General features: G+C 40.9%; 36 protein-coding genes, 2 tRNA genes and 15 pseudogenes (1 of these 53 running past the window's edge). 38 read left to right on the top strand and 15 right to left on the bottom strand.

Features of this window, described 5'->3' with window-relative positions:
- Positions 1–507, bottom strand: the 5' portion of a protein-coding gene (gene rsmH / locus TT11_RS03850; RefSeq protein ID WP_228706742.1) for a 16S rRNA (cytosine(1402)-N(4))-methyltransferase RsmH. The gene continues 495 nt to the left of window position 1, outside the view; the window shows 507 of its 1002 coding nt (coding positions 1–507); it begins with the start codon at positions 505–507; its stop codon lies beyond the left edge, outside the window.
- A 400-nt stretch (positions 508–907) separates the two neighbouring features.
- On the opposite strand from rsmH, the gene gltX reads away from it, so the two are divergent.
- From gltX to TT11_RS03825, 5 genes are all read left to right on the top strand, one after another.
- Positions 908–2386, top strand: coding sequence for a glutamate--tRNA ligase (gene gltX / locus TT11_RS03845; RefSeq protein ID WP_261869142.1), 1479 nt, complete (start codon positions 908–910; stop codon positions 2384–2386).
- Positions 2387–2587: 201 nt separating this feature from the next.
- Entirely contained in the window at positions 2588–2884 is a 297-nt protein-coding gene (locus TT11_RS03840) for a hypothetical protein (RefSeq protein ID WP_261869141.1), read from the top strand.
- A gap of 192 nt (positions 2885–3076) precedes the next feature.
- A tRNA-Ala gene (locus TT11_RS03835) sits at positions 3077–3152 on the top strand.
- Between the two features lie 148 nt (positions 3153–3300).
- Positions 3301–3376 (top strand) — tRNA-Glu (locus tag TT11_RS03830).
- 291 nt (positions 3377–3667) lie between these two features.
- Positions 3668–4249 carry a LysE family translocator gene (locus TT11_RS03825; protein WP_261869140.1) on the top strand — a complete coding sequence of 194 codons (582 nt, stop codon included), beginning with the start codon at positions 3668–3670 and terminating at the stop codon, positions 4247–4249.
- A gap of 174 nt (positions 4250–4423) precedes the next feature.
- Here the strand turns inward: TT11_RS03825 and TT11_RS03820 are convergent.
- Together TT11_RS03820 and TT11_RS03815 are read right to left on the bottom strand one after the other, a co-directional pair.
- Positions 4424–7263, bottom strand: a pseudogene (locus TT11_RS03820) (aconitate hydratase).
- A gap of 303 nt (positions 7264–7566) precedes the next feature.
- Entirely contained in the window at positions 7567–8640 is a 1074-nt protein-coding gene (locus TT11_RS03815; RefSeq protein WP_261869139.1) for a DUF3025 domain-containing protein, read from the bottom strand.
- Between the two features lie 161 nt (positions 8641–8801).
- Between TT11_RS03815 and TT11_RS03810 the strand changes: the two genes are divergently transcribed.
- The gene (locus TT11_RS03810; RefSeq protein WP_261869138.1) at positions 8802–9482 is read left to right on the top strand and encodes a metal-dependent hydrolase; all 681 of its coding nucleotides are present in this window, start codon (positions 8802–8804) and stop codon (positions 9480–9482) included.
- Positions 9483–9541: 59 nt separating this feature from the next.
- Positions 9542–10133: pseudogene (locus TT11_RS03805) on the top strand (YchJ family protein).
- Between the two features lie 24 nt (positions 10134–10157).
- On the opposite strand, the pseudogene TT11_RS16985 reads toward TT11_RS03805, so the two are convergent.
- The 3 genes and pseudogenes from TT11_RS16985 to TT11_RS03775 all read right to left on the bottom strand — a co-directional run bounded on the left by TT11_RS16985 (position 10158) and on the right by TT11_RS03775 (position 12646).
- A pseudogene (locus TT11_RS16985) lies at positions 10158–11080 on the bottom strand (class II glutamine amidotransferase).
- Positions 11081–11410, bottom strand: a complete 330-nt coding sequence (locus TT11_RS03780; RefSeq protein ID WP_261869134.1) for a hypothetical protein — start codon at positions 11408–11410, stop codon at positions 11081–11083.
- Positions 11411–11482: 72 nt separating this feature from the next.
- Positions 11483–12646, bottom strand: a pseudogene (locus tag TT11_RS03775) (homoserine kinase).
- A gap of 238 nt (positions 12647–12884) precedes the next feature.
- Here TT11_RS03775 and TT11_RS03770 point away from each other — a divergent pair.
- The 26 genes and pseudogenes from TT11_RS03770 to TT11_RS03640 all read left to right on the top strand — a co-directional run bounded on the left by TT11_RS03770 (position 12885) and on the right by TT11_RS03640 (position 37746).
- Entirely contained in the window at positions 12885–13640 is a 756-nt protein-coding gene (locus TT11_RS03770; protein WP_261869133.1) for a CatB-related O-acetyltransferase, read from the top strand.
- 188 nt (positions 13641–13828) lie between these two features.
- A pseudogene (gene hisF / locus TT11_RS03765) lies at positions 13829–14613 on the top strand (imidazole glycerol phosphate synthase subunit HisF).
- A 186-nt stretch (positions 14614–14799) separates the two neighbouring features.
- Positions 14800–15318 (top strand): 6,7-dimethyl-8-ribityllumazine synthase, encoded by a 519-nt coding sequence (gene ribE / locus TT11_RS03760; RefSeq protein ID WP_057762077.1) that lies wholly within the window; start codon positions 14800–14802, stop codon positions 15316–15318.
- A 216-nt stretch (positions 15319–15534) separates the two neighbouring features.
- Positions 15535–16377: a transcription antitermination factor NusB gene (nusB, locus tag TT11_RS03755; protein WP_227684760.1), complete on the top strand. Its 843-nt coding sequence runs from the start codon at positions 15535–15537 to the stop codon at positions 16375–16377.
- A 14-nt stretch (positions 16378–16391) separates the two neighbouring features.
- Positions 16392–17422, top strand: a pseudogene (gene thiL, locus TT11_RS16980) (thiamine-phosphate kinase).
- A gap of 3 nt (positions 17423–17425) precedes the next feature.
- Positions 17426–18031: pseudogene (locus tag TT11_RS03740) on the top strand (phosphatidylglycerophosphatase A).
- 169 nt (positions 18032–18200) lie between these two features.
- Positions 18201–19578, top strand: a pseudogene (gene glmU, locus TT11_RS03735) (bifunctional UDP-N-acetylglucosamine diphosphorylase/glucosamine-1-phosphate N-acetyltransferase GlmU).
- Between the two features lie 182 nt (positions 19579–19760).
- A pseudogene (gene glmS, locus TT11_RS03730) lies at positions 19761–21604 on the top strand (glutamine--fructose-6-phosphate transaminase (isomerizing)).
- A 149-nt stretch (positions 21605–21753) separates the two neighbouring features.
- Complete coding sequence (locus TT11_RS03725; RefSeq protein WP_261869131.1) at positions 21754–22386, top strand: TnsA endonuclease N-terminal domain-containing protein; 633 nt, start codon at positions 21754–21756, stop codon at positions 22384–22386.
- Positions 22387–22553: 167 nt separating this feature from the next.
- Positions 22554–24656, top strand: a pseudogene (locus TT11_RS16975) (Mu transposase C-terminal domain-containing protein).
- 7 nt (positions 24657–24663) lie between these two features.
- Positions 24664–26356: pseudogene (locus TT11_RS03710) on the top strand (AAA family ATPase).
- A gap of 1 nt (position 26357) precedes the next feature.
- Positions 26358–27656, top strand: coding sequence for a TnsD family Tn7-like transposition protein (locus TT11_RS03705; RefSeq protein ID WP_370587772.1), 1299 nt, complete (start codon positions 26358–26360; stop codon positions 27654–27656).
- A 591-nt stretch (positions 27657–28247) separates the two neighbouring features.
- On the top strand, positions 28248–28826 hold the full coding sequence (locus tag TT11_RS03700) for a hypothetical protein (protein WP_261869128.1): 579 nt from the start codon (positions 28248–28250) through the stop codon (positions 28824–28826).
- Positions 28827–29092: 266 nt separating this feature from the next.
- On the top strand, positions 29093–29401 hold the full coding sequence (locus tag TT11_RS03695; RefSeq protein ID WP_370587771.1) for a Tn7-like element transposition protein TnsE: 309 nt from the start codon (positions 29093–29095) through the stop codon (positions 29399–29401).
- A 604-nt stretch (positions 29402–30005) separates the two neighbouring features.
- On the top strand, positions 30006–30440 hold the full coding sequence (locus TT11_RS03690; RefSeq protein WP_261869126.1) for a hypothetical protein: 435 nt from the start codon (positions 30006–30008) through the stop codon (positions 30438–30440).
- A gap of 251 nt (positions 30441–30691) precedes the next feature.
- On the top strand, positions 30692–30946 hold the full coding sequence (locus TT11_RS03685) for an ATP-binding protein (RefSeq protein WP_370587777.1): 255 nt from the start codon (positions 30692–30694) through the stop codon (positions 30944–30946).
- The gene (locus TT11_RS03680; protein ID WP_261869125.1) at positions 30876–31313 is read left to right on the top strand and encodes a hypothetical protein; all 438 of its coding nucleotides are present in this window, start codon (positions 30876–30878) and stop codon (positions 31311–31313) included. Before TT11_RS03685 ends, TT11_RS03680 begins: the two co-directional genes overlap by 71 nt.
- A complete protein-coding gene (locus tag TT11_RS03675) occupies positions 31310–31888 on the top strand; it encodes a hypothetical protein (RefSeq protein WP_261869124.1) in 579 nt (192 codons plus the stop codon). The genes TT11_RS03680 and TT11_RS03675 overlap by 4 nt, the downstream gene beginning before the upstream one ends.
- 590 nt (positions 31889–32478) lie before the next feature.
- Positions 32479–32757, top strand: coding sequence for a hypothetical protein (locus TT11_RS03670; RefSeq protein ID WP_261869123.1), 279 nt, complete (start codon positions 32479–32481; stop codon positions 32755–32757).
- A gap of 247 nt (positions 32758–33004) precedes the next feature.
- Entirely contained in the window at positions 33005–33391 is a 387-nt protein-coding gene (locus TT11_RS03665; protein ID WP_261869122.1) for a hypothetical protein, read from the top strand.
- A 395-nt stretch (positions 33392–33786) separates the two neighbouring features.
- Positions 33787–33948: a hypothetical protein gene (locus TT11_RS16970; RefSeq protein ID WP_370587776.1), complete on the top strand. Its 162-nt coding sequence runs from the start codon at positions 33787–33789 to the stop codon at positions 33946–33948.
- A 266-nt stretch (positions 33949–34214) separates the two neighbouring features.
- The gene (locus TT11_RS03660; protein ID WP_261869121.1) at positions 34215–34568 is read left to right on the top strand and encodes a hypothetical protein; all 354 of its coding nucleotides are present in this window, start codon (positions 34215–34217) and stop codon (positions 34566–34568) included.
- 64 nt (positions 34569–34632) lie between these two features.
- Positions 34633–35178 carry a hypothetical protein gene (locus TT11_RS03655; RefSeq protein ID WP_261869120.1) on the top strand — a complete coding sequence of 182 codons (546 nt, stop codon included), beginning with the start codon at positions 34633–34635 and terminating at the stop codon, positions 35176–35178.
- Complete coding sequence (locus TT11_RS03650) at positions 35178–36374, top strand: class I SAM-dependent DNA methyltransferase (RefSeq protein WP_261869194.1); 1197 nt, start codon at positions 35178–35180, stop codon at positions 36372–36374. The genes TT11_RS03655 and TT11_RS03650 overlap by 1 nt, the downstream gene beginning before the upstream one ends.
- A gap of 40 nt (positions 36375–36414) precedes the next feature.
- On the top strand, positions 36415–37272 hold the full coding sequence (locus TT11_RS03645) for a hypothetical protein (RefSeq protein ID WP_261869119.1): 858 nt from the start codon (positions 36415–36417) through the stop codon (positions 37270–37272).
- Positions 37273–37746: a hypothetical protein gene (locus tag TT11_RS03640; protein ID WP_261869118.1), complete on the top strand. Its 474-nt coding sequence runs from the start codon at positions 37273–37275 to the stop codon at positions 37744–37746.
- A gap of 343 nt (positions 37747–38089) precedes the next feature.
- On the opposite strand, the gene TT11_RS03635 is transcribed toward TT11_RS03640, so the two are convergent.
- Positions 38090–38299 (bottom strand): helix-turn-helix domain-containing protein, encoded by a 210-nt coding sequence (locus TT11_RS03635; protein WP_370587770.1) that lies wholly within the window; start codon positions 38297–38299, stop codon positions 38090–38092.
- Between the two features lie 85 nt (positions 38300–38384).
- Between TT11_RS03635 and TT11_RS03630 the strand changes: the two genes are divergently transcribed.
- A complete protein-coding gene (locus TT11_RS03630; protein WP_261869117.1) occupies positions 38385–39677 on the top strand; it encodes a hypothetical protein in 1293 nt (430 codons plus the stop codon).
- Between the two features lie 732 nt (positions 39678–40409).
- On the opposite strand, the gene TT11_RS03625 is transcribed toward TT11_RS03630, so the two are convergent.
- From TT11_RS03625 to recG, 6 genes and pseudogenes are all read right to left on the bottom strand, one after another.
- On the bottom strand, positions 40410–41399 hold the full coding sequence (locus TT11_RS03625) for an NAD(P)-dependent alcohol dehydrogenase (RefSeq protein WP_370587769.1): 990 nt from the start codon (positions 41397–41399) through the stop codon (positions 40410–40412).
- Between the two features lie 286 nt (positions 41400–41685).
- Positions 41686–42621 carry a DMT family transporter gene (locus tag TT11_RS03620; protein WP_261869116.1) on the bottom strand — a complete coding sequence of 312 codons (936 nt, stop codon included), beginning with the start codon at positions 42619–42621 and terminating at the stop codon, positions 41686–41688.
- A gap of 89 nt (positions 42622–42710) precedes the next feature.
- The gene (locus TT11_RS03615) at positions 42711–43421 is read right to left on the bottom strand and encodes an AraC family transcriptional regulator (protein WP_261869115.1); all 711 of its coding nucleotides are present in this window, start codon (positions 43419–43421) and stop codon (positions 42711–42713) included.
- A gap of 68 nt (positions 43422–43489) precedes the next feature.
- Positions 43490–46591: pseudogene (locus TT11_RS03610) on the bottom strand (efflux RND transporter permease subunit).
- On the bottom strand, positions 46588–47880 hold the full coding sequence (locus tag TT11_RS03605; protein ID WP_261869114.1) for an efflux RND transporter periplasmic adaptor subunit: 1293 nt from the start codon (positions 47878–47880) through the stop codon (positions 46588–46590). The pseudogene TT11_RS03610 and the gene TT11_RS03605 overlap by 4 nt, the downstream one beginning before the upstream one ends.
- A gap of 530 nt (positions 47881–48410) precedes the next feature.
- Positions 48411–50774 (bottom strand): annotated as a pseudogene (gene recG / locus TT11_RS03600) (ATP-dependent DNA helicase RecG).
- A 306-nt stretch (positions 50775–51080) separates the two neighbouring features.
- Here recG and TT11_RS03595 point away from each other — a divergent pair.
- Together TT11_RS03595 and TT11_RS03590 are read left to right on the top strand one after the other, a co-directional pair.
- Complete coding sequence (locus tag TT11_RS03595) at positions 51081–51443, top strand: patatin-like phospholipase family protein (RefSeq protein WP_261869113.1); 363 nt, start codon at positions 51081–51083, stop codon at positions 51441–51443.
- A 4-nt stretch (positions 51444–51447) separates the two neighbouring features.
- Positions 51448–52017 (top strand): patatin-like phospholipase family protein, encoded by a 570-nt coding sequence (locus TT11_RS03590; protein WP_261869112.1) that lies wholly within the window; start codon positions 51448–51450, stop codon positions 52015–52017.
- 230 nt (positions 52018–52247) lie between these two features.
- Here TT11_RS03590 and TT11_RS03585 read toward each other — a convergent pair whose 3' ends face one another.
- On the bottom strand, positions 52248–52778 hold the full coding sequence (locus tag TT11_RS03585) for a hypothetical protein (protein ID WP_261869111.1): 531 nt from the start codon (positions 52776–52778) through the stop codon (positions 52248–52250).
- A gap of 399 nt (positions 52779–53177) precedes the next feature.
- Between TT11_RS03585 and argA the strand changes: the two genes are divergently transcribed.
- Entirely contained in the window at positions 53178–54500 is a 1323-nt protein-coding gene (gene argA, locus TT11_RS03580; RefSeq protein ID WP_057762129.1) for an amino-acid N-acetyltransferase, read from the top strand.
- A 136-nt stretch (positions 54501–54636) separates the two neighbouring features.
- Here the strand turns inward: argA and TT11_RS03575 are convergent.
- Positions 54637–55369: pseudogene (locus TT11_RS03575) on the bottom strand (FKBP-type peptidyl-prolyl cis-trans isomerase).
- Positions 55370–55825: 456 nt separating this feature from the next.
- Between TT11_RS03575 and TT11_RS03570 the strand changes: the two are divergent.
- Positions 55826–57489 (top strand): annotated as a pseudogene (locus TT11_RS03570) (mechanosensitive ion channel).
- Positions 57490–57671: the final 182 nt, after the last annotated feature.

The raw sequence follows: 57671 nt of genomic DNA, 5'->3' as shown, positions 1-57671 counted from the left end.
ATTGGCCAACGTTTCGTCATCGACTGTTTCAAGCCATTCGGCAACTGACTGGCCACGACTGGTGTCCATACGCATGTCTACTGCCCCGTCACGCATAAAGCTAAAGCCGCGACTACCATCATCAATCTGCGGTGATGAAATGCCCAAATCCGCCATCAAGCCATCAACTTCAGTGATGCCCATAGCAGCCAGACTGTCGGTCAACGTCGCAAAACTATCGTGAACCACACGCACACGGCTGTCTTTGGTTGCCAGCTCTTGCGCCACGCTGATAGCTGTCGGATCTTTGTCAAAGACAATCAGTGTTGCGTCATCGGCGAGTTGACTTAATAGCAGTCGGCTATGGCCGCCACGACCAAAAGTCGCATCAACGTAGATACCACTTATATTTAAGCTATTTTGGTCACCTTCTGTTTGCTTGGGCAAGGATTTTACACCGAGCACCGCAGCGACAGTCTCTTGCAGCAGCACCGCATCATGGACAAAACTCAATTCATCAGACGTGATATCGCCCTCATGACGGGCGTGAGTAACATCCAGATCGACATCTTGCGTAGACGCATCCTTTATAGCAGAAGGATTAGACACTGACTCAGAGAGATCAGCGGCGGCAGAAGGACTGGCTTTCGATTTTGGCTTAGACTTTGATAGGGACACAAACAACTCAATAGATGACGACCGTACTGGCCAGTAATTAGATGAAAATAAACAAGTTATGACTTGCTTAGCATTATTATCGCAAGGATACACCTGTAGTCAAGCACTAGAAGGGCTTTTCATTAAAAATATCACATGTCTCTGTTATACTAGCGCTATATTTTACGCTATTTCTTCACATCGACTTCATATCTTTCATCGCTATTTATACTAATAGCTTATATCGATAGCAAACTTTGAGACTTTTATCATGCAAACCTCTACTGACAGCACGCGCCCTGTACGTACGCGTATCGCCCCATCGCCAACTGGCTTCCCACACGTAGGTACTGCCTATATTGCCCTGTTTAACTTGGCTTTTGCCAAAGCGCACGGTGGCGAATTCATCTTACGTATCGAAGACACTGATCAGACTCGCTCGACTGAGCAATCAGAACAAATGATTTTGGACGCCTTACGCTGGGTTGGTCTAGATTGGAGCGAGGGTCCAGATATCGGTGGTCCACACGCCCCTTATCGTCAGAGCGAGCGTAGCGATATCTACAGAAGACACGCCGAGATACTCATAGAAAAAGACCATGCGTTTCGCTGTTTCTGTACCAGTGAAGAGCTAGATACCATGCGTGCTGAGCAAATGGCCAATGGCGAGACCCCTCGTTATGATGGTCGCTGTGCTCACCTTGCACCAGAAACCACCGAGCAATTGGTAAGCGAGGGCAAACCGCACGTGATTCGTATGCGCGTACCTACCGAAGGCATCTGTCAGGTACATGACATGCTACGTGGTACGGTTGAGTTCCCTTGGACTCAAGTCGATATGCAAGTACTGTTAAAAACAGACGGCATGCCAACGTATCATTTAGCCAACGTCGTCGATGACCACTTGATGGAAATCACTCATGTGATGCGCGGTGAAGAGTGGCTGAACTCTGCGCCTAAGCATCAACTACTTTATGATTATTTTGGTTGGGAAATGCCAACGCTTTGCCATATGCCGCTATTGCGTAACCCAGATAAGTCAAAACTGTCTAAACGCAAAAACCCAACCTCTATCACCTACTATCGTGATGCAGGCGTGCTACCTGAAGCATTGTTAAACTATCTTGGTCGTATGGGCTACTCAATGCCTAATGATGCTGAGCAGTTTACGCTAGAAGAAATGATTGCCAGCTTTGATATTCAGCGTGTGTCGCTTGGTGGTCCTATCTTCGATATCGAAAAATTAAACTGGCTCAATGCAGAATGGCTACGTGCGCTTAGTCCTGAAGAATTAAAGAATAAAATCCTTGAATGGGCCAGCAACAGTGACAAGCTAACCGCTATCGCAGCGGCGATTCAGCCACGTATCGAGCTATTGTCTGATGCGGTTAATTGGGGTGGTTTCTATTTCCAAAACCTACCTGACATCAATGCTGAGAGCTTCACTCATAAATCACTCACCCCTGAGCAAATTATCGAGATGCTGCAATTAGCGCTTTGGCAATTAGAAGTCTTGCCAACGTGGTCAGAAGAAAATATCTACGCCACGCTAAAAGGCCTTGCTGCTCACCTGGATATTAAGATGCGTGACTTTATGGCGCCGTTCTTTATCGCTATCGCTGGTAGCACCTCATCGACGCCAGTCATGAACTCTATGGCGATTATCGGTGCTGACATGACTCTGACTCGCTTGCGTCATGCCGTTGATGTATTAGGCGGCCTTGGCAAAAAGAAACTGAAAAAAACTTGAGAAACAAGCGGCAGAACTGCCAGATTTCTTAGCTGCTGCTGAATAGTTCAGAAGCTGAATAACTTATCTGCTAAACAGTTAACTAGCTAAACTTGTCGAATGTAAAAGGGTCAGGCCATCTCTGGCCCTTTTTTCGTTAAGCGCAGTTACTACTTTAAATTATTAGACATCTTTTACTAAATATTTTAATTGGGAATAAACATGGCCGCCAAAACCGTCACGATAGAAAGCAAAGATTATGTCTTTAACACGCTAAAAGAAGCACAGAAATATTATGATGCCATCGTAAAGGAGCTGTTTGATGCAACTTTGACCCTGACTAAGGGCCAAGACTTCGAAGATTTAAAATGGATATACAGCACTTACTGCGGTTACACCAAGCATAATCTAGATAAACTGGGCGAATATGACATCATCGGCGTCAAAGGTATAAGAACGATCCGAGAAAAAGGCGGTCAATATATGCCAACGGAATGCTGTGCAATTATTTTTTTCTGATGGCAGCGAAGAAGAGTTTTATACCGATAAAGCCCTCAAAGAGATCGCCATTAAGCAAAATCCACGCTAATTTGGGCTTGTTGAGCCTTTAAAATAGGCTAAATCGCTTTTTTTTGCATATTTATGCATTATTTTTAAAATAGTTGTTGACAAGACTGCCGCTCTTACATAAAATACGCACACTCTTAGCGAGGGGCTATAGCTCAGTTGGTAGAGCACTTGCATGGCATGCAAGGGGTCAACGGTTCGACTCCGTTTAGCTCCACCATACTTATTTATAGCAACGCTCAGTATTACTGAAACGTAATAATAAATACTCGCTAGTAGGACGATATCAGCACCTAGGCAATGCTTATTTAATAAGCTATCTGATATTGTGAAGTACCGTTGTAACCACTGGTTATAACACTCTATGCGTCCCCATCGTCTAGAGGCCTAGGACACCGCCCTTTCACGGCGGTAACGGGGGTTCGAATCCCCCTGGGGACGCCACTATTCGGCGTCACTTATTAGCACTTTTGCTTAGCATCAGATCAGACTAATAAGCGAACAATAAAAAAGCCCAGTCATCATATGGTGACTGGGCTTTTTTATGTCTGTCGTTTCTTGAAATCCTCTATTCTGTTTTCGTTAGCTTATTATTAATAGCCGCTAGCTTACTGTTGATAGCGCTATTGCCAACCTATTTAATACTCGTTAATATCGACCTGACAAGCGTATTTATGAAGTGCACCTACATACTATAAATGATGGGCTTAGCGTGATTAAAGGGAAGTGATTACTATGTTTGGTATCGAGAATTATCTAGGGTTTATCTTGGCGGCTATTTTGTTAAACCTAACGCCAGGTACAGATAGCATGTACATCATCACCCGTAGTGTCTCACAGGGGCAAACAGCAGGGGTTTATTCTGTTCTTGGCATTACTTCGGGTATTTTGGTACATACATTATTGGCGGCGCTAGGATTGTCGGTATTGCTTGCCAATTCCCCTACCGCTTTTATGATTGTCAAATATATTGGGGCCAGCTATTTGTGTTATTTAGGCTTTAAAATGCTAACGAGCAAAAACTCGAACTCAGTAACGAACCATTTATCCAAAGATCAGGACGTGACTAGCCAAAAAGCTGTAGATGGTTGGCAAATATATAAGCAAGGTGTGTTGACCAATACTTTTAATCCAAAAGTCGCTTTATTTTTCTTGGCGTTCTTCCCTCAGTTTATCGACGCTAGTTATGCTTATGGCATGCTGTCATTTTTGATGTTGGGACTGACTTTTGCTACCACAGGCTTTATATGGTGCTTGAGTTTGGCGCTGCTGGCGTCAAAGTTCAGCAAAAAAACTAAGAGAGAATCCAAAAATTGAATCCATGATGAATAAAATAAGTGGTGTCGTATTTATGGGGCTAGGAATTAAGTTGTTGACTGAAAAGGCTTGAAGAGTAAAGTAACAAGAAGAAAAAAACGTCTTCCATAAGAAAGCCCAATCCCCTACTTTGAAGGAGATTGGGCTTTTTTTCATACTAAGTCTAATACATTACTAGCCTGCTTCTTTGCTCTCAGCAGCCAATTGACGTAGTACATAGTGCAATACGCCGCCATGACGCACATATTCGCGCTCTTTTGGCGTTTGTAGACCGACATTTACTTCAAAGGTTTCTGCCGAACCATCAGCACGTGTAGCCGTAACCGTGGCTGTTTTACTCTCGCCATTGTCCAGACCTGTGATGCTGAGCACTTCAGAACCATCTAGTTTGTAGGTTTCTGCATTTTGACCATCTTTAAACGTCAATGGCAGCACACCCATACCGACTAGGTTTGAACGGTGAATACGTTCAAACGAGCTGGTTAAAACTGCTTTTACGCCTAGCAGGATGGTACCTTTAGCTGCCCAATCACGGCTCGAACCAGAACCATACTCTGCCCCGCCCAATACCACTAACGGACGCTTATCTTCTTTATACTTCATTGCTGCATTGTAGATGGGCATTTCTTCGCCATCTTGTAACGTAGCGCTGTCATCTTTGAAGTAATAAGTATAGCCACCTTCTTTACCGCCCATCATCGTGTTTTTGATACGGATATTGGCAAAGGTACCACGAGTCATGACTGCATCGTTACCACGGCGCGAGCCATAACTGTTGAAGTCTGCTTCCATCACACCGCGCTCTTGCAAGTACTTACCTGCTGGTGAGTCTGGATCGATATTACCTGCTGGTGAGATATGATCGGTGGTGATTGAGTCACCAAACAGACCTAAGATACGTGCGCCTTCGATATCAGGGATACCTTCTGGCTCCATAGTCATACCATCAAAGAACGGTGGGTTTTTGATATAAGTCGACCCTTCATCCCATGGATATAGTTGGCTATCCGCTGAACTAATTGCGTTCCATGCGGCACTACCATCAAATACTTCGCCGTAGTTTTTGCGGAACATATCAGCATCAATATTGTCGGCAATCAACTCGTTGATCTCTTCCGAGGTTGGCCAGATATCTTTTAGGAATACATCATTGCCATCTTGATCCTGTCCTAGCGGATGGGTCGTTAGATCGATATCGACTGTACCGGCTAGCGCGTAGGCAACGACCAACGGTGGTGATGCCAAGTAACTGGCTTTGACATGCGAGTGAATACGACCTTCAAAGTTACGGTTACCAGACAGTACTGCCGCCGCGACCAAATCATTTTCTTCAATGCCTTTTTCGATCTCTTCTGACAATGGTCCTGAGTTACCGATACAAGTGGTACACCCGTAACCGACGAGGTAAAAGCCTGTCTTTTCTAGCTCATCCATCAGATGGGTTTTCTCAAGATAGTCAGTTACCACTTTAGAACCCGGTGCGAGTGATGTCTTGACCCAAGGCTTGGCTTTAATTCCTTTAGCAGCGGCTTTTTTTGGCCACTAGACCTGCACCAATCATTACCGCTGGATTGGAAGTATTGGTACAAGAAGTAATAGCAGCAATAACTACCGATCCGTCTCGTAGTTTGTGTTGCTTATCATCGATACTGACATTTGAGAAGACATTGTTTGCTGGCGCGTAACCTGCATTGTCATCACTGGTATCAACTTCGATATTCGGTTCAGCTGCCAAGTGTTCAGCTTGCTCTTGCTCGCCGCCTTCTTGATCAAAGCGTACTTTGCCTTCTACTTCTGACTTGCGATCTTTGGTCATTTTTTTCTAGCGTTTCGCCGAACTTCTCATGCATATCAGACAAATTGATACGCTGCTGTGGCAAGTTCGGACCAGCAAGTGCTGGCTGTACTGACGACAGATTTAGTTCTAATTTGCTTGAATAAGTCGCCGCAGGTGTATCGGCATCGTGCCATAAGCCTTGCGACTTAGCATACTTTTCAACCAACTCAATCTGCTCTTCATCACGGCCTGATAGACGCAGGTAATCAATCGCCATTTGGTCAATTGGGAAAATACCGCAAGTCGCCCCATACTCTGGTGACATGTTGGCAATGGTGGCGCGATCCGCTAGCGGCATACTGTGTAAGCCTTCGCCATAAAACTCGACAAACTTGCCCACTACGCCATGTGCACGCAACATCTCAACGACACGTAGTACCAAATCGGTCGCCGTGACGCCTTCGGTTAGCTTACCTTTTAGCTCAAAGCCGACCACTTGTGGAATCAGCATCGAAGACGGTTGGCCTAACATCGCGGCTTCAGCTTCGATACCGCCCACACCCCAACCAAGCACGCCAATACCATTAATCATCGTAGTATGGCTATCTGTACCAAATACCGTATCTGGATAAGCTGTCAATTCACCATCAACGTCTGCTGCCATTACGACACGGGCTAGATACTCAAGGTTAACCTGATGCACGATACCTGTCGCTGGCGGTACCACGACGAAGTTTTCAAAGGCTTGCTTGCCCCAATGCAAAAACTCATAGCGCTCATTGTTACGCTTAAATTCAATCTTTTCGTTCAGATCTAGCGCATCTTCGCGGCCATAAGCATCGACCTGTACAGAGTGATCGACGACCAGTTCACTAGGAATAAACGGATTGATCTGCTCGGCTTTACCGCCGAGCTCGACCACCGCATCACGCATCGCCGCCAAATCGACTACTGAAGGTACACCTGTGAAATCCTGCAATACAACACGCGCTGGCATAAAGGCGATTTCTTTTGACGCTTCAGCCCCTGCATCCCAGTTGGCGACGGCTTCAATGTGGTTTTTACCAACCGATTGACCGCCGTCTTCGTTACGTAATAGGTTCTCTAGTACCACTTTCATACAAAATGGTAGTGTCTTAATATGCTCGTAAGTTTCGGTCAGCTTTGGCAGGCTGTAGTAGGCATGTTCCTTGCCAGCGACTGAGAGGGTGTCTTTTACATCAAAAATATCACTCATGATAGCTTCCTTATCGTTGTTATAGATCCTAGACATAAATTATTATAAGTTTAGGTATGACTGGTGGCTCAATAAATGATTGATCTGTCGTGGATTGATAGAGCAGTTCTATAAAAATGTTTAATATAAGTCTGTGTTAACAAAAGAGATAATCATCTCCTTACTGTTTAACAGAAATGCTCTTTTACCATAACAAACATACGAGGCTTTGTTAATGTCTGGACGTTGTCAAATCGTGGCACAATCGTAAACGTAACAAAGGTTTAGCGAGCTATTTTTAAGCAATCCCTTTCTATTTATTTTTTATCTTTTTTTACGTCGCCCACTGCGGAACACGTAGCTGTCTTCATAAAAGTCAGTATCGGCATTCTCTGCCCAAAAGTGTGGCACCCCTAAGATCGGTAACGGCGCAAGCTGGCGCGGTTTGACGTCATCATTTGATAATAATGTGTCCATGTATTCGGCAACTTTGTCATCCAAATAGCGCATACGTTCAGCTAACGATAAGGTAAAGAATTCTTGTGCAACATGAATGACAATGCTGTGAGCGCATAGAGGTTTGCGTGGGTATACCAACTGCTCAAGCAATGCATGGCCAAAGATATAAACTGCGGCTTGAGCGCTGTTATCAGGCTGAGTTGGGTTGTCCCATTTAGCACGCGGCTTCACCAAACTTGCTTGCCAGTCAAAATCAACTAACGCTTTACCGATACTAGCATCAGAAGTCACCAGCACTGCGCCATTCTCATCAAAGACAGTAATAGTGTCGCGCACACGCCCTCGATGCTCACTAATACCTTGCTTAGCGATTTCTAGCATATGGTGATAGTTCAACACAGTTTTGGTCTTCGGAAAGGTCAGCCAAATACTGCCATTAAACAAGTCATGCAAGTTATCTCGCGTCGGGATATTGCCAGTTGTACCGATGAAATGTTCATAGGCTTCCCCTTCAGGCAATACATTTTGAGAGACGAACTGTAGCGTCTGAGATTTGTAGTCATGAGCAGGTTTGGTATGCGGTAACGGCTGTTGCAAGTGATCAGCCTGCTGCATCATCGCCGTTTTTAAGACTTTGGCAATCGTGTCAGGCGTATTGATGTCAGAAGCATTTATATCATGCTCATCTATGCTTTTCACATTATCCAAACTTTCTGAATCACCCAAATTACCCAAACGATCCAAGCTATTTCTCTGTGATTTCGAGCGACTAAGGTGTTCAATCGTGTTGCTGATATAACTCAATTGAGTAATATGCGATAACCAAGGCACTTGCCAGTCAATGGCAGCAAAGCTGTTATCAAGCTGACCTTCTACTACAGGCAGCTGCTTAGTATGAGTATCAGAGTTAAGTATGGCGGGTAAATCACTGGCAGGCATAGAAGCTCTCTCTTACGGGCTATCTCTATTAGACGTATGGACGGTCTATGGTATCATGGTGCGCTTTTTTACTGCTAGAGACGCCGCTCGAAAGGACTTTTTGAGCGCTATGGATGAATGAGTTTTATGGCAAATTTTAATACCCACTTAAATGTCGCTTTATGGTCAGCGGCACACTGAGTTTGACGGTTTATAAAGCTGGATTGATTGATGATTCAGGGTTTTTGGTGTGCGTAGCGCTTGGTACTATCGGTGGATTGCTGCCAGACTTGGATTCTGATAATTCAACACCGATTAAGCTCGGTTTTAATATCACCTCGTTTATCTTTGCCTTTGGGCTGGTCATGCACTGGCGTAGTGATTTGAGCTTACTGGCATTGATAGTATTGTGGCTGGCAGGCTACGGTTTTATGCGTTATGTCGTTTTTCATATTTTTACCACTATGACGGTGCATCGCGGCGTCATCCACTCTGTGCCGTATATGGCGATACTGGGATTGGGTCTGACGTGTCTAAGTTATTATGGTCTGCACCTACCGCTGACAACCAGTTGGTTTTATGGTCTGTTTTTATTTGGTGGTGCGATGGTGCATTTGTCATTGGATGAGCTGTATAGCGTCAATTTGTCCAATATGAAAATGAAGCGCTCATCAGGCACAGCGATGAAGTTCTATCAGCCAAAGGACAAATGGTGGTACCTACTCTTATATACCATCCTTGCACTACTGGTATATGTCGCCCCACCTTTTGAGATGTTTTGGTCACGACTAAGTGATCCTTCCGCATGGGCGCAGCTCAAAGTCGGTATATTGCCAGAATTAATAAAAAGCATGCTGCAATAAAATTATCATAAGACCATTAAGCCTAAACGAATGAGTCCAAACAAAAATTAGAGTAAAACATGCAACCTTACCCAGATACTTGCCCTTGCCAAATCAATCCAACAACAGAGACGACAGACGCTCCACTATCCTATCAAGACTGCTGCCAGCCTTATCATGATGCTTTTTATAATGGTGCGTTTTATAATGATGAGGTTGACAAAGCAGATGGTACAAAAGCGGAGACAGCCGAACGGCTGATGCGCACGCGCTATAGTGCCTTTGCATTAGTGAAACCAGAGTATATCGTCAAAACCACAGTGCCTGCTCAGCAAGCATTACTTGATGTTGCAGCGATTGAAAGTTGGGCAAAAGAGACAGATTGGGCAGGATTAGAAATCGTAGAGCACACGCCAAAGCTGGGTAAAAGACATGCACAGGTTGAGTTTAAGGCTTATTTTAAAAGTCCTGAGGAAACATCAGGTGGTTTAGACGAAAAAAATACAGGCGCATCACGAACTATCTACTTTCGTAAAGGTTATAAACAGAGCTAATAACGATGCGCGCTGGTATTTCTTAGACCCGACGGTTGCGATGACTGTGACGCAAAAGCAACCGTGCATTTGTGGGTCTGGTGAGAAGTTTAAGCGGTGTTGTGGGAGTTATATTTAAACAGTATTGGATATTCATTAACCGCTAAACACTCGCCCCAACGGCTCGTGCAATCGCAATGCCTTCGTCCACTGTTAAAAACTTGCGCTGGCTTGGGCTGTCTTTATAAATGACATCGCCAGCTTGAAAGATTAAGCATTCATTGACAGCCAATTGCTGCCATTTCTCATTTTCAGTCAATGGCACAGTGACCAAAATCGTGACTTTATCTGTGTCTGTAGTCACATCACCAAAGTTAATCGCCATATCATCATCAGCCAGTTTGGCTTCACCAAATGGCGCTTTACGTGTGAGATAAAACAGCAAGCTACCCGCATAAGCCAGTTGCCACCTGCCATTCGATATTAAGCAATTAAATAACCCATTGGCAGAGAGATAGCGACACTGTGTGGTCAAAAAAATTAAACAGCGTTTTGTCATCAGGACGCGACTTAAAGCTACTCTTTAGACGATTGACCAAATAGCAAAATGCCATTTCAGAATCAGTTGAACCAACTGGCTGACAGTGTGAGGCATTGCCGTTATCTTGCAAGCGTTGACAGCGTTTGATAAATTCGCTATTCATCTGCCCATTGTGCGCAAATACCCACTGCTCGCCCCATACTTCACGGACGAATGGATGGGTGTTTGCCAAACAGTTCTGCCCTTGCGTCGCTTTACGAATATGCGCGATGACATTCATGGCTTTGATTGGGTAGTTATTGACCAAGTCAGCGACTGGCGACAGATGGCTTGGACGATTGTCATGAAACAAACGCAAACCCGTTGAGTCATTTGCCGTCTCATCGTTGGTTTTGTCATTATTGCTGCATTCGCTACGCTCAAAAAAATGCAATGCCAAAGCCATCTTCATGACTGTCCGTCATACCGCCGCGCTTGCGAAACCCTGCAAAGCTAAAGCCAATATCCGTTGGGGTATTACAGTTCATTCCTAAGAGTTGACACATTTAATCATTACCGCCGTTATTGTCGTCTATTATCGAGTTACCTTGGGGAGCATTGCTTTGAGCGGCAGATAGCGCATCAAAGTCAGCATCACTCATCTCATCAAGCAAAGTGGCCCCATCAGTTGGGATGGTATCCAAAATACGCTGAGCGCTTGCCAGATCGGTACTTTCTACCCAAAGAACGATACCCGAGTTCATACCAGGGATAGCGCTTAGCGGCTGCAAGGACACGGTGATGCCGTTATTACGTAATAGGTTGGCGTGCAGCTCACCTTGCATATTGGTATCGTAGCGCGCCAGTTTGTGCCAGTTATCAACTTGATCGGTCATGGGGTCGCCTCTAAGGTTTCGGTGCTAAAATTAGTACTAGCATTGGTACTAGAATAAATGAATAGGCAATGCTTAAGACAATTGATCTAGCGTATATTCTTTGATTGCAAACTCACTACTACTTAATGTTTCCTGCGCTTGCTCAGCTTGGGTGATACTGCTAAACACGCCGACTATTTGATTGTCTTGCTTAGTTAATAGTGCAAATACGGTATTTTGCGACTTTTCAACATGCGCCCAATGATAAGCGGCCAAGCGTTTCATTAAGTCAGGGTTTTTGACCATGATGTTATCACCCGTACGGCCTTCGGTACGGTTGTAGTGAATCACATTTAAGCGTAACAACCAGAAAATCACTGCTGCCTTTGCTAGCATAACAGGTAGTGCACGGTTTTCGTCGTTATTTAGCGGGCGGATCGACTCATAACCTTGTAAGAACGCCGCCATTTTACTGCGATCAAAGTTAACGGATTCGCCTTGCTCTGCAACGCCCCACGTGGTACAAAAATCATTGATAGTAATGGCAATGTCCATCACGTAATGCTCGACACTGACTTCGGTAAAGTCCAACAGGCCAGTCAGCCGCGCTTCGCCTTTTTGTAGATTCCATAAGGTATTGTCGGCAAACATATCTAGATGACATAGGCCTTTTGGCAAGGTTGCCAGTGGTAATTCTGAATAAGAGCGCCAGATATCGCTCATTAGCTTAGCTTCATCACCTGGCATGAACTGCATTTCACGGTCGCGCACATCTGCCCATGGGTACAAAGGCACACCGTACTGCTCACTTGGCTGCAGTGCTTGTAGCGTTTCATGCAGCATGGCTAATGCCGCGCCAATGTCATGACACATTGCTTGCGTGGTTTGATCCGGATGTGAGCCTGCTAAGCATGGTACTAGCGTAATCGCTTTGTCTTCATAATGGATAACATAGCGCTTATCATCACCATCCATTTGTGAACTATTTGATTCAATAACGGTTAGCGGCGCGGCGACTGGTAGCTTGCCATTTAGCTGATTGAGGATAACGGCCATTTTTTTCGATATCAGCAGGCGGACGCTCTTCAAATAAAGTGAACACGTAAGAGTATGTGCCATCTACATCTCAGTCGTTTGAATAAACCAGTTTGAGTTTTTAATACCTTGAGTGATCGGTATCGCGCGGGCAAACGACACGCTAAAGCTTTGGCAAAAGGCGGCAAACTGATCATCGGTTAACTGGGTATAGACAGACATAAGCTTCTCTTTAATAGGTTCATTCAAATTAGCAGTTTATTTTATCGCTCCATTATACCGAAAATAGACCGACTGACATCTACCAAATTTCAGCTATCATAGTTTTACTTCTTATCATCGATTGTTCTTAAGATTTTAATAAGTCCATTATGAATACTCACTGTTTGAATGTTCAGCGTTTCCTAATCATGCTAATTTAGTCAGCACTTAATTTAGAGTCACTACGGTAAAAAAACATATGAAGAACTGGTATCGTAAAAACATTAAGCAGAAAACTGTTATTAAGCAATTGAATAAATTAAATGTCTTGCATACGCAACCACATCGCATAGGTGGCTTGCTTGAGGTAGATGAGTCAACTTGTCTACAAGACTTAAAAACCATAAACCACTGTAAAATTGGATTTATGACGTATTTTGGAGGTGGCTGCGAGATACGTAACGCTAAAATAGGTCGTTATTGCTCTATTGGAAAAAACGTCATAATCGGCCTATATAATCACCCAATAGATTTTTTGACCACTCATCCTATTAGCTTTCAGGGAGGGATTAAACTAGTAGATGACAAATACAATAAAAAGCTTACTAGAAAATCCACCTTTAAAACTACAAACATTCCTGTGACCATTGGAAATGACGTTTGGATTGGTCATCAAGTCATTATTAAATCAGGCATCACAATCCATACAGGTGCTATCGTGGGTGCTGGAGCTGTTGTTACTAAAGACGTTCCGCCTTATGCCATTGTCGCCGGCAACCCTGCAAAAATAATCAAATATCGCTTCAAGCCTGAAGTTATCGATACACTTCTCAGTTCAGAATGGTGGGCTTATGATCTATCACGCATTGATAATGCTATACGTTATGACAATGTAGAAGAAATTCTACGGATATTTCACAGCTCCAATCGTTCTCAATCTCTCGAAAAACTAAGAGTTAAGACTTACAAACTAACTTTTAACAAACCTAAATACTTATTAGAAGTATCTCGCTAGAATACTCACTAATGATATCCCTTCTATCTTTCGTAAACGATAAAAAAAGCTCAGCCCACTTATAAAACAATGATAATTAGTTGATTATCACGATATAGAGTTTTAATTTTGTTAGAATGTAGGAGCGATGTTTTAGTAATCTTTTTGGTAGCTCTTCGTACATAAATTTAATCAATAAGTGAGGCGGCATGTTAGCAAAGCGTATCATCCCTTGTTTGGACGTGGATAATGGTCGAGTGGTAAAAGGCGTACAGTTTGTCGATATCAAAGACGCTGGCGACCCTGTCGAAGTAGCGCAGCGCTACAACGAACAAGGTGCCGATGAGATTACTTTTTTTGGACATTACAGCGACTAGTGATGAGCGTGACACCACTTATCATACCGTTGAACGTATGGCAGAGACCGTGTTTGTCCCATTAACAGTGGGTGGCGGTGTACGTAAAACAGCAGATATTCGTAACCTGCTGAACGCTGGCGCAGATAAAGTAGCGATCAACTCAGCGGCGGTCTTTACGCCTGAGTTTGTCGGTGAAGCGGCGCAAAAGTTTGGCAACCAATGTATCGTCGTTGCGATCGATGCCAAGCGTGTCGCTGATATTGAGATTGATGGCATTGTCATACCGCGCTGGGAGATTTTCACTCACGGTGGCCGTAAGCCAACAGGTATCGATGCCGTTGCTTGGGCGAGCAAAATGGCAGAGCTGGGCGCTGGTGAATTACTGGTCACCTCGATGGACGGTGACGGTACCAAAAAAAGGCTACGACTTGGCGCTCATGCAGCAAATTACGAGCCGCGTTAATGTACCCGTTATCGCTTCAGGCGGCGTCGGTAACCTGCAACATTTAGCAGAAGGCGTACTAGAAGGCGGCGTAGATGCCGTACTTGCCGCCAGTATTTTTCACTTCGGTGAGTACACGGTATTGGAGGCCAAAGAGTACATGGCAGCGCAAGGAATACAGATGCGTCTTTAGCACGCTCGTAATATACAAATAAAACCCAAAAAAATGCTATCATAGCGCTAACCATTTATTTTCGTTCAATTAACTAGGGCAGCGCCAAAATAATAGGCGACCGAGTCGATTGAACGCATCAGACTATTTAGCTATTTATTGACGCCTATATTTCAATTGAACGCTTATTAAGCAAAGGATTTTTTTATGTCGAATTTACAACAGCAGCGCAACGACGTGACTCATATCGATGGTAACCTACATCAAAACGCTGATGCTCGCATTGGTATCGTTGTTGGTCGTTTTAACGGTTTTGTCGTTGAGTCATTGGTTGATGGTGCAATCGATGCCCTACTTCGTCATGGCGTACTGGGCAGCAACATTACTGTTATTCGTGTACCTGGCGCATTTGAGCTACCACTTGTGGCCCAACGTGCTGCTGAATCAGATCGTTTTGACGCGATTGTGGCACTGGGTGCAATCATCCGTGGCAGCACTCCACACTTTGATATTGTAGCTAGCGAGTCGGCCAAAGGTTTGAGCGCTGTGGCAATGGATTATAATATCCCTGTTGCTAACGGTATCATCACTACTGATAGCATCGAGCAAGCCATTGAGCGCTCTGGTACTAAAGCGGGCAACAAAGGCTCTGAAGCGGCGATGGTTGTACTAGAAATGATCGCTGTTTTGTCACAACTTGATATTGATGATATCGATGAAGCGTAAGCTTTAAAGCTCAAATTTATTAGTTTAACTGGTGCTGCTATCTAGTAATAACAGCACCTTATAGCACTAGCCAGCTATCGAAACAATTGGCTACTTTTTGAATTTTCGCCGTATTTCTATACCCTTTAAAATTTTGAATAAGCATAGCTAAAAAGCTACTTTGTTAATTTATATTTTGACTGGGTATCATCTCAAAAATTTAGGTACAGACCCCCTATGACTGACCAACTCAAGCGCGCTATTAGCGCTGCGAAAACCGCACAAGCCAACGATGGACAAGCTGAAGCTACCCGTATAGCGAGCAGTAGTGCGGGTGATCAAACATTCGATATGAGTGAGTCTTCTTACAAGACCAGTCACACTGCTATCCGTAAGGCACGTCGCTTTGCGATGCAAGGCCTATACGAATGGCTCGTCACTGATCGCCGCTTTGATGTAGATGGTAAGCTTGGTTGGAAAGCCAATGCTCCGCATGATATTGCTGCTCGCACGCGTGCAACCAATGCCATGCATACCGTCCATATCGGTTATTATCATGAAATGATGCGCGACATCCCAGAGCAGATTGAAGCACTCGATGCGCTTATCAGTCAGCATCTCGATCGTGAGGTTGATAAGCTAGATACGGTTGAGCACGCTATCTTATTGATTGGCGCGTATGAGCTGCAGAACCGTGTAGAGATTCCTTATAAAGTCGTGCTTGATGAAGCGATGAAGCTAAATAATCACTTTGGGGCGACTGATGCTCACAAATTGATTAATGCGGTACTGGATAAAATGGCTGGTGAGCTGCGCGCTTTAGAGGTGCAAGCAGATACCAATGCCAATCTACGTACGTCACAAAAAGCGGCGGCTAAACAGTCTGAAGCAAATCCAGCCGATAATATCGAAACTGCTGCTGAAACTGAAAGCGCTATCGTCGATGAGCCGACTGCATCAAATAAGCCGCGTATCAGTGCTAACAAAGCTAACGTTAAACGCAGTAGTGCCAGTAAAGCCAGTGCAAATATCAGTGACTTTAAGGCGAGCAAGAAAAACGCTAACGATACTAAAGATTAAGACTAAGACTAGCCATGAACGAGTTTGAGCTGATTGAGCGTATATTCTCACAGATGCAGGCCACGCATGCACCATCAACTGGTATCGAAAAAGGTATCGGTGACGACGCGGCTGTGATGGCATTGCCAGCAGGCTCACGCTTGGTTAGCTGTATTGATACACTGGTTCAAGGTCGTCACTTTCATGCTGACTGGCAAAAAGTTGATGAACTAGCATTTGCCATTGGCTATAAAGCCGTGGCCGTTAATGTCTCAGACATTGCAGCGATGGGTGCGACGCCGCATAGTATTTTGCTAGCGTTGGCATTGCCTGAGCGTCTAGCAAATCACGAATGGCTCACGACATTTGCCAAAGGATTGTTTCATGCCTGCCAGCTGTTTGGCGTGACGCTGATTGGCGGTGATACTACCCGTAGCGAACGCCTAGTGCTGAGTGTCAGTGCGCAAGGATTGCTTGCCGCAGGTACACCAGCTGTTTATCGCTCGGGTGCACGGGTCGGTGATAAGGTTTATGTATCAGGCAGCCTTGGTGATGCCGCTTTCGCTTTACAGCATCCTGACAGCGCACAAGGTATCGAGTTAGCTCATCGTCTACATATGCAACGCCGCGTATTGCACTAGGTGCAGCATTGGCAAAGATGGGTGCAACAGCGATGATAGATATCTCCGACGGTCTTTATCAAGATCTTGGTCATATCTGTCAGCAAAGCTCTGTCGGCATGCGCATCCATTTAGATAAGCTACCGAGTAGCGAGTCATTATCTACTGTCGATTTGTCTGATCGCTTGTTAGGTCAGCTAGCGGGCGGCGATGATTATGAATTGGCATTTACTTTGCCTGCGCATATCAAACCGCCTGTAGGTAACACACCTGTCACCTGTATCGGCGAGGTAATTGCACTATCAGATCCTATAGCGATAGATACCAAGTCTCCTGATAACTCACGTCTTGAACTGTTTTATCAAAATCAGCCAGTGACGCCAACTCAGCCCGCACCGTTTTTAACGTGGCCCAATCTTACTGGTTACCAACACTTTACAGGCTAATCCATGACTGATCACGACTTATCTAAGCCTGACATCCGTAAAGCAAATGACTGCCCACCGCTACCGGTCGGTGCCAGTATGCTTGACCGTGCAGTCTATTGGTTTGGGCTAGGTTTAGGTAGTGGTTTACCACGCCGTGCACCTGGTACTTGGGGTACCGTTGGTGGGCTGATTGTGGGCGTGCCCTCATGAGTCTAGGTTTTATTCCTTTTTTACTGCTGACTATTTTATCTTGTTTGGTTGGTATCTGGATCTGTGGGCGTACTTCTGAATTAATGCAGGTGCACGATGATCCACATATTGTGTGGGATGAATGGGCAGGCATGTGGATTACCTTATTACCGTTATCTTACATTTTGTCTTATTTATTTCCTAAGCCTGAAAACACATTGTCGTTAATGATGATGCCTCTGTTTTGGGGCTGGCTACCGACCGCCTTTATCCTATTTCGCGTATTTGATATCTTAAAGCCGCCACCGATTGGCTGGGCAGACAAAAAAAGTTGCTGGCGGTCTTGGGGTAATGTTAGATGATATTATTGCAGGCATCATGGCAGCGGTCATTTGGTTGGTTATTTACATCATTGTGATGATGTTCATGTCTTTTTGATATTAGCGCACAGAAATATTTACTACAGTTTTAGCTGTCTTATATATTTGATTTTACTTACTTAAATTATTGGTATTCAAATTACAAAGCCTGCACATCACAGCATTTTTATAAATGAACATTTGCGCTATAATCCAATATTATATTTTGTTACATTTGCGAGCCTATTATGACATCTCCTCTTTCTGTAATTATTTTAGCTGCCGGTAAAGGCACACGTATGCAATCGGCAAAGCCAAAGGTATTGCAGACATTGGCTGGGAAGTCTTTATTAGGTCATGTGCTAGATACTTGTCATCAGTTAACTGTTGATGAAACCATCATTGTTCATGGCTTTGGTGGTGATCAAGTAAAGTCAGAAATTACCAATCAATATACACAAGCACCGATTACTTGGGTTGCTCAAACTGAGCAATTGGGAACTGGCCATGCGGTCAAGGTGACACTGTCTGATTTACCCAAATCAGGACAAAGTCTCATTCTTTACGGTGATGTACCATTGGTAAGCTGTGAGACGCTAACGGCATTAAAAACTGCCAATACTGATGGTATGTCGATGCTGACGTTGACTGTCGATAATCCATTTGGATTGGGTCGTATTAAACGCGACCAAGCCGGTAATATTGAAGCTATCGTTGAACAAAAAGATGCCGATGCTGAAGAGCAAAGTATTAGAGAAATTAATAGCGGTATTTACTGTGTCGACAATGCGCTACTGCACAAATATTTGCCTGAGCTCTCTAACGACAATGCACAGCAAGAATATTATCTGACGGATATCGTCAAAATGGCAGTTGCCGATGGTATTACTATCGCGGCGATTGAGCCTGAGCATACGTTTGAGATTGAAGGGGTTAATAACCGCCAACAACTTGCTAGTCTAGAGCGCACTTGGCAGCGTAAGTTAGTTGCTGACTTACAAGAAGCTGGCGTACAGTTTGCCGACCCTACTCGTGTCGATATTCGTGGTACGTTAACCGCTGGTCAAGATGTGTTTATTGACGTTAATGTGGTATTTGAAGGTGACTGTACCTTAGGTGACAACGTCTATATCGAAGCGGGCTGTGTTATCAAAAATGCCAAGATTGGTAATGCTTGCTATATCAAACCATATTGCGTGATCGATCGCGCTGATATCGGTGCTGGTGTTGATATCGGGCCTTTTGCGCACTTGCGTCCTGATACCGTACTATCTGATAACAGCAAAGTTGGTAATTTTGTCGAAATTAAAAAAATCGACTATTGGTCAAGGCAGTAAAGTAAATCACTTAAGCTATGTCGGTGATGCAACTGTCGGTACAGGCGTTAATATTGGTGCTGGTGTCATTACCTGTAATTATGACGGTGCCAATAAATCGCAAACCATCATTGAAGACAACGCCTTTATCGGCTCCAATGCTAGCTTAGTCGCACCAGTGACGATTGGCGATACAGCTACCGTTGCCGCTGGTTCTGTGATTACCAAAGACGTTAATAGTAGTGCGTTGGCATTTGGTCGTGCGCGTCAAGTACAAAAAAACGACTTTCAAAGACCAACTAAAAAATAATTGCTCATTGGTGGTTTAGCCAACCTCAGTCATTGTTGAACAAACCTAAGCAGTACGGCAACCTTTGTGGTGCTGCTTCATTATATTTATCTGTTGATGACTCATCATTAATGACCAACCAAATTATTTGATCTTGCACCATTATATATTGAACTACTAAAACTTGAATCTAAGGAATAGCCATGTGTGGAATTGTAGGCGCCGTTGCTGAGCGAAATATCGCTAATATCTTACTTGAAGGTCTAAAGCGTTTAGAGTATCGCGGCTATGACTCAGCTGGCCTGACGGTTATTCGTGATGGTGAACTACACCGTGAGCGCCAAGTGGGTAAAGTACAGGCACTGGTTAATGCCGTTGCTATCAACCCAGAGTTTTTTGATGGTCATATCGGTATTGCTCATACACGCTGGGCAACCCATGGCGAGCCAGCACAGCGTAATGCGCATCCACACGTGTCAGGCAAAATTGCGGTCGTTCATAACGGTATCGTCGAAAACTACGCTGAGCTGAAAGAAGAGCTAATAGCCAAGGGCTATGTGTTTACTTCACAGACAGATACTGAAGTTGTGGCGCATCTAATCCATGATATCTACAAAAAAACGCCTGACTTGTTAGAAGCAGTACGCACCATCATTCCGTTACTGCATGGTGCTTTTGCATTGGGTATCGTACACGTAGACTGCCTGATGAGCTCATTACTGTACGTCTAGGTTCACCTTTGGTTATTGGTGTCGGTATCGGTGAGAACTTTATCGCATCAGATCAGTTGGCTTTGCTGCCAGTGACTAACCGCTTTATGTACTTAGAAGAAGGTGATATCGCCAAATTAACTCGTAATAGCATTCAAGTTTATGCAGATGGTGTTGAAGTCCAACGTCAGATACATGAAATTGATGCCACCCAGCATAATGCCGATAAAGGCGAGTTCAAACATTATATGCTCAAAGAAATTTACGAGCAGCCAGATGCCGTCGCTCGTACGATAGAGATGGCTTTGGACAATGGTGAAACGACTAAACTACGCAACGATTTTTTACAGCGTCATGAGACACTGTTGTCAGGTATTCGTCATGTACAAGTGATTGCTTGTGGTACCAGTTATCATGCCGGTATGGTCGCAAAATACTGGTTTGAGAGCCTTATCCGTATACCTTGCTCGGTCGAGGTTGCCAGCGAATTCCGCTATCGCAATCCTGTCGTCGTCGATAATACTTTGGTCATCTGTATTTCTCAATCTGGTGAAACGGCTGACACCTTATCAGCGTTACGTGATATCCAGAAGCAAAGACCAGCAGGCTTAGTCAGCTTGGCATTATGTAATGTACCGACCTCATCGCTGGTACGCGAAACAGATATTTTCTTGCCGACGTTAGCAGGACCTGAGATTGGCGTCGCCTCTACCAAAGCATTTACCACTCAGCTTGTGGCATTGATATTGTTGATATTAAAAGTTGGTGTCACGCAGAAATGCATGACTGACGAACACTTAAATACGTTATTAAGTGAGTTACATCAATTGCCAGGACAACTCTACGCCAGCTTAAACCTTGATGCTCCTATCAAGACCATGAGTGAAAGCTTTGAAGATAAGAAAAGCTGTCTATTTTTAGGTCGAGGGCTACAGTTCCCGATTGCGCTAGAAGGCGCGTTAAAGCTAAAAGAAATTTCTTACATTCATGCAGAAGGTTATGCAGCAGGTGAACTCAAGCACGGTCCGTTAGCATTGGTCGATAAAGACATGCCCATCGTCGTACTAGCGCCTAAAGACAGTATGTTTGATAAATTAAAAGCCAACATGCAAGAAGTGCATGCGCGTCATGGTGAGCTATTTGTATTTGCTAGCGAAGCCAGTCAAATGGTCGCGGAAGATAGATTGCACTTAGTGTATGTACCCGATGTTTGCGAGACGCTTGCCCCTATCGTCTACAGCGTGCCTGTGCAGCTGTTGTCATACCATGTAGCAGTAATGCGTGGCACAGACGTCGATCAACCGCGCAATTTGGCAAAATCAGTCACGGTAGAATAAGGAAAGTTACTCTACGCTAATCTGATGTACGCGAGTAATAAAGTATCATACTAAGTAATAAAGATTCATACTGAGTAATAAAGTATCATACTGTTGACTCCGCTATTACCCCCTGCTAAAGTTTATATAACTTTAGCAGGGGTTTTTTTATGCTTTCAAAAAAACAAGAGAAGTGGCTTAAAGAAGGTAGAGGTCAGGGGGAGTTTGCCGATTACAAACCTTGGATAAAAATATCTGATATATCGTCGTCAGGTCGCTCCCATAGGGTTTTCGGTCACAAAACAAGACGTACTCATCATTTAATGTCTGATTTAGAGCTAGCAACATTTCTATTTCTTGAATGGAGTACTGAAGTTATAGATATCCGCGAGCAATTTCCTCTTAAATTTGTTGATACTCTTAAGATTGCAGAGGATATGCAAGTAAAGCATCCTGCTATTAGAGGCAAGACTCATGTTATGACATCAGACTTTTATGTTGTGAGCTCTAATAAAAAGCTTAGTCAATTCGTTTTGCAGGCAAAATATTCAAAAGATCTAATGATGCCCAGAACTCTAGAGAAACTAGAGATAGAGCGTCGATACTGGCACTCTAAATATATTTCGTGGCAGATAATCACTGAAAAAGACATACCTATAGCCGTTCAAAATAACATTAAATGGCTATATCCAGAAACTACTCCAAATAGGTCAATTGATACTCAAGACAGTCTAAATTTTTACGCTAAGGAATTTACCAAATATCCTGAAAAAAAGCATTATCGCTGTGTGCAAAGATATTGATACTGCATATTTCAGTGAGGTAGGCAGTTCGCTTAATGAGTTGAGAACACTACTAGGGCTGAGGTTCTTCACATTCGACCTTCGCATAGACTTCAGAAAGCTAAAGTGTAGCGATATTCAAATAAGTAATCGTCATTATTGGGACTTGATGACTGAGGAGCTTGGATATGTTGCGAATCAATGATGTTTATAGTAATCAAGGTTCAACGTATAGAATATTAAGCCTTTTATCAGAGCAAGTTGTTTGGATTGAGATTGATCGCACATCTGCATTGCCTGAACTTGTACTGATTGAGGATCTAGTAAATCTGATTGAAGAGGGTGTGTGCTATATCACTGACGACCCTCATCAGAGTTTACTTTTACAAACTCCAAAAGATGGCAGTAAAGCTCAGTTAAAACGAGATGAGAATTATGAGCTTATTAAGCCTATTGTAAGCCATCCTTTATATTACCTTCCAGAGGAACGTGCAAAGTTCATTAATGAGATTATTGACTCTAAAAGAAGTACAAAGCAAACGCTATATCGGTTACTTCGTAGATATTGGCAAAAAGGCCAAGTACCTAATGCTCTACTTCCGAACTATAAGAACTCTGGAGCGAAAGGAAAAAAGCGTATTGCTAAAGATAAAGAGCTAGGTAGGCCTAGGCTTTATAAGAAAGGGGTTACTGCCGTTATTAATGAAGATGTAGAAAGGCTATTCTCAATTACTATAAATAAGTACTTATTAAACGATAGCAAACATACAGTCGTCTATGCTTATCGAAAGTTTAAAACAATGTATCGCTCTTTAAATCCAGATGTTAAAGAAGAAGACTTTCCTAGTATCTGGCAGTTTAAATACTTTTATGACAAGAACTTTACTTCAGTTCAAAAACTTAAAGCCAGATATAATAAAATCAGTTATAACAAAGATGTGAGACAGTTAAGTTCGACTGTTAACACTCAAGTTCTTGGTCCTGGTTCACGGTATGAGATCGACGCTACTATTGCAGATATTTATCTAGTATCTGATTCAGATAGACAGAGTATTGTAGGTCGTCCAGTTATTTACTTCGTTACAGATGTGTTTAGCCGCATGGTAGCAGGTTTTTATATTGGATTTGAAAACCCTTCCTATGCCACGAGTGTTCAAGCCTTAGAGATGGCAGTAGCAGATAAACAAAGTTACTGTAAAAATTACGGTATTAATATCACAGCTGATGATTGGCCATGCATAGGCTTGCCAGATGCAATTCTCGCAGATCGTGGAGAGTTACTAGGTCATCAAATTGAGACCTTGGAAAAAAAGCTTTTCAGTTCGAATAGAGAATACCCCTCCTTATCGTGGCGACTTAAAACCTATTGTGGAGCGTTACTTTAAAACCATGCAGGCAAAGTTCAAACCATTTGCACCAGGAGTAGTCACAGGGGTTAAAGAGAAGAAAAAAAGGTGGCAAAGACTATCGACTAGATGCTGCTTTGACAATTTCAGATTTTAAAAAAATTATTATTAATTCAATTTTGATGCATAACAATGCTCATCAATTAAGTCACTATGATAGAGATAGTGATATGCCGTCTGACTTACCTTTAGTTCCTATTGAACTGTGGAACTGGGGGCTACAACATCGAACAGGTAGGCTTCGCACTGTCTCAGCGGATGCTTTATACATAGCGCTATTACCTCGAAAAAAAGCCACCATTTCAGATTTAGGTATCAAGCTTTTTGGTAATTACTATATTTGTGCTGAAATAAGAGAAAAAGGCTGGCTTCATCGGAAAAACACAATCAATAGACCTAAGTCGATTAAAGTTGCTTACGATCCTCTAGATGCGAATACAATTTTTATCTTTTATGAACAAGATAGCCTTAATTATTGGAAAGCCCATTTATCTGATAGATCAAGAGAGTTTAAGGGCTGTAGTTTTTGGGAAGTGTGGCAAATACAAGAAGAGCAGAAAAAAACAGCTGCTAATCAGGAGCTTAAAAGTAGTTTCGCATTAGAAACCCTTGAACGAGAAAATGAAAAAATCATAAAAGAAGCTATTAAGGCTAAACCAACAGCATTTAAAAGCAAGTCAGCTCAGTTAGCTAATATTAATGATAACAAAAGGTTAGCTAAAGATGAGGAGAGACAGGACAGGCAGAGAAGTAAGTTTAAAAAAAGGTGAGTTAATTCAACTACCTACAACCAAAAAAAGCATGGAAAATCAAACTGAACTTGATGATGAAGAGCTAGCGCTTAAGTTCCCAGTTTATCATGATATTTTATCTGAAGATGACTGATTACAGAATGTTGGAGACAGTAATGATTAATGCAGTTTATAAAGAAAGCTTTGGTTCTTACAAAGGGAATCCCTTCATTGAGGCACTGCCTGGCATTTTAGAGCCAGAGCAAGTGGTCAAAAAACTCAAAGGTAGTATAAAGCTCAATCATTCTGACTGTCAGGCTTCCTCTTCTATTCGAGCACATTTGATATCTCAAATGATGGGTCTGTTTTTTCAGCCTATCAACCGTCATATTGATCTTGAGAAGAAGTTATCAATAATGATTCGTGAAGGGTATGTTGGACGTAATCCTAAAGACGGCTCTTTAAATACTCATCTTCAAAATGGCTATGAGCGTTTAATGTCTGGTAAGAACGATATGGTTAGGTTTCCTACTGTAACCTCTACAGCTCGTAGCTTAGCATTTATAGGTTGCTCAGGTAGTGGCAAAACGACCACTCTTAATAAAATTCTATCAACTTATCCTCAAGTTATTTATCATTCAGAATTAAACTTCACCCAAATTGTTTACTTAAGAGTAGATTGTCCACACGATGGCTCACTTAAAAGCCTATGCCTTCACTTTTTTTTAGAGCAATTGACCAAGCTTTAGATTCTAATTATGAAAAAAAGTATGCGCTAAAACGACACAGTATTGAAACTTTATTGAATTTGATGCGTCAGATATCTAATCATCATGCTATCGGACTGTTAGTAATAGACGAAATACAACATCTCAGTGTTAATAAGTCTGGCGGTGCTGAGAAAATGTTGAATTTTTTTTGTGACGCTAGTAAATACGGTAGGTCTTCCTGTCGTTATGGTTGGAACACCAAAAGCTAGATTTATATTTGAAGGAGACCTCAGATCAGCTCGACGTGGAGCAGGTTTTGGCTCGGTTTTTTGGGAGCAGATGGCACAAGAACCAAATATAGTTTTAGCAGATGGCAAAATATATAAATCTGAATGGAACAGGTTTACGGATAATTTGTGGAAGTATCAATGGTTGAAAAAAAGCAGATATTATCTTATCTGATGATGTAAGAAGTCGTTGGTATGATCTGTCACAAGGTATTTTAGATATCGTAGTTAAGCTTTTTGTACTAGCTCAACTCAGAGCCATAGATTCAGGGATAGAGCGTATTACGGTTAAACTACTGCAGACCACTTATGATGAAGATCTAAGACCTATACATCCTATGATAGAAGCCTTGCAATCTGGTAGAGCAGATAAAATTGCCGAGTTTTCAGATCTAGTAGTACCCGACATTGATAAAAAGCTATTGCAGCTTCAAAGTAAGCTACATCAAAAGAAGTCTGAGTTCGATGAGGTATCAGAATATCAGGGGTGCGAACTAAGCATTAGATTACATCGTATGTTAGTCGATATGGGGAAAGACTCCCCTGTACTAGTTCCTACAGTTAAAAAGGCAGTTTCTGAGCTACCTGAAGCCTCTATGCCCGAGTTGATGTCTATTATTTTAGAATGGTCGAAAGAGGTTAAAGTTGGAAACAGCAATTTAAAAGATGACTCTCAAACGATTAATCGTACAAAGAAATCGAATTATATCAAACCAAAGGATTGGCATACGCTTGATTCTGAAGATTTACGTTATCAGTTCACTCAAAAGGAAAAAGCTAATTCATTTTATGAGCACTTAAAAGATTCTACATCGCTAATATTTGATATTAACGACTGGCTACCTAAGGTGAGTTAGTATGATTAATCTTCCTATGCCATACCCTCAAGAATTGATCTATAGCACAGTTGCTAGGTATAAGATTAGAGCTGGATTGATTAGTCCAAAGCAGTTATTAGATGATGTTTTTGAAGATAGAGGAGTAGTTGCAACTGTTGATTTGCCATGCCATTTATCTAAAATAGCGAATCACTATCCTCATAACCGTTTTAATCTGAATTATATTGCATACCAGCATACGCTTTTTCCTTTGTATGCTCCTTTTATCCCTGAGTCTAGGCGACAAGAATGTTTGAGATGGATGGCTAATCATTCGCAAGGCGCTATTCACTTAGCAATAGGGAGTAATGCATCAAGACTGCCCTCAGTAAAATATATCCGTTACTGCCCACAATGCTTTAATGAGCAGTTTAAAGATTATGGTGAATGGTATTGGTCACGTATGTGGCAAATTCCAGGCATAACTTGTTGTAGCAAGCATGGATCATTAGCGAATTCTTCAGTTGAATATCGCCCTAACTCTCGTCATGACTTTATTGCCCCTACTCCACATAACTGTAATATAAATCCACAAGGAAGTGTCAATGAAGATGATAGATTCCTCATTTCTAAAATATCTGAGCTTTTATCCTTAGCTGAACAATCTTCTCCGACTTTTGAGCAGTGGACTACCTTTTATCACAGTTTAGCTCGGTCTAGTAACTGTATAAGAGGGTCTAAACATATTGACCACCTTTGTATACTAGAGAAGGTAAAAAATAGATGGTCATTAGAGTTATTGGAAACGAACAACCTTCATAGACTTGAGAGTGAAACAGGTTGGCTTCGCGGTATTTTTCGTAAACATCGAAAATCCTTCAGTTATCTTGAACATATTATTGCTATTGAGTCTTTATTAGAACAAGACTGGTCTTTTGAAGAAATAATGGTGCAGGTGAAAAGCCAGACAACTACATTGCCAAGCAAAATTACACAAGCGAAAAGTAACGTAAAGCCTGACAGTGAACTGATAGAAGCTAATCGAAATATCTGGATGGGACTGATTAAAGAAAACCAGTCTATCAAAGGTGCTAGAAAAATCAATCAAGCTCTTTATGCATGGCTATATCGTAACGATAAGACATGGTTTATGAATACAAACAAAAACTGCCATCAACGTCACGTACCTAAAGGACTTACTGTAAATTGGCAAAGGCGAGATAGCGAGTTTGTGAGGTCTTTGATCAAAATAAACGATCATACGTGTTTCGACTTAACATTACCTCGTAAATCAAAAAAAGTGGTGGATGAATCAAACTTACTCAGCCTCAATGATTGAGAAGAATCAAGACAAGCTACCTTTAGTCTCAGCATTTTTGGACAGATATAGCGAAGACGTTAGTAACTATCAAATAAGACGGTTAAGCCAGGTATTAATTGATAGTATTTTGAATAATCATATTCTACAGCGCTGGGAAATATTACGACTGGCTAAATTGAGTGATGAGCGCATTACTCCTGAATCTAGTAGGTTTCTAGAGCATGCATACAGTATTACAAATATGCGAATAAACAAGGTGAGTATATGATCGCTAAAGGTTTTCCTGAAGACTCGAAAATAATGTACGTTGCTAATATTTTCAAGTTTAAACACTTGAAGACATGGAACCTTGAGCTGTGCGCGACAAGCGCTGGACAAGATCAGATATTACATACTAGGCTATCAAATCTACCAGTCTTGCAAAAAGAAGAGTTATAAACCCATCAGATGGGCAGTCTCGTAAAGGTGGCTATCCATTTAATTTAAGTGATATCTCTACTTTTAATTGGCAGGTAGGTACTGATTCAGAAGGCGGTGGTAATACCTTTGTGTTTGACTATATCAGATCAAATGATTCAATGGTAACGGTTCATATTCCTCAGATTGAGTTTGCACGAATTTTATTTTTTTCATAATGCTTACCTTGCTCGAAACTGTATTGACCAGGGGTTACTTAGTAGAGAGTTTTGGATTCAGGATATACAGGATGATTCGGTATTAGTAAATGTTTTGCCTATAAGCTCCTTACCTATAAAGTCTTTTGAAAATGAAGGACAGAGACGCTTACTGGCTTGGATATTAATAGATAAGAACGCGCGTTTTTCCTATGAAAGTATCGCGGAAAATTTCATTGAAGAAGTTCAGGAAACTGAAGATAAGAAAACATGGCACTTTAGATTTAGTCCGCCACGACTTGACAACATCTCGCTAGAGACCAGAGGTTGGATGGATAAAAACACTGGTAATTACTATGTCCATGAGATTTTAGGCATTAGCAACATTTCTTCTGCTTTGCCTAAAACAGTACGGTTTTATAGCGAGAAATTCAAAACAGGTATAAAAGGTAGCGCCACAGGTAGTGGAGCTAAGTCAGTTATTTCAGCAAATAGCAACACTATTGACGATCAGCAAGATGCAGATATTGATACTAAATTAAAAAAAGTTAGATATTCCAACCACATCTTTTAGCTTCGCAAATGCAATAGAAACTCGAAAGGTCGTTAAAAAAAGAGTCCCAAGTTCAAATGGGCTAGAATCCAAAGAGTATGAAGATCTCGTAGAGCTTGATCTTAGTGCAGACGAAGCTACGATTGATGGTACTGCGTGCCAAGCTGACTTCACAGGGCTTGATGATGAAAGTGAAGTATTAGAGCTTTATATGCAGCGATTTGAAGCATTTAAGCTACTAATTAAAAAAACTATCAGAGCAACATGGTATTGAATACCATGAAGAATTGCACTTTTTGCCAGCTATTGGTCGATCGAGATTACATAGAACCATAGACGGTAATAAACGATCTTTACTTGAAGTAAGAATCGAAACCGACATATCTCAGTTCGTCGTTTTAGAAGTAGATACCACTGATAACTCTAAGCCAATATCGACCTTAATAGTAAAAATCAATAATATAGATTATTGGAATGATCATATTGATGAGCTATTGAGCATAGTTGTTAAGAGTTCACTGCGTTGGCCTAAGGCCAGTTATTTGAAAAAAATTTGGCGATGTCCATACCATGAATCATCCTCAAGATATGCTTGAGCTTACCGAAAATAGTGACAATTTTATACGATGGCAGAAAAGATTAACTAAGGTTTTGGGTTTAGCTGATTGATTGTGTATACTCAACATAAAAACGTGCATTATCATTTTGTTTTTATTAATTTAATATTTTTGTCACTCTTAAAAAACCTTATCTGTTTCATTACTTGCTATAGAAACAATAGCTGTCATACCACAAAATAATTCGTTAAAGAGCTCAATAGCTATGAGTAGATGCTCAGCTGATAGTTTAGATTAATACTTACGGCTCTAAAAGGTAGAAGAAAAATATAGACTTTATAGATATACTAAGCTCTTTGATATGACTAAGAAGAGCGTTATTGAAGCACTTAATTCTCTATTTCTTCTTTCATTTGCAAAAAAATGAGCACTATTACATATAAATATGCAATAATTTTATGCCTTATCTAAAAATTTATATTTGCTTAAAGATAAACCATGGCATATAACTTCGGATAATATCAAAGGCCTGCTATATACTTGGATTTCACAATGTACAATATTTTCTTAAATAACATTAGAGCTGCACGTAAGTTAAAAGCACAAAAAAAATATTTCTGAAGTAAGTCTAAGTATTTTTAGAATGCTCATTCAACACATCTGTATTTCAAATGCGGAATATATAAATATTTTAGCTAAAGAAAGCTCTGGAAATATGTCTAAAATTGATATTGGTTTTACGGAGTTGCTCCAACCTGCAGATGGAGCATGCGTTGATTTCATAAGCAACTCTCTAACACAAATAGCGAAATTGAAAAATAGCTCCCTAGCCAGATTTTACTTTGAAGATAAAGATATTTCAAATCAGCCTGCATTAGTAGAATGGTTACAAATCAAAAAAACATCTTTAAGAAACATCTTATGTACATATGTTGCAGATCGAAATGAAAGTATCTTCGGACATGGTATCTCTTCAACTAATTTATTTTTAGATATTGATATCATTGAATATATCTTAGAGAAATTAAAATTTTATTTACCTGAAAGTAAAGGTGAAGATACTCTGTTTTTTTCCTAAAAACTTTCAAATCTCTACACCTATACAAACATTAAGACTCTTTGATGGTCATCCTACTTGTTATCGCAGAATAAAGAAAACTAATAACGGGATGATTAATGTTACTGTTAAAGTTCAAGTAACTTTAACACAAGCAACTGATCACTTTTATGAAGTACCAAATAAAATTTTTAATATTTCTAAAAGAAAAACTTATGATGTGTATGAATATAATGATTGGAATCCATTAATTTTTTTTACCAGAGAGAGCTATCTCAGTATCTGATTTTACAGGACGAGAAAAAGAAATAACTGAACTTATCGATTGGTTTAACGATGTAGAAGATTCAAAACGATGTCTTGTATATGGTGATGGTGGTATTGGAAAAACAACTCTCATTTTGGAATTTATGCATCGTGTACTTGAAGATTCTATTGAGGTTGAGTGGAAACCCAGTGTTATTACTTTTTATACAGCAAAAAAAGACTCGTTGGGGAATGTATGGTTTAGAGTCACTCACAAATAATAATCTAGGTGTTGCAGATGTAGCTTTACATATAGCACAGCTATTAGAGGTCAAACTTGACAGTAGCTGGTATCAGAAAGATGCAGACACTATTATTAGAAAATTAAAAAGCCTATTAGAAAAAGAGAAAATCAAGAAAAATGAGCATCTTATTATTTTAGATAATACAGAAACTATGGCTGAAAATGATGAAGATATTATTAATTTAGGTAAACAAATAAATTTACTTTCACGTTACGCTGGAAGAGTAATACTGACTTCACGTCGAACAGAAAGGCTTGAAGCGCGACCAATTGAAACAAGTAAATGGTCAGATGAAGAAGGTGCTGAATACATTCAAAAAAAGAGGGAATGTATTACACATTGATGCAATTAAAAAAAGCAGGCATATCTACTTTAAAAAGAATCACTCGGGAACTCAACAATAAACCTTTAATTCTGAACGTTTTTATACAGTTTGCAAATGAGCCACAGAGTTCACTCGTTAGCGCACTAGATAAAGTAAAAAGATTACAAGAAAAAGACTTAGGTATGTTCTTATTTTCTGATGTTTGGGAAAGATTTAATGAAAAAGAAAAATATTTTTTACTTCTTTTAACTTATTTTGGTCCTGATCATGATCAGTATTTTATGCAATTAGCCTCTGATAAAGCTAATTTGACTTTTTCTCTAGCTCAAAATACTTTAGAAGGTAGCAAAGGAATTTGTCAACTTAGCAGCATCGACGGCCAACTTCAAATCACCTTCAATAATGATTTCATGAAATTTTGTAAAAACAGAACAATAAGCTTTGATGGTCAGACACATCCTCTTAAAAAGGATTTACAAGGAATCCAAAATCGATATACAGAATTTTTAAAGTATATTGAGGTAGAAATATCAGATAATGATCAAAAAGCTTACTTAAGTAGATTTGCGCGGGTAGCTAGAAAATTTTTTTAATGAAGGAAATAAAGAAAAAGCAATTGAATATTACGAATTAGCTATAGATGAAGATCCTACAAATATCTGGCTGTTAGAGAAATACTCAAACACTTTATTTATTTATAAAAATTTCCCACAAGCATTAGAAAAAAATCAGTAAAGCTACTAACATCGATCCTAATCATTCTGAACTTCAATTTACGAAAGGGAAAATACTATCTCGAATTGCAAATAAGACCAAAGAATCTATCAAATGTTTAAATTTAGCTAATGAACTTGGAAAATCTATACATTTATGTGAATTGCAAAAAATATATGCTTATTTAGCAGATGGAAATATAGAAAATGCAACTATATCATTGAATATCGCTAAAGAAAATGCCCCTGACGATTCCTATTACCAAAAGTTCCATATGGAGATTGTACGCTTAGAACGTAAAATAAGTCGATACATTCCTCTATAGAGGATAATGGAAGTAGATGAATCTAATTTTTTAGAAATATTTATCGACGTAATATGTTTTATATATTTCTAGACACTTGTGTTTTTTTAGATATTTCTACTAAAAAAACAAGAGTTGCCACTAGTTATTGCATTGGAAGAACTAGTGCGTACTGAGACAGCGAAGCTAGTCGTAATTGATCTAGTAGCTCAAGAATATGAAAGGAACAAAGAACAGGTGGCAAATAAAACAGCAAAGCGGTTGTCTCAAGAATTTAAACAAGTCAAAGCAATTATAAGTGAGTTTGCAGATAAAGATAGAGCTCAAACCATTGACGTATTAAACGATATAAACGCAAGACTGCCTCTTTTAACGGCTGCTAACTATGCCACCATTTTTAGAGTTGAGAAATTAATTGAATCAGCAGAAAAAAATAACCATTAGCGAGCGTTCAAAAATTGCAGCCGTTCAACGAGGCTTAGAAAAAAAAGCTCCATTCCACATTAGTAAAAACTCAGTAGCTGATGCCATAATAATCGAGCAATTTTATGAGTTTTCATTAGATATCGATAGTGCAGATAGTTGTTTTTTTCATAACACACAACCACAAAGATTTTTCTGCAGAAGATCATCGGAAACCTCATAACGATTTTGAAATATTTTCAATGGTAATATTTATTATTCCAATAATTTGGCATCAGCAATTGACCATATTGATAATAATTACTTGGCTGGAATAGAGTTTGAACATGACTATACAGAGGAAACTCGTGGGTTAAGAGAAATCCTCAATGTAATGGACGAGTTAGTAGATAAAGTTTGGTATAACCGCCATCAAAATCTAATATATAGCATAAATGAAGGTGAGATAGAAATTGTCCCTAAAGGCACGGAACGCTACGGTAACCACGTTATTCACAAAGATATTCTTGATAGCGCAATTAAATCTGCCGAACGAGTTGAAAAGAGATATGAAGATGTAGGTCCTTGGAGCGACTTTGAATGGGGTATGATTAACGGTAAATTATCAGCTCTACGTTGGGTATTAGGTGACGAATGGGATATGTTAGATACCTAAGATTTCGTAAAGCTAACCATCACTATCATTTTGACCTGACTACTCTATTTTTCATTTAACCCACAGAGGTTGTTTTTCAAAAGACAACATGGATAACGACAAGAAAAACGAAGTCAAAATCAACGAAATATTGCATGTTAAAGAAAGTTTATTATCGTTAGATAATTCTAGGCGATTCATTAGTTCGAAATAGGCTATAAAATCATATCTAACCAAGCTAATCCTATCAGCCATGCAGACTCTAAGGACATACATTTAGATGAGTTAAAATCAGGTTAGTTCGGTGTTCATTATGATAACGGTAAGCCCGATAATGCTTATCTTTTCGAAAATGTCTTCTATGATTCGCCTTTAGAAATATACCACGTTAAAGACCAAGTTCTACATGTTACAGTATCAGTAAAATTCCTAGAAACTCCATTAGAATAGCAATAGCTGAGGGTGGTACTTACTCGCCAGACTTTACTTATATTGTTGAAACTGATAAAGGTCAAATGCTAAATTTAGTTGTTGAGACCAAAGATACTAGCTCATCTGATAGTCTGAGAGCAGATTAAAACCGTAAGATTAAGCATGCTGAACGACTATTGAATCAGATGGAAGCAGACGGGCTTAGCGTGAGCTTCAGCACCCAGTTTAAAGATGATCTGGTGAAGGATATCATTTGGGATGCGTTGGAATATACTACAACCTAATTAAAATCTTGCTTTATTAAATAATATGTGTACAGTCCGATTCAATATTGAATAACAATAGATACTATAATGTAAAAATGCTATGATAAAGAGTTGATTTCTATCACAAAGAGCTTGCCGAAATTACTATGCTAATTGATGCTGACAAAGACTTAATAGCCACTTTAGGCTTTAATAGAGCAGTTTCTGTACACTCAAATGAATGTACGGAAAGTGAAGCTATTATTTTACAGCAGGTTAAAGAATTAAATGTAGATTCAGTATATTTTAATACTGATGAAAACGGCTCTAGCTTCCCAGCTATTTTTCTAAAAAAAGTTTTAACATTTGATTCCAGAGCACTTATTGAAATTGCTGAAACACAAAAAAATATCTGGAATTATAAGAAGGTTTTATTCTTATATGTATTTTCTGACACTGAAATTCGTATTTATAACTGTGCAGGAAAACCAATTCTAAAAGCACAAAAAAACAAATTATGAAAAAGAACTAGAAGGTTTAGAGATTGGGAAATATAGCTTATCTAATCAACAACACCTAGAAGAATTGAATAAAATTTTTTCTAGAATTGCGATAGATACTGGTATTGTATGGACATTAGAAGAATCTAATAAGATTCGCATAAAAATAAATTTGAAACGTCGAGTTGATAGGTACCTGGTTGATAGTTTGATAGAAACCACCAAAAAACTTGAAGCTGACGGACTATCAAAAGATTTAATTCATAAGCTTATATTACGCTCGCTTTTTTTGTTATACCTAGAGGATCGTGGTGCAACTGATGACAATCTTTACCAACAGATCAATCCAAAAGCCACATGCTATTTTGATATTCTATATAATGTAAAAGACACTTATCATCTATACCGGAAGCTAGAAACACATTTCAATGGTAATGTGTTTACTATTAAAGAAGACGAGATGGAGCTGGTTACTAAAGAACAGCTAGCCGTTATTCGCAAGTGCTTTATTAGTGGTAATGAAGATACTGCGCAAGTTGATTTATTCTCTGAATGGCGAATATTTGACTTCAGTATTATTCAAATAGAGCTTTTGAGTGAAATATATGAACGTTTTTTTATTAGAGTCTAATCCAGAACAGAAAAAAACAATCAGGAACATTTTATACACCCCCATCATTAGTTGAATTTATTCTTAACGAAAAACTTCCAACTGCCAAATCATACACTAACTATAATGTCAAAATCCTTGACCCCAGTTGTGGTTCAGGGATATTTTTGGTTGAAAGCTTTAAACGCCTTGTCAAACGTTATGAAAATCATCATGGCGAAAAGCTCACTGATTTCAAAAAACTAAAGAAATTGCTGACAGAAAATATTTTTGGGATAGAAATAGAGCCGCAATCAATTAGAGTGGCAACTTTTAGTTTATACCTTGCTTTAGTCGATTTCTTGGATCCAAAAACTATTTGGCAAAAAGAGAGTCATTTATTACCTAATTTAATTAATAATCCAAATGATGACATGCTAAAGGTTCAAGGTCATAATTTATTTTGTAGAGATACGATCGAGATAAATAAAGAGATTGAGAGCCATGAGTTTGATTTAATCGTTGGTAATCCGCCTTTTGGGATTAAACAGCTATTGCCATCGATTCGAGAATATTGCGAAAAGTATAATTTCGCTAAAGAAATGGTATTACCTTTTTTGCATAAAGCAGTCGATCTTGCACCTCATGGAGAAATTGCACTGATTTTCAATACCAAGGTATTGACTAATACGGGTAGCACATACCAGAACTTTAGGAAATGGTTGTTTAACGAATGCTATGTTGAGAAAGTTTTCAATTTTTCAATTTTTCGAAAAGTTCCAAAGAATTTTGGCGGTCATTTATTTGGTGATGCTATTGGACCAATAAGTATTGTCTATTATCAAAGTCAAACACCTGAAAACCCATCGACTCAAATTGAGTATACTGCACCCAAAACCTATGTTAAATCTAATGTAATTGAAGGCTTACAGATTGATCGTACAGACATAAAGTATCTGCCTAGAGTAGAATGTCAAAATCCAAATAGCAAAATATGGAAAATTGCTATGTGGGGCGGTATGGCAGACTGGAAGTTGATTGAAAATTTAACAGCTAGAACATCTTCCATGAAAGAGTTTCTGAAAAATTCAAATAATGAGTGGGAAGAACCGAAAGTAGGTCTCAACGGAGACAAGAAGCATCTTGATTTCATTCCAGACAAAGTATTGGATACTCGATTGATAGATAGGTACTATACTCCTGAGTCAGCATCTGAGAGTAATCTAAAAAAAGTTTAGGATGATTGATAGAGGACTATTTAGTCCACCCTTTGTTATCATGAAAAAAGGTCAACATAAAAAGAGAATTACAGCTTCTTATATTGACTATTTTTCTTATTGTACAACTGCTTGTTATGTGTTTAACGGCAATGCGACTGAAAAAGACAAAAAAACTTTGGTTTGCGTTCTTAACTCTAAAGTAATGACATATTTGTTGTTCTTAACCAGCTCATCTTGGGGTATCGAAAGAGAGCAGATTTTCATGGATGAAATCTTAGAAAGTCCAGCTTTGATGCCATTGTTGAGTAATGAGACGCTACTTTTACTAGAAAATAAATTCAACGAAATTAAGACTCTTAAGTCTGATTTTCACTTAGCTAATAGAAGAATCTCTGAAATAGAACAAGAAATAGACTCTATTCTAGTATCTGATATCTTTGGTGCTTCAGAAGATGCAGATTTCACTATCAATGATAATTTAACCTATAGTTTAGATTTATTTGATAAGCAGTCACAGTCTATTGCCTTACATACAGTACAAAAAAATCAAATAATGGACTACTCTAAAGTCATGATTGACAAATTGAACGCCTTTATTGAAGGTCAAAATTTGTATGTGAATGCAACTGTTTTCGATATTAGCCACTATAGCCCGCTGATGATGGTGAAGCTATCATTTTCTGAAGAAAAAGAAACAATACATGTTTCTAATGAGAATGTATCAGCTCAATTAAAACAATTAGATGAAAAACTTTGGGAAGAAAAGGCGAGTAATATTTATGTCAGAAAAATATTAAACTACAAATCAGATGATGATATTTTTATTGTTCGTCCAAACCAACGTCGATTTTGGTCAAAATCTATGGCGATGGAAGATGGTTCCAACTTAATCCTTGAAATACTTAACGGGGTTTAAATGGCACTATTAACGAATATTCAGGATACATTCAAAAAGGCTCTTGAAAAAGACTGTTTTGAATTACTGATAAATGCCTATAGTCAGGCGCTTTCTGAAAAAAAGTATCAATCAGGATGGTATGAAAACGACTTTACAGAAATGCTTTGTTGCTATATCAATAGCGATCAAGCATCTATAGATAAGGAAATAACTGCTATAACTGAGCGTAAGTTATTAGTATCTCTAAATAATCAAACCAAAGGTTATGCCGATAAACTTTCAAGATTAGATTTAGTGTTATTCAGAATATGGAGTAAAAATCGATATACATGCCACATGGAAGCCAAACGTTTGAAAGAGAAAGACTCGACTTTAAAGCGAGCTTATATCAATGAGGGTATGGATAGGTTCATTTCTCAAAAATATCCATTAGGAAATATGATAGGTTATCTTTTAGAAGGTAATGAGCAAAAAAACAGTAGAAGGTATTAATAAGCTACTTTTATCAGATGGTAAAAGTGCTGAAAGCTTAGTGTCTAAAACATTCCCGTTACATAGCAGCTATTACGAGTCTGATAACCATGCCAATATAGGCCAATTAAAACATATCATTTTGGACTTTACTTAATTATCTGATATGTTTTTTTACAACTTATAGTTAACTATTTTAGTGTAGACCTTATCAACTTCATTTTAGCCCTACGAGTATTACAAAGGTTTTCAAGCAAACCACCTCAGACTCTATACTCCTTATCGTTCTTCGTTTCATGTTGCTTCTGAACCTTTTCAAGCTCGTTCAGGTTTAGTGTTATGAAATTCCTACATACTAGTTCTATTAAATCAATTCTTTAATATCAACCTTTAAAGCATCACAAATATCATAGACCTTTTTGAGCGTGATATTCTTCTCGCCACGCTCTATATTTCCCATATAACTTCGATCAATATCAGCCATCTCTGCCAGTCTTTCTTGAGATATTCCTTTGCTTTTTCGTGCTTCGCGGACACGTCTTCCAAAAGCAATCATACGTTCATCTGTCATCATCTCATTAACCACTGCTAAAAATAGCAATACTCACAGTGGTCAGCTATAATATCCACGGGATATAGTCGGTATTAATGAGGAAGGCATGAAAACAATAATAGAGTATCAACCAAATATTACCGATAAAAATAAAAATATTAGTGAAAAATACTGGCTGCGTGAAAACGATAACAAAACCAGTTATGTATTTACCTGTCGAAGCCTTAGTAAGGAGTATGAACTTAAACAAAGTGAGATAACTAATATAGTTAGAGAGAATGCATGTATTAAAGTCTTGGATTGTCAGTGTTTAGACTGTGGGGTTATTAATGAGTGTAAAACACGATTTGAGTTAACTAATTTAGATATAAGTAATTGGCGTTGTGATAAGTGTTTAAAAGCTTTTAATGAACGGCAAGAAAGAGAGTGGCGTGAGTATATTTTAGAGCAGGAAAGATTAGAACAAGAGCAGCATCAGGCTATTATTGAGGGTCTTAAAAGATATAGGGCTGAACAAGAAGATGCTACTCCTCCATTTGGAGAGCTAAGTTTGATCGATAAGCTTCTTTTGATGGCTATTGTTGAGAGCCTTGGATCTGATAATCTTAAGACCACGCTGTCATTAGCAGACAATCTGCAAAGGCCTTTGTCTCCTTTATATACAATGGATGAGAGAGTACTAAAGCATCTGTTTGAAGCCAATGTCTTATTACTGAAACCATTGGATAGCTTAGATTATGTAGATGTTACCGAATCAGGTGAGATAGATGTAGATCTAGACTACTCTCAAGCTACCTTTGACTTTGCATATGATGCGAAAGATATAACTGACCTGAGGGTCAAAATCAAAGATCAAATAACCATCAATGATTTAATTGATAATGTTGCGTTCAGAGATTGGTGCGAAAATATCCAGTTAGCTGAATGTCTGAGCTACCTTATTGAAAGGTCTAGAATTAATGGTTTAGCACCTCCATTAGGCGACAAGATGATGAGTCTGTTACAAGCAAACTTGACGACTTACTCTGTTGCTGAGCTATGTCGTATGATTTGGATGGCAGTTGAAAGCGCTTCCTCGTATTCAAATAAGCCAAGTATTACAAATAAACATGCTTCAAACTCTATATATACTATTCTTCAGAGTAATATTGATAGGGTTACGAATGGTACATGGAAACGTAAACCATTCAATCGTGAAGTTAATTTGCCTGAATCAGCCATTGCAAAAGTATTCTTTGACGATATCTTCAAGATATTTGATTGTGGCTTTAAGTATACGCTTGACGATTTAATTGCGAGCCTAGGTATTAAAAGAGTATCAAAAGAAGATAGCTACCTGACATTAGGGAGAGATCAGGATGTTATTAAGTCACTTACATTGCAACTGAATGTCAATTAACAACAGATCTGCTTATAGTTGAATCACTATAAAACTGATACAGGACTACTGGGATGCTTGCTTTTAAAACATGGGTTACGCAGCCTCTGCAACGCAGGCAGCATCCAGCCAGAAAAATTTATACCAGTAGCACTGGTAATATTAACGTATCGATTTTATTTCGAACTCACTATATTAAGCTATCAGATAGTCAGATAATTAAAATATTTGATTTTTTCTTAATTACTTTAACTTAATGAGTATTATAATGATGGTGCTTGAGCTACACTTAGTTTACTCAGTATGATACTTTATTACTCGTAAAAGTACTAAGCTAGTATATTATCACTTTCCAGTATGATACTTTATTTATTTTTGCATAAGACAGTGTCTAATAAAATCAAGGGTTTAATAAATGCTCAGTATGATACTTTATTACTTGCTTACATCTGAAAAAGACAAGTATTTACCCCTGCTATTGTAAACTCAGTAGCAGGGGTTTTTTATAATTTTAAAACGACCTACTAGCAGTTTAGAAAAAAGCAGTAAGAACTACATCAGTAAAGAATCAAATAAAAACACTTAGACCCAGTTCCAAATAATTCGCATGTATTAAAAACTGATAGAAAGTAGAATTTTAATACAAAAAATAGTGACACTCTATCTATTAATTAGAGTATCACTATTATTGTGCTTATTTGGTGGCTACATTTAGTTGCCTGTAACGACGTTTAGTCTCTCTCTAGCACCACTCTATAGCGAGCAGCGAGCATTACCACTCTCTAGTCGCTCAAACGCTTCATTAATCTCAGACATTTTGTATGTTTCAGTGACTGGCTGAATATCATGGCGCGCAGCAAAATCTAGCATTTTACGCAACGTCGATGGTGAGCCAACTGGCGATCCTGATAGACTGTTTTGAGCCATAATCATTGGTGCAGCCGATATCTCTAGTGGCGCTTCTAATAACCCAACAAAATGCAACTTACCTTTTGGTCTTAGCGTTTTGATCACGACATCCCAGTTCATATCGACGTTCACTGTTGAGATAATTAAATCAAAAGAACCTGCGGCTTTTTCAATTTCGCTATCGTCTCTTGAGTTTAGTGAATGGTGAGCGCCCATCTCTTTTGCTTCTTCCATTTTTGATTCACTGGTAAATGCCGTCACTTCACAGCCCCACGCATTGGCAAACTGCAATGCCAAATGACCCAAACCACCAATACCAATTACAGCCACTCTAGAAGTTGGTTTGATGTCGTACTGCATAAGTGGGTTAAACACTGTGACACCGCCACATAACAGTGGTCCTACCGCGTTAAAATCAAGCCCTTCAGGTATCTTGATGACGCTAGTATCTTTTGCGCGTACTTTATCTGCGAAGCCGCCGTGGTTACCAATGATCGTACCTTCTTGCTCAGGGCATAAGTTATGATCCCCATCGATACATAGATCGCAGACGTTACAGTATCCTTTATGCCAGCCAAGTCCGACTTTATCGCCCAATTCTAGATGCTTGACTTGCTTGCCTTTATTGAGGACTTTACCTGCAACCTCATGTCCACCGACAAACGGATATTGAGTCATACCCCATTCATTTTGCCACATCGATAAATCACTGTGGCAGATACCGCAGCTATGTACTTCGATTTCTACTTCGTGATCGCCTAAAGCAGCACCTGGGTCATATTCATAAGGCTCAAATTTGCCACCTTTCTCTTGTGCTGCATATGCGTTAATCATAGATATTCCTTATTTTCTAGTTTTTTTGAAAGATTAGTTTATAGAGATTGGTTTATCGTTCTAGCAGCTACTCACCTATTAGTAAAATTAAAATAGTGCTATAAGATATAAACAATTTCTTCAATTAATTTGATTGGACAGACTATAGAAAAGACTAACCCAACTAATCCATTCAACTTACCAGTTTTAGACTAACGTCATACAAAGAGTCATACTTAATAGGCAGTCACTCATCAAAAATACTGCTTATCGTCAGAAATATTGCTTTGTTACTTATGTTGTTTGATTACTTATATAGTGCACGTCTTCTTCGATAACCTGTCAGTTTTGGCGTCTTCATTACTTGCAGTAAGAGACAGATTATCATGAGTGACATGCCTAGCCAGCCGATAGGAGAGAATGTTTCACCGATTATAATGATAGCCAATATAGTGGCCACGATAGGTTCTAGTAACGTGATAAGCGTCGCTTTGCTCGCCTCAATTACTCTTAACGCTTGGCCAAAAAGTAAATAACCAAAGAACATCGGTGCAATTGCCAGATATAGGGCAACGCTTATATGTTTTGCATCTAAAAACAGGTTTTCCCCTGTTAATAATAATGATGGCAACAATAAGATCGCCGACAGACCAAACATACTGGCCATCGTTGATTTTGAGTTTACCCTGTTCTCTATCATTTGACGTGCTGTCCATGAGTATGTGGCATAGGTCAATCCTGCAACTAACCCTAACAACACGCCTAGTATTCGACTATTTGCTTGTGCGTTTATATCCAAATATTGGGTTTTTCCCAAGGTTAGCAAAATGACGCCAACCACACCAAATATAAAACTTACCACCCATCGACTAGTGACTCTTTTATTGCTAATCAGACGCTCCATGATAAAAGTGAAAAATGGTGCACTGGCAATTGAGATCACTGTACCAATAGCGACACCAGCCAATCTCATAGAGGAATAAAAAGCTAAAGGATAGATAGCAACGCATAGGCTACCGATGAATAAGAGACTGGGCTGAGAAAGTAGTTTCTGTCTATCGCTTAATAAATTATTCTTAGCATTCAATACTAGCAATACACCACCTACCCCCATAGAAAACGCACCAACGGCTAATGGACTAACGTCAGGTATAAAAGCAGAGGCTGTACCTGTCGTTCCCCAAAGGACACTGGCAGCTATCACACATAAAATAGCACTTAGACTAGATTTATTCTGCAGCATAGTAGCTACCTCTAACGTTATAATGAATAACATTATTATAGAGAGTTACAGACTACTATTTGTGCAGATTAGACGGTTTGCATGTCTGGTTAGACGTGTTTTAATTTGGAAGGGGCAATACCAAAATATTTAGAAAAGCGGCGGCTAAAAGCACTAACATCCGTATAACCAACCAGTTCGGCTATGATAGCGATAGGTGAATCAGTATGTAGTAATAAAGCTTGCGCCTTTTGCATCCTGATCTTTGTGATGTACTCAGTGACAGTTTGGTTTGTTTGCAGTTTGAAGTTCTTTTTAAACTGTGTGGCACTGAGACAAGAGATATTCGCCAACACTTCGACAGAAAGGTTCTTAGCAAAATTGTGGTGAATATATGCGACGACTTCTCTAATTCGAGCATCATATTGCACAAATAGATTTTGTTGTTCTAGGAGTTTATAAAAGGTATCAAACATCAGTCTCTCAACTTCAGGATTGATTTGATACCTTAACTGACTTTCTGAAAACTCCAAAAATGCCAACAATGGTGAACTTATAGAAAAGACGATTTGTGATGAATGAAGCACATTTTCTGGCAACAGATCTGTATCCACAACGATAAACTTTGCATTCTCTTCAGCGCTAAAGTAGTGCTTTTCATTTACCTTGACGACAACACATTCGCTCGGAATAACTTTTCCAGTGTAGCTTCCAACTTCGATATTGATTGCACCTCGCAAAGGCAAAACAAGCTGATGAAAGTCATGAGAATGTCCTCTAGTTTGGCGAGTATATGACCTAATTGAGAGCGTGTTAATCATTCAGCATTTTCCACATTGCTATTATTGTGTCGTGTCTTAGCTCATTATTTGGTTAGCTATTTGGCTCTCTATGAGAAGTGACTATCAGAGGTCTCTAGCTTACCATGTGGAGCCAGCCATTTAGCAAACCATCCCGATAGATCATCCATTAAGGTATAGACGACAGGAATAACAACCAAGCTCAACAGCGTAGAGGTTACTAGACCACCCAATACCGCTGCTGCCATCGGTCGTCTAAAGGTAGGATCTGCATCGCCCCAACCAAATACTAATGGCAGCATACCTGCACCCATCGCAATGGTCGTCATGATAATAGGCCGTGCACGCTTGCGACACGCATCTACAATAGCCTCAAAGCGTGCCAGCTCGGCGCTGGGCAATCAACGCGTAATCGACCAATAGAATAGAGTTTTTGGTCGCAATACCCATGAGCATAATAAAACCAATCATCGACGGCATCGATAAGCTACTATTGGTAATAACCAAGCCGACAAACGCCCCACCGATCGATAGAGGTAACGCCATTAAAATGGTAAAAGGCTGCAACAAACGACCAAATAGTAGAATCAGCACACCTAAAATACAAACCACACCGACGGACATCGCAATGATAAAGCCACTAAAGAGGTCTGCCATGTTTTCGGCTTGGCCCTGATCAATGATGGTAATCGAAGGCGGCAGTTGCTGCATGGTCGGTACTGCTTTTACCGCCTGTACCAAATCGCCAAGCTCGCCACTAGCAGGTTGTACCGTGATACTAATAGCACGCTCTCGATCCAGTCTGCTAATCTGCGCAGGCCCAGTGCCAAAGTCTAGCGTAGCAACCTCACCAACGCGCACGCCCTGACCTGCAGGCATGGTACTCGGCACATACAAGCCCTCTAGTTGGCTAACATTTTGCTTAGCCACGTCAGGTAGACGTACGACGATTGGTACTTGACGCGTATCAAGATTGAGCTTGGACAATTGCTGCTCGTAGTCGCCTACAGTCGCCACACGTAAAGTCGTAGCAATATCTTGCGTGGTCACCCCTTTGTCAGCCATTGCCAATCTATCTGGCGTTACCGTTAGCTCTTGGCGTGGTAGACTGCGATCACTGGTCACAGCGCCTGCACTTGGTAGTCCCCGAATCTCAGACATGATTTTTTGTGCAGTTTGTTCAAGCAATTGCGGATTGGTACTGGTTAATGAAAAGTTATATCCACTCTCACCACCACTCGATAGCCCGACTGTGAACCGTGCTCCTGGCACTTCTGTCATCAGTTTGCTAATTTTGCGCTCTATCTCTTGCTTGGTGCCTCGTTCTGCACGCGGTGCAAGCACAATATCCAAACCTGCGATATTTTCAGCCTTACCGCCACCACCATCCGACGCACCCATCGACGCCTGCGCCTCTCCCACTGAAGTAAAAATATTAGTCACCTCAGGCATAGCAAAATACGATCACTTGCTAGCGCCGCCACGCGCTCAGTATCTTCCAAAGAGACGTCAGGTGTCAGCTCAATAGCCACTCGAGTTTGATCGATATCATTATCAGGGATAAATGACGTAGGTAGCAGCTTAACCAAAGCTAGCGATGCCACAAATAAAACAAGCGTTGCACCCATGGTTAGCCAGCGATGATGTAGGGTCCAAGACACAATCTTAAGATAGTACTTCATCATCGCGCTTTGTTTTTCGACGTGCTTTTTCTCAGGTCGCAAGATATAAGCTGCCATCATAGGGGTAATCAGGCGCGCCACCATCAGCGAGGCAAAAATTGATAAGGCAGCCGTCCAACCAAACTGACGGAAAAACTGTCCAACGATACCGCCCATAAAGGCCGTTGGTAAAAACACCGCAATCAAAGTAAAAGTAGTAGCAACAACGGCCAGACCGATTTCATCAGCGGCTTCCATCGCCGCTTCATAAGGCGTCTTACCCATGCGTAGATGACGTATGATGTTTTCTACTTCAACGATTGCATCATCGACCAGCACTCCAATGACTAATGATAATGCCAGTAGTGAGATGATATTCAGACTAAAGCCAAATAAATACATACCCAGAAAGGTTGGAATGACTGATAATGGCAAAGCGACCGCGGCAACGATAGTCGCGCGTATATTGCGCAAAAACAGGAAGACTACCACTACAGCCAACAGCCCACCTTCGATGAGCATTCTTAACGAGGCTTCATAATCTTCTGCAATGGGTGTGGCTCGGTCATAGACTTTTTCAATACTGATATTACCGACATCAGCGGTCAGCTTGGCAAGCTCCTCATCAACCAGCTCCATCACATCGACTTCACTAGCCCCACGCGAGCGAGTGATATTAAATGCCACCACGGTTTGACCATCTAGCTTAGCAATCGAGCTTGGATCTGCTGCGCCGTCAGTGATTTCTGCCATCCGACCTAAAGCTTGTGTGCCTCCTGTAGGGACAGCCACTTGCAAATCGTTTAGCTCATTTGCTCGCTCAACGGCACCGAGAACACGGATGGTCTGAGTCGTCTTGCCAACTTCTGCCTCCCCGCCAGAGCTGTCTTGCTGGATACCAGCGATTTGCTGCGATAATTGCGAAATAGAAAACTTTAGACCACTTAACGCAATTGGGTCAGCAGCAACCGTGATCTCACGCTGCAACCCACCAACACGGCTTACGGTACTAACGCCTGGTATGTCAGATAGCCGCTTGGTAACGGTATCATCAACAAACCACGATAGATCCTCCACGCTCATATTTTCAGCAGCAACAGAGTACGTAACCACTGGAAACCCAGCGGTAGATACTTTGGTAATGATAGGATCATTAGCCGCAGCTGGTAGATCACCGCGTACTTCACCGACTGCTGACCGCACATCGTCTACCGCTTCTTGAATATCTTTTTCTAAGGTAAATTCAGTGGCAATGGTCGCCGCACCCGTCTGTAGCGTGGTGCGAATATGACTCACGCCTTCGATACTGGTCAGTTTATTTTCGATCTTCTTTGCAATATCGTTTTCGAGCTGTGAGGGCGCAGCACCCGGTAGCGTGACCGTGACTACCACCGCTGGCAAGTCTATGTCCGGAAACTGCTGGACTTTCATTTTCATGAAACCGTAAATGCCGCCCAACGTCAGCAGCACAAATAGCAAGATAGCAACGAGCGGGTTTTTAATCGAATAAGCGGAGACGTTTAAGCTCATGGCTGTGCCTGCACTGGCTTACTGGTTTGAGTTACACCATCAACAACACGCACTAGGTCACCATCATTTAAGAAGCTGCCGCCCTGCTTTACGATACGACTGTCACTTGGCAAAGGCTCTAACACTGCTACGCTTTCGCCCAGTCGCTCACCCAACGTCACTCGCTGCTGCTTGATACGTCCCATTGATCGATCGTCTCGAGTAGTCGATTCAGTAACGAGCATCACATAATCATAACCATCATTACTGACCACGGCGCTATTAGGAATCGTTTGTGTGCTGGTACTTCCTAATAGGAACTCACCTGTTTGGTACATGCCTGCACGTATCTTTGAGTTGGCAGCTAGGCTGGCATAAATCGTAATTTGACGGTTGTTGTCTGCGGTGGGCGCGATGCGATTTACTTGCCCCATCACTGTATCACCACCCGGAAGACTGACTTGTACAGGCGTACCGACGTTTATATCACCGATAAGCTTAGGATCTATATCTGCTCGCCATTCCAAAACCCCGCCTTTGATAATTGTAAATAGTGGATCCCCGCCTGCCACCTGCCCGACTTCTACCATTTTTTCACTGATAATACCGCTGACAGGAGCGACGACTTTTGCGTTCTCTAATGTCAAACGCTGATTACTCAAACGAGCTTTGGATGCTTGCAAAGAAGCTCTGGCACGTACTTCCGAGGTACGGTAGCGGTCGGCTTCTTGTTTGCTGATGGCATCGATATCGATCAATGGCAGCACACGTGCAGCATCAGCGCTGGCATTGGCAAGGGTGGCTTCCGCTTCTGCGACATCTGCTTGCGCCTGTAGCACTTGCTGCTCCATAGCATCAGTATCGAACACTGCTAAAACTTGACCTGCTCTAACGCGGTCGCCTTCTTCAACCAAGATACGCTCGATAGCCACACCATTGACTTTTGCACTGACATTCGCAGTATCTTTAGCATCGATGGTTCCATCGGCACTGAGTGTGCTGCCGATATCATCTTGGCTTGGACTAACTGTTTCTACTGAGAGTACTGATTGCTCAATACTGGCATCGCTACTGGTTGACTGATCGTTTGCGACAGAATTAGAAGCTGCTGACTCATCTGTAGCGGCACTACCATTATTGCCCCAATATTTGCCAAGCAGCACCCCAATCACTAGCACGGCTGCCAATACGGGCCATAACCATATTGGTGGTTTTACAGATGGCCTTTGAGATAAAGTGTCAGTTTGACGATATGGCGGCAACTCAGCTTCAGCTGACGGCTTAGAATGGGTTTCTTCAAAATCGCTCATGATAACTCTCTGTAGGTACAGTCAATATTGAAATACTCGATATAGAATGACTAAAAATATCAATCAGTCATAGCAATAATAAAAAGTGGCACGCAATCGAAGCAATTTTTGGATAGTCTGATATAGGGCTATGAGCGTTACTTACAGAGAGTATTACGATGTTCTCTAAAGCACTGTTTATTATTATAATAGTTCATCAAATTATCGAGAATAGCATATATTTAGTCATCATCTTATTTTTATATATAGTGTCTAGCGTTCATAAATTTAATTGAAACTTAGACCGAATATCTGTGCAACGTTCAAGGCATATCGACCGATTTAAAGAAATAAGAGCGCGTATAGTCAGTCGTTGAATCTTTGATGTATTCAACGACTGACTATGGATGGAGTATCGTTTATAAAGAATGTTAACGTTGTGGCCATGCTGTTTGATTATATCCAGAGCTAAGTTCAATGACGCACTGAACCTATTTGCCGATACCGATACTAAACACTAAACACTGATTACTAGACACTGGGTATAAACACTAAGCATTGGTATAGCGACTTGCCTCAGGCATCCAGCGATGAATCAATTGACTGACATCTGCTTTTCGCGCAGGGTCTGCTATCAAATGCTTCGCTAACCGCTGAGCAATGGCAAATAATTGCTCATCACGGATCAGATCAGCCAGATAGTAACCAACGTTACCCGTTTGACGTTTGCCTAACAGCTCTCCTGGCCCACGTAGCTCTAAGTCTTTTTGGGCAATGACGAAGCCATCGGTACTATCGCGTAGGACATTTAGTCGCTCAGTACCTGTCTCTGATAGCGGTTTTTGATATAACAGTACACAGAAGCTTTTGGTCGAGCCACGTCCGACTCGCCCGCGCAGCTGATGCAATTGTGATAGTCCCAAACGCTCTGCATTTTCGATAACCATTAACGATGCATTGGGTACATCGACCCCTACCTCGATGACAGTCGTCGCAATCAGCAAGTCCAAATTACCTGCTTTGAACTCCTGCATGATGGCTTGCTTATCAGCAGACTTCATCTTGCCATGTACCAGTCCAATACGAATATCTAGACGTTCATTTAAATCCTCATAAGTGGCTTCAGCTGCCTGCGCATCTAATACGCTAGAGGCCTCTACCAGCGAGCATACCCAGTACGCTTGCCTACCCGCTTCGCAATTAATCGCAATACGTTCTATAACCTCGTCGCGTCGATTGCGATCGATAGTTACCGTCGTAATTGGCGTGCGCCCCGGTGGCAACTCATCAATAATTGAGGTATCCATATCGCCATAAACGCTCATCGCTAAGGTTCTTGGAATCGGTGTTGCGGTCATGATTAGCTGGTGTGGGGTACTGTTAGCCACGCCTTTATTGGTCAATGCCATACGCTGCTCAACACCGAATCGATGCTGCTCATCAATGATAACCAAGCCTAATTTAGCGAACTGAACTTGCTCCTGAAACAGTGCATGAGTACCGACCACCACTTGTACGGTATTTTCCGCGACTGCTTCCAACGCTTCGCGGCGCTGTTTGGCCGTTTGCTTACCGGCAAGCCAACCGACACCAATACCTAATGGCTCAAACCATTGCTTAAAATTCAGTAGATGCTGCTCTGCTAAAATCTCAGTCGGTGCCATTACCGCGACCTGCCAGCCACTATCGAGCGCATAGCCTGCCGCCCCTGCTGCCACCAACGTCTTGCCAGCACCCACATCACCCTGTACCAGTCGTAGCATCGGAATTGAGGTCGCCATATCCGCAGTGATGTCTTTCATTACTCTTTTTTTGCGCCCCTGTTAAATCAAAAGGCAATGCAGAAACAGCTTGTCAGCAAGAGGACTATTGGTAGTACATTTGGGTGCTTTATGCTGATGTAGCTGTTGGCGACGATATAGTAAACTGAGCTGATGCGCAGTCAACTCTTCGATAATCAAGCGCTGGCAAGCAGCATGCGTACGGGCACTGAGTTGAGTGAATAGTTTGTATTGCTGAGACGCGCTAGTATAAGTAGGCGGCGTATGCAGCAGTACCAATGCTTCAAATATCGTTAAATTATAGACATTATGCTGAGCAATACTGGCAGCGACGTTATGTATGTCATTATCTGCCTGATAGGTAGAAGGATTGGGTTTATATACGCTATTGCCAATCGCATTGCTAGTCACATTGTCAGGCACACTGCGTGCTAACGTCGAGAAAATATCTTCGGTATATTCGGCCTCTGACACCGCTGATTTAGATGGCTCAAAAGGCACTAATGGCAAATCGGATACAACTGCAAAATCTTCAGCCGTAAACAATGTCATAGGCAGACCTTGGCTCCGAACCGTTTGCAATGCCAGTTTAATTAAAGTGCGCAGCTTGTTTTGATGTAAACCTTTGACAGTAGGATAAATAGGCTGCAATCCCATATCGGTCATGACGGTATTGTCAGTGATAACTTGATATTCAGGGTGATGTATCTGCTTACCGTAGCGGCTGACTTTGACCTCACCAAATAGCTGTAAGCGCGTTCCCAAATTCATGGTCTGTACCAGACCACGATAGACCTTAAAAAACCGTAACGATATCGTACCCGTATCATCGTCCACCGTCACAGTCATCCCACTGCGCTTGGTATCGACATGAACGATATGACCAGTAATTAGCGCTGATTGTCCATGCTCTACATCGGCGATTGATACCAGTCGACTACGATCTTCATAATCACGAGGCAAATGTAATAGCAAATCGAATATCCGCTTGATATTTAACTGCGCCAACTGCTCTGCGACTTTTACTCCTACACCTGCTAGCGCAGACACTGGCATATCTAGTGCTGACAACGGTATGTCAGATCTAAAGTGATCTGACGAGTTGGCTGAGGCATGACTCTCCGATATTGGCATTAAAGATCCTAACAATATTATTTTTAATTTTTGTATGCTAAATCGAGCATTTTTAATAGTACGTATAAAAAAGTCCACTCATTTCATTATAGCTGACAATACAATTGCTTATGCTAGGCTATTTAGTAAAATAGCACCTATACAGTCCATCTACTATAGATAAACCGCTTCTCCTCATCATACCAATAACTGATGTCTTATTTTTTTGAATTCTGGCAATTTCATAAGGTGTTTTTCTATGCTTGTTTCTATTTTGCTCGTCAGTTTCGTCACAACCTAATTCGCCATAATCTAAAACTACTGAGGTTGAGCTTAATACCTATACTCGGTTTTTATATTAGTGCGTGTAGCACATTGCCATCGACTATTCCTGCAACGCCAGAGCCTGTTATTAAGACTCCTACTGTCGCACTGGTATTGGGTGGTGGCGGTGCAAAAGGGTTTGCCCATGTGGGTGTCATTAAAGCGCTAGAAGAAAACGGTATCAAACCAACATTGGTGGTCGGGACGAGTGTGGGTAGCTTGATTGGTAGCTTATACGCCAGTGGTTACACGCCGGCCCAGCTTGAGCAATTGGCATTGACCACTACTGATAGCCAGCTCACAGACTTTACCTTGTCCAATCAAGGATTTATCGAAGGTATTAAGTTAAAAAAACTTTATCAATAGCAAAGTGAATGCGCGAGCCATAGAGGATTTCCCTATTGCTTTTGCGGCAATCGCAGCAGAAAAACACACTCTGAAGAAAGCGATCTTTACCACTGGTGACGCTGGGCTTACCGTACAAGCGTCCTGTAGCGTACCCAATATTTTTATTGCCCCGCGCATTCCTGAAAAGGTCGGTAAAAAATATATCGATGGCGGTGTGGTCAGTTTAGTACCAGTAGATAGTGCCTATGACTTGGGTGCTGATATTGTCATTGCTGTAGATGTAACGGGAGCTCAAGGCAGCAATAATACGAGCAATCAAATACCGACTATGAACTCATTAAGTGACTTTTGGGGCTTTCTAGAAACTAATATTCTAGCTACCAACCTGACGGCTAATCGATCCTTATCAAGTCAGAGTGAGCGGAATCGAGCGGATATTGTTATTACTCCTAATATCGGTCGTAACAGTTCAATAGATACTAGTCAGCGACGCAGTCTGATACAAGCAGGTGCTCAAGCTACAACGCCGCAAATCAATGTAATTAAACAGCTTATCCGAGAGAAATCTAATAGCAAATATGCCACGCTGTAGCTCAGTATTTTTACTTACTTATCAGCAAAATTATCAAACGTCCTGACATACAGTAAAAAAAGCACCGCAGCTATAAACTGTGGTGCTTTTTATTGATAGTTTTTAGTACTAAATGGATAGTTTTCAGTGCTAACTACATCAATGCTAGCTAAATTCTAATCCAAAAACTCAGGACTATTTGACACGAGCGCGGTATTTTACAGCGACAGTATCATTTAGACCTACGCCTTCTAAGTCCCAACGTACCGCTTTATAATATTTAAGCGCGACATCTTGTAGTTGATTATCAACTTGGTACGTAATGGCATACGAGCAAAGTTATTGCCATCTACACTGCCGTACGGGAATTCAGGAGCAACAGTTTTTAGTAGTTCTACCTGCTCTGGGATACTCATCGTAACGGTCATTTTACGGACGCGATCTGCATTGGTATTGGTAAAGTAACCTTGATATTCCAATACATTGCCTGACTGCAAACGAGTATTGGTATTTACAGGGACGAGTACTTCTTGACCATTAGCATCAACGCTGACCAACGACGCTGTAATTCTGCTGTTAACGGCTTGAGCACTTGAATTGCTGCCCTTGTTTGCATTTGTCTGAATAGCCATTGAGCTATCAACCGCTTGCTCTGGTGTTGGTAGCATCGCTGAAGCTTGTGTGACGACCATTGCACCGATAAGCGTACCGGCAACAACGTGAAATAAGCGGTGGCCGCTCCAAGCACTGAACGGGCTAGCAAACTGGTTACTTTTTTTCATGATTTTCATTATCCCTGGTTGATATATCGGTAAAACACAGATGGTGCAACTTAAGTTATTTTTATAATTTGTTCAACAGATAAAAAGCATTACGATGTATATAAGATATCGCTGTAAAATAGTTCATGCAATCTATGAAAAACCTGAACTCATTTATCTAACCTGATTATCTTCGCTCAGCATCTGTAAAGCAATAGCGCTTAGCATAACAAAAAGCATTTGTACGTACATTAACCCAGTGTTGAGGTTGTGTATATCAGCGATTGGCAATCAGAATGCTTGAATACAGCTGAAATAAAAGATAGCTCATAACCGCGTTTTTTGCTATGGTAAATCTTTAGCGTTAGGCATTTTTTTTGCTGCGCCCCTTTTCTTATTCTAACGACTACTGCTCCCATTATGACTACTAGCTCCATGCCCCAGATCAACCCTGAATACGTTCATTGGTTCCGTAACTCTGCACCCTACATTAATACCCATCGCGGCAAAACTTTCGTGATCATGTTTGGTGGTGAAGCGGTCAACCATGCGAACTTCAGCACACTTATTCATGATTTTGCCTTGTTGCATAGCTTGGGTATCAAGCTGGTACTGGTACACGGGGCACGACCGCAAATCGAAAAGAATTTAAAAGACGCTAATATTGAATCGCCGCTACATCAAGATATCCGTATTACGCCACGTGCGGCGATGCCATCTATCTTACAAGCCGTTGGTGCTATTCGTTTACAGATTGAAGCTCAGCTATCAATGGGGCTGGCCAACTCTCCGATGTATGGTTCACGTATCGATGCGATATCGGGTAATTTTGTGACAGCTCGTCCATACGGTATCCGTGAAGGTATTGATTACCAAATGACGGGTGAAGTGCGTTCTATCGATGTAGAAGCCATCAAAAACAATCTACTTCATGACCATATCGTTGTATTAGGCTCGATGGGCTACTCTGCGACTGGCGAAGTATTTAACTTATTGGCGGAAGATGTGGCCCTAAGCGCTGCCGTAGCACTAGGTGCTGACAAGCTTATATTCTTAGGTGAAGAAGCGGGTATCAACGACGACGATCGTTTATTACGTGAAATGATTCCTAATGAAGTTGATCGCTTCTTACGTGATCGTGATCTAAATTGTGAAATCAATTATTTCTTAAACTGTGCAAGCTTAGCCTGTCGTCAAGGCGTCCATCGCACGCATATTATCTCGTATGCCAAAAACGGCGCATTATTAGAAGAGCTATTCACACGTGATGGTTCTGGCACGCTGATTAGCCATGACCCTTATGAAGAGATTCGCCGTGCCAATATCGATGATGTGGTTGGTCTTATTGAGCTGCTGTCACCTCTAGAAGAGCAAGGCATCTTGGTCAGTCGTTCACGTGAGCGCTTGGAGCAAGAGATTGACAACTATAGTGTGATTGAGCGCGATGGTATGATTTTGGGCTGTGCAGCATTGCATACGCTAGATTCAGAGTCAGCAGAAGTTGCCTGTGTTGCCGTACGTCCTGAGTACCGTAGTGGTAGCCGCGGTGCAGATTTACTAGCGTTTCTAGAACAGCAAGCGCGTAGCCATGGTTTGTATAAGTTGTTTGTTTTGACCACTCGTACTGCGCATTGGTTCGTCGAGCAAGGCTTCGCTGAAGTTGAAGCCAGCGCTTTACCTGAAGCACGTTTAGAAAAATACCATAACGGCCGCAACTCTAAAGTCTTTCAGAAGAATCTATAATTTATCGCCAACTTGATATCGGCTTTATAAGATCGATATCAGTCTGAGATAAAATATTAGTCGTAAAAAAAGCCTTCATAACTATATGAAGCTTTTTTAGGTTAAGTACCTAAACTAATAATTTTGCTTTAGATACTTATTTTACTTTTAATAGCTCAACAGTAAAGATAAGCGTGCTGTTAGGCTCGATACCAGCATTACCCGCTTCGCCATAAGCAATATCTGATGGGATATAGAACTCGTATTTTCCGCCTTCTTTCATCAATTGTAGACCTTCAGTCCAGCCAGCGATTACTTGGTTTAGTGGGAATTCGATTGGCTCACCGCGCTCATAAGAGCTGTCAAATACCGTACCATCAAGCAATTTACCTTCGTAGTTTACTTCAACCACGTCAGTTGCTTTTGGCGATTTACCAGTACCTGCTTTGATAACTTTATACTGTAAACCAGACTCTGTCTGCTTCACGCCTTCTTTTTTTAGCGTTTTCTGCTAAGAACGCAGTACCAGCGGCTTTATTTTCTGTCGCTTTGGTTTCCATGTCTTTAACAAACTGCTCTTCTTGCTCTTTTTGATAGTCCATCAATACTTGTTGCATTTGCTCTTGGGTCAATGCTGATTCATTGCCTTCGTAGCCATCACGGAAGCCTTTTTCAAAAGTATTTAGGTCTAGATCTTTGACAGCGTCTTTATTGCCTTCTGCCATCATGAAACCTAAGCTATAACCTACTTTTTCACTAGCTGAGCTTTGTTCAGTAATGGAAACGCTTTGAGCGGCTGTTTCTTGATTGCCATTGTTGGTGCTACAGCCTGTTACTAACAACATAGCGCTAGCAAGTGCACTAACGCCTAAAGTAGTGATTTTTTTCATAAAGTACTCTCTAATTGTAAGAATAGTGGCGAGATGTCACATTCTTCTATAATAACAAATCTTAGTTTTGGGAACCACGCTTTGCACAAAATTATCGGGCCAATGTATAGTCTATGTTAATATCTTCTATCATAATAACAAGTTATCACACAAATATAGTAGCAGGTAAAGCTTTCTGTCTTTAAATCCATCAATACATCAGCTAAGCTGAATCAACTAAGGAGATAAGTAACCGAGCGTTAATTTTTATCAAAAATAAGCAGATATCGATAGCGAAGTCACTGTAATATAAATAAGAGATACTGCTGATAATAGTTTATGCTCAAAAACGATAATATCTCTATATAACTGATTCTAAAAATACTATTTATGACAACCATCTGTATGTCTTGCTCACTAATCGCTGTATGAACATTGTTTTTGGCGAGTTATATAAGATGCTTCAAGGAGGATAAGATGAACCCAATGTACACATCTTTTAACGGCTATCTCGGTGGACCTATCGGTTCCATCATTGGTGCTATTTTGATATTCGTTATTGGTTGGCTAGTAGCCCTTGGTATCGCAGCACTGGTACGCGGCGTACTCTCTAAAGTTAATCTCAATCAGCGTATGAACTCTTCAACTGGTAAGACCTACGACCTTGAAGGTATCATCTCCAAAATTGTTTTCTGGTTTATTTTCATCATGCTATCTCAGGCGCACTTAGCCAATTAAACTTAAACTCTATCTCAGCACCATTCGCAAATATGGTTAATCAAGTATTGGCATTTATCCCTAATCTTATCGGCGCTATCGCACTTGGTGTGATCGGTTGGGTCGTGGCTACTGTTGCACGCACAGCGATCAACGCTGCACTCGCGAAAACCTCTATGGATGAGCGTTTAAGTGCACAAGCTGGTGTAAAACCAATGAGCAGCACGATTGCTGATATGGTTTACTGGTTCATCTTATTGGTTGTGTTGACCATGGTACTTGGTCAATTAGAGCTTGATGGTTTGTTTGCACCACTGACTAATATGGTCGACAAAATCTTTAGCTTCATCCCTAATATCTTGATTGCTGGTGTGGTTTTCGTCGTTGGTTATATCATTGCCAAAGTCGTACGCGGCATCGTAACCAATCTTGTTTCTACTTTTAATGTACAAGAATTGGCGTCAAAAGCAGGTTTAAGTGAGCAAAACAGCTTACCTAACATTGCAGGTTCGTTAGCATTTCTTGTGGTTATCATTCCAACCATTATTGCTGCTCTAAATGCATTAAAAATCGAAGTAATTGCTCGCCCTGCGACCAATATGCTTAACAAAATCATGGAAGCCTTGCCAAACATCTTTATGGCAGTCGCTATCCTAGTAGTAACTTTCTATGTTGTACGCATGGTTGCCAACATCATCAAAGGTTTGATTGAGAACACTCAAATCAATCAATTACCTGCGAAAGTTGGTCTACAAGAAACCATGGGTGATAAGAAAATCTCTGACCTAGTTGGTTATGCGATTATCTTCTTCGCTATGCTATTTGCCGCTATTGCAGCTGCTGACTTGTTAGGTTTCGAGCCTATCTCAGCTATTATCACAATGTTTATCGCATTCGGTGCAAACATCATCCTAGGCGCAATTATCCTATTCATCGGATTCTGGCTTGCCAATATCATTGCAGGTGTGGTTGAACGTTCTGAGCAAGGTTCACAATTCCTAGCAAACATCGTACGTGTATTGATTATGGGCCTAGTATTAGCAATGGGTCTAAAAGCAATGGGTATTGCCGATTCAATCGTTAACCTAGCATTTGGTCTAACACTAGGCGCGGTAGCCGTTGCCTTTGCCCTATCATTTGGTCTTGGTGGTCAAGAAGCTGCAGCTCGCTTCCTACGTAAAATGCAGGATAAGATGGATCATGAACGCACTGAAGCGAAAGCAAAATCTGCGCTACAGCCAAGTTCATCAACTCAAGAAAAAGTTGCTGATTCAGTTCGTGAAAACACGCCATCTGCTGCTAGCACACCTACCACTGGCTTACGTACCGATGTAATTGATACACCACGTGTTGATACTAATGACATCTACAACAGTGATGACGTACTCCCTGGTAGCGGTCTTAATGACGATATCAATAAATAAGTATTTTTGATTGTTTAGTTTAGATACGAAAAAGACAGCCTAGGCTGTCTTTTTTTATGTCAGTAAATATATTAATAAATCCATGGTTCTTATTATTAAGAAACGGGTAGAAAGCTAACTACGTCTATCTACTGCTTATCTTTTCGCGCTGGAATCGTTAAGCTCATCTGTACTTGAGGTAA

Source organism: Psychrobacter sp. JCM 18901 (assembly GCF_000586435.1).
Lineage (GTDB): Bacteria > Pseudomonadota > Gammaproteobacteria > Pseudomonadales > Moraxellaceae > Psychrobacter.
Note: the sequence above shows the minus strand (reverse complement) of the source record. Positions and strands in the feature narration are given on the sequence as shown.

Bases quoted from the DNA above. Each gene is read 5' to 3' on its own strand.
- gltX (WP_261869142.1), top strand. From the start codon at position 908: ATGCAAACCTCTACTGACAGCACGCGCCCTGTACGTACGCGTATCGCC.
- nusB (WP_227684760.1), top strand. From the start codon at position 15,535: ATGACTGACCAACTCAAGCGCGCTATTAGCGCTGCGAAAACCGCACAA.
- TT11_RS03585 (WP_261869111.1), bottom strand. From the start codon at position 52,778: ATGAAAAAAAGTAACCAGTTTGCTAGCCCGTTCAGTGCTTGGAGCGGC.
- TT11_RS03725 (WP_261869131.1), top strand. From the start codon at position 21,754: ATGCTTTCAAAAAAACAAGAGAAGTGGCTTAAAGAAGGTAGAGGTCAG.
- TT11_RS03690 (WP_261869126.1), top strand. From the start codon at position 30,006: ATGCTCATTCAACACATCTGTATTTCAAATGCGGAATATATAAATATT.
- TT11_RS03840 (WP_261869141.1), top strand. From the start codon at position 2,588: ATGGCCGCCAAAACCGTCACGATAGAAAGCAAAGATTATGTCTTTAAC.
- TT11_RS03605 (WP_261869114.1), bottom strand. From the start codon at position 47,880: ATGAGCGATTTTGAAGAAACCCATTCTAAGCCGTCAGCTGAAGCTGAG.
- TT11_RS03815 (WP_261869139.1), bottom strand. From the start codon at position 8,640: ATGCCTGCCAGTGATTTACCCGCCATACTTAACTCTGATACTCATACT.
- TT11_RS03640 (WP_261869118.1), top strand. From the start codon at position 37,273: ATGGCACTATTAACGAATATTCAGGATACATTCAAAAAGGCTCTTGAA.
- TT11_RS03630 (WP_261869117.1), top strand. From the start codon at position 38,385: ATGAAAACAATAATAGAGTATCAACCAAATATTACCGATAAAAATAAA.
- TT11_RS03770 (WP_261869133.1), top strand. From the start codon at position 12,885: ATGAAGAACTGGTATCGTAAAAACATTAAGCAGAAAACTGTTATTAAG.
- TT11_RS03810 (WP_261869138.1), top strand. From the start codon at position 8,802: ATGGTCAGCGGCACACTGAGTTTGACGGTTTATAAAGCTGGATTGATT.
- TT11_RS03635 (WP_370587770.1), bottom strand. From the start codon at position 38,299: ATGATGACAGATGAACGTATGATTGCTTTTGGAAGACGTGTCCGCGAA.
- TT11_RS03615 (WP_261869115.1), bottom strand. From the start codon at position 43,421: ATGATTAACACGCTCTCAATTAGGTCATATACTCGCCAAACTAGAGGA.
- TT11_RS03780 (WP_261869134.1), bottom strand. From the start codon at position 11,410: ATGACCGATCAAGTTGATAACTGGCACAAACTGGCGCGCTACGATACC.
- TT11_RS03645 (WP_261869119.1), top strand. From the start codon at position 36,415: ATGAAAAAAGGTCAACATAAAAAGAGAATTACAGCTTCTTATATTGAC.
- TT11_RS03625 (WP_370587769.1), bottom strand. From the start codon at position 41,399: ATGATTAACGCATATGCAGCACAAGAGAAAGGTGGCAAATTTGAGCCT.
- argA (WP_057762129.1), top strand. From the start codon at position 53,178: ATGACTACTAGCTCCATGCCCCAGATCAACCCTGAATACGTTCATTGG.
- TT11_RS03660 (WP_261869121.1), top strand. From the start codon at position 34,215: ATGCTAATTGATGCTGACAAAGACTTAATAGCCACTTTAGGCTTTAAT.
- TT11_RS03620 (WP_261869116.1), bottom strand. From the start codon at position 42,621: ATGCTGCAGAATAAATCTAGTCTAAGTGCTATTTTATGTGTGATAGCT.
- ribE (WP_057762077.1), top strand. From the start codon at position 14,800: ATGTCGAATTTACAACAGCAGCGCAACGACGTGACTCATATCGATGGT.
- TT11_RS03705 (WP_370587772.1), top strand. From the start codon at position 26,358: ATGATTAATCTTCCTATGCCATACCCTCAAGAATTGATCTATAGCACA.
- TT11_RS03825 (WP_261869140.1), top strand. From the start codon at position 3,668: ATGTTTGGTATCGAGAATTATCTAGGGTTTATCTTGGCGGCTATTTTG.